This is a genomic window from Persicimonas caeni (assembly GCF_006517175.1).
GTDB lineage: Bacteria > Myxococcota_A > Bradymonadia > Bradymonadales > Bradymonadaceae > Persicimonas > Persicimonas caeni.
Map to the genome: position 1 here is coordinate 5,068,214 of NZ_CP041186.1, position 57,671 is coordinate 5,125,884.

Below are 57,671 nucleotides of genomic sequence, written 5' to 3' on the forward strand. Positions count from 1 at the left end.
GCACCCACACCGCACATAAGATTCGACCATCGACGAGACTCTGCAACCCCACATTCACGTCATGATCCGAACTTTTTTCACGCTCGCCGCTCTCGCCCTCGTGCTCCCGGCTTGTCAGGCCGATCAGAGCGGCACCAACGCCGTCAGCGGCACGGTGCTCGACCAGCGCTTCGACGGCATGTCGGGCGTCGCCGAGTTTATCGGCGGGGACTATATCGTGACGCTGTCGGACGATCCGAATTTCACGTGCACGTCGAGCCCGCTGGGCGACTATCTGACCGTCGAGATGTTCAATATCGACGGATCGGGTGGCTTCGACGCGTCGGGCAACGTCACGTTCAACGAGATCGCCGGTGGCGTGGTCGAGCAGGAGGCCGCGCAGTCGGGCTCGTTCGACGTGACCGTGATGAGCGACGTCGACGGCGGCGAGGTGTTGCAGGGGAGCATCGACGCGATCGGGCCGACCAGCTCGGTCGGCGGGTCGTTCGAGGTGCCCGTCTGCGATTGAGGAGAGTTTTCCGTCAGTCGGAGGTTTCGGCGCGCGCCAGCCGGCGCAGCAAACCTTCGACGAACTGATTGGCGCCGGCCAATCCTTCCCAGTTGATCTTGTCGAGGGTGTCGCCCGGCACGTGGTAGTCGGCGTGGCGCCCGGACGTGATGTTCACCCCCCGAAAACCGAGTTCGACGAACGAGACGTGATCGCTGAATCGCTCGGTGAGCGCTTCGGCGCGGATCGTCAGCCCGGCGTCGCTAGAGGCAGCGTCGAGCAAGGCGACGAGCGCGTTGTCGGCGCCGTGGGCAACTTTGAGTTCGCCCTCGCGCAGCCGGCCGAGCATGTCGAAGTTGACGACGGTGCCGCCGCCGTAGGTGTCGACGAGCTGGCGCGCCAGGCGTCGTGATCCGCGCAGGCCGAGCTCTTCGCCGACGGGGGCGGCGAAGAGGATCGGCGGCCGGCCTTCGGGAGGCGTGGCCGCGAGCGCGCGGGCAACCTCGAGCAAGACGGCCACGCCCGAGGCGTTGTCGTCGGCGCCCGGATGCAGCGCGGGGACTTGCCGGCTCAAGCTTCCGGCGTGGCCATAACCGAGGCCATCGTAATGGGCGGTGACCACGATCGGTGTTTGGGGGGCGTCGGAGGTGCCGGCGATGCGGCCCACGATGTTGTAGAGGGTGGCGCTCGTTCGGTCGAGCGTGAGATCGCCGCGCACCGTTAGCTCGAGCGAGCGGCTGTGCGGCTCGCCCGAGTCGTCGATATCGCGCTGGAGTTGCGCCAAGTCGACGCCCGTCTCGCTCAAGATGCGCGTGGCCGACTTTTCGCTCAAGTAGCCCGCCGAAATACCGGTCAGCGGCAGGGCGGGGCGAAGCGTGGGCAATTCGTCGGCCGCTTGTTCGGGTCGATCGCCATGGCCGCGCGGGTCGTTGACCAAAAGGAGCGCGCGAGCACCGTTGGCGAGGGCGACGGCGGCCTTCGAGCCGGCCGAGAGGAGGTAGCCGCGCTCGTCGGAGGTGAGCGCCTGGACGTGTCCAGCGGGGGCGCCGGTGAGCGCGACGACGACTTTGTTACGCACGTCGACGCCGGCGTAGTCATCGTAGCCGACCGACGGGGCCGACAGCCCGTAGCCGACGAAGACGGCCTCGGCGTCGAAGCTTCCGTCGTCGCTAAAGCTCGCCGGGGCAAACTCGACGTCGCCCGCCAACACATGCTCGCCGATGGCGAGGGAGAGGCTTCGCGACGGCTCCGAGCGGACGACCGCCTCGAGCGGGCTCAAATAGCCGTCTTCGCCGGCCGGCTCGAGCCCGATCTCCTGCATCTGCTCGACGATATAAGCGCGCGCGGCGTCGAGCCCCTGCGAGCCGTTGCCACGGCCCTCCAATTCGGGCGCGGCGAGCGTGGTCACGTGCGCCTCGAGGCGCTCTTGAGTCGACTGGGCATGCACCGGGCGGCCTAAACCGGGCACCGCACATACCGCCGCGGCTACCACCACGCTCCCCACGAGCTGTCGCCATCGTTGCTGCACAGACACTCCAAGAACTACAAATTCACCACGGGGACACGGGGAGCACTGGGGAACAGAGAAAAAGTTCTTTTCTCCGTGTCCCCCGTGTCCCCGTGGTGAATCACGCCTTTAAGGTCGGCCCAGGCCGGTTGCGGAGCGCACGCGGTCCATGACCCCTTCGACGACCGGGCGCACCTTGGCGGCGCCGTGGGCGAGGACCTCTTCGAGGTACTCTTCGTCCTCGCGAAGGTCGACGTACTTTTCGCGATAGGGCGCGAAGTAGTCGACGAGCTTCTCGTACAGCGCCAGCTTGGCGTGGCCGTAGCCGTAGTCGCCGCCCTCGTAGTTTTCGCGCATCTCCATGATCTCGTCGGCCGACGAGAAGAGCTTGTAGAGGGCGAAGACGTTGCAGGTGTCGGGATCTTTGGGATCCTCGAGCGGCGTCGAGTCGGTCTCGATCGACATGCACTGCTTCTTGAGCTTCTTGGGGGGAAGCAGCGGCTCGATCAAGTTGTTGTACGACTTCGACATCTTGCGCCCGTCGATGCCCGGCACCACGGCGACGTCGTCGCGCACCTTGGCCTCGGGCAGCTTGAGGTAGTCGCCGCCGAAGGCGTGGTTGAATTTCTGGGCCATGTCCCGAGTCATCTCCACGTGCTGGATCTGATCTTTGCCGACCGGGACGATGTCCGAGTCGTAGATCAGGATGTCCGAGGCCATGAGCACCGGGTAGGAGAAGAGCCCGTGGCTGATCTCCTTTTCGCGGCCCTCGTCTTTGGCCGCTTTGTAGGCGTGAGCACGCTCGAGCAGCCCCATATGGGTCACGCAGTCGAGCATCCACGTCAGCTCGGTGACCTCGGGCACGTCGGACTGACGGAAGAAGGCGGCCTTTTCGGGGTCGAGGCCGAAGGCCAAAAAGTAGGCCGTCAGCTCGTAGACCGAGTGGCGCAGCGCCTTGGGATCGTGCACGGTCGTCAGCGCGTGGTAGTCGGCCGCGAAATAAAAGGACTCGTATTCGTCTTGCAGATCGATGGCAGGACGAATCATCCCGAGGTAATTCCCCAGGTGGGGAAAGCCGGTCGGTTTGATACCTGAGAGACTGCGTTTTTTCGCCATGGTTCTTCGGGTCGTTTGGAGTTGAGCTAGCTACGGCGTTCATAGCACGAGGCCAGCGTAGTTGTCATGAATCTGATTCGTTCCTAGTATACCGGCACTGACCGATTCCGAACTCGAGTAGGAGGCGCCAAATGACTCGCCACATCGTTTCGACGCTCATCGCAGCGTATCAACTCTTCAGCACGGGTTTGAGCAGCGCCAACTCCGGCTATCAGCCCCCGTCACAACCGCCGCGCTCGGGCGGAAGTGGCCAGGGTGAGAGCGCCTCGGGTTTGGCGATCGCCACGCTCGCGCTGGGCATCGGCGCCTGGACCTACTTTCCCATCTTGGGTGCCTGGATCGGCGTGATCACCGGGTGGATCGAGCTCAAGAGGATCGAGCGCGGCGAGAGCCCGGCCGCCGGCGAGACATTCGCCAAAATCGGCTTCTGGCTCAGCGTGGCCAGCATCGTGTTCAGCGTGCTCGGAAGCTGCGCGGCCATCGCGCTGATCATGTTCGTCTACGGCAGCTTAGCGGCGCTGCTCACCGGCATCGGCCTGGCCGGAGCCGTCTGAGCTATTATCTGCAGACATCAAAAAAGCCGGCCTCCAGGGCCGGCTTTCTTCGTTTCTTGGTCTGTCGTCAGACTGTCAGACCGCGAAGCTCGTGCCGCAACCACAGGAGCGTTTGGCGTTCGGGTTGCTGAACTTGAACCCGGCGTCCACCATGCCGTCCTGCCAATCGACCTGGGTACCGTTGAGGTACAGGTAGCTCTTCGGATCGACGTAGACGTTGACGCCGTGCATGTTGAAGACACGGTCGTTGTCGTTGGGGCTGTCGACGATGTCGAGCACGTAGTTCATGCCCGAGCAACCGCCCGCTTTGACACCCACGCGCAGCCCATAGTCGCTGTCGGGGTCGATGTCATTGTCGCGCATCATTTTGACGGCCTGCTCGGCCGCTTTTTCGCTCAGTGAGATCATCGGTCTGGCCTCCTGCGTTATTAACTGGCTCACCGGTCAAAGAAACTAGATAGCACGTTCGTGCTCGTCAAGGTGCGCGCAATTTTTGCCGAGCGCACCGTTTTCTACCGAGTGATGCGTTTTTTCAACGCATCCGCTAGGCTGAGAATTCCTCGAGGTGTTTCGACTCTCACCCTTTACGAGCCAACGATGAAGCTGAAAGCCTGGGCCCTGAGTGACGTGGGCAATGTTCGCACCAACAACGAAGACAATTTCTTCGCCGACGCCGATCGTGGGGTGTTCGTCGTCGCGGACGGGGTGGGAGGACGAGACAAGGGGGAGGTGGCCAGCAGCATGGTCGCCGCGGCGGTCGAGGAAGCGGCGCCCAATCTGCGTCAAGTCGCTCGTGAGGCCGATCCGGTCAAGAGTCCCGACCACCGCGAGCGCATGCTCGACCTGATTCGACGGCATATCCAGCAGGTCAACACCGACATCTTCAACGAGGACACCAGCCGCGACAACGAGCACGGCATGGCGACGACGACCGACCTGTTGGTCGTCGCCGGCAGCTCGGCCTACGTCGGGCACGTGGGCGACAGCCGCGTTTACCTGATCCGCAACGGACAGATCTACCGCATCACCGAGGACCACACCTACGCCGAGATGCTGCGGCGAAATCAGCGCGCCGAGATGCGCCGGCTGGCCGAGGCGAACAAGAAGTTCGAGCATATGCTCACCCGCAGCATGGGCGCCAAGCCGCATGTCGAGCCCGATACCCTCTTTATCGACGTGCGTCCGGGCGACCAGTTCGTGCTGTGCACCGACGGGCTGACCGATTACCTGAGCGGCAGCGAGATCTTGGAGCGCTCCACCAACATGAAGGGGCAGCGCCTGGTCGACGAGCTCGTGGCCGAAGCCAAGCAGCGCGGGGGACGCGACAATATCACCGTGGTCGTCGTCGACGTGCTCGACGAGCCCGACACCGCCCGTTCGCTGCCGCCGCAGGCCGTGGACACCATCCGCCAGATCAATTTTCTGGAGCAAATCGAGCTCTTCGACGGGCTGGCAGCCGTCGAGCTGATCAAGGTGTTGCGCACCGTCTACGAGCGCTCCTACAGCCCGGGCGACATTATTTTGCGCCAGGGCGAGCAGAGTGGGGCGCTGTACCTGATCGTCGAGGGCGAGATCGCGCTGACCGTCGACGGCACCGAGGTCGCTCGTCTCCACGCCGGGCAGCATTTCGGGGAGTTGGCGCTCTTTGCCGACGATCACACGCGCTCGGCGACGGCTACGTGTGCCTCCGAGGCGCTTCTGCTGGTGATTCCCGCCGACAAGTTCGAGAAACTGACCGGTGAAGATCTCGAGATCGGCAACAAGCTGCTGCGCAACCTGGTGCGCCACGCCGGCCAGCATATCCGTATGATGAACGCTCGCCTGGCGGCGGGGGCGCATATGGATACGATGGAGATGATGAAGAGGGATTTGGGGAAGGATTAACCCCTTAGGGCCTGTATGAAAATTAATTTGGTCGCGAATGACGGCTGAGTTTTGGTCCATTTTTGCCCGAAAAGCCTCGACTTAGCGCTGCTAAGCCTACGTTTTCCGAACAAAAATGGCCTCAAAATCAGCTCGCCCTCGCTCGGGCATTTATTTTCATACAGGCCCCAAATACTCCAACAACTCGCGCACATCGAGCACGTCGGACTGCGCCAGGGCGAGGACCGTGGCGTAGATCAACTCCGACGGGGCGGCGTTCGCGAGTAATTCTTTGTGGCGCTCGTCGAGGTCGGCCAGCTCGGCCATGCGCGTCGCGAAGAGCTCGCTGGGATCCTGCACGTCGTTCATCTTCTTGGCTTTCTCGAAGACGACGGCGTGGTTTTTCTGCGTGGAGCGGACGTCGCTGAAGCCATCTTCGGACTCTTTGCGTTCCGCGGCGGGCTCGTCGTCGGCCTCCGAGGCTTCGGACTCGGCTAGCAGCGAGGCGGGGCCGAATCCAAAGGCGGTGTGGCTGCCGGTATCCTCGAACTCGTCCTCATCGTCTTCGTCTTCGAGTTCGATCTCTTCTTCGAGTTCGACCACGTCGTCGAGCTCGACCACTTCTTCGAGCTCGAGCGGCTCGGACACCTCGGACAACTCGTCGCTGCCCATGCCGAAGGGGCTCGCCGAAACGCTGGTCCTGTCGACCGGCTCTTCGTCGGCGTCGCTTGGCTCGTCGGCGACCTCGTTCGGCGCGCTCTTCTTGTCCAGTTTCTGCTTGTCCAGTTTCTGCTTGTCGAGCTTCGGCTTGTCGAGCTTCTTTTTGGGCGTGATGATCGCCGCCGCTTTCGAAGGCTCGTCACCGATGCCCACGCCGGCCATGGTGCGGTCGGACTCGTCCTCCGGCTCGGGCTTCGACTCGGACTCTTGGCTCTCTTGCTTCTCGGCCTTCTGGCTCTCCTGCTCCTTGGCCTTCTGGCTCTTCTTCTCTTTGGGCTTTTTGCTCTCTTTCTTCTCGTCGGTCGCCTCGGACTGAGCGGCGGCCTTCTCGGGAGAGTAGACGAAGAGTTGGCCGATTTTGGCGTAGTCGGTGGCCGTGTCCTGGCCGTCGAGCGCGCCGTCGACCTCCCAGTCGGCGAGGTCGGGCTGGATGCCGCCGGTGATCTGGCTCTTGCTCAGCGGCTCGTCGAGTGATTTGAGGCTGTCCTCGCCGTCGGCCTCGTCGTCGTCCTGAGGGTCGACCGCGTCGAGCACGCTCGAGATCGCCCGATCCTTCATGTCGCGTGAGATGACCGCGCTGTCTTCGGTCATGTCGACGTCTTCGGCCTGATCGAAGAAGGTCGCCCAGCTGTCGTCTTCGAGCCCGTCGTCGGCCACGTCGTCGAGCAACTCGTCTTCGAAGTCCGTGGCGTCGAACTCACCGGAGGCGGCCTGCTCGAGGAAGTCGAGCTCGGCCGAGTCTTCTTCTTCGGGGGCTGCGCCGTACACACGCTCGAGTGCCCGGGCCAGGTCGCCGGGGCCGGCGAGCACCGGGCGCACGTCGACGCCGGTGTGGCTGGCGACCTCGTCCATGGCGAGCACGTCGAGGGGATCGTACATCGCCAGCACGAGGCGATCGCTGTCGCTGCCGCTTTCGACCTTGAGGGGGAGCACCTTGTTGCGCAGCGCCAGAGAGCGCGGCACCCGGTCGGTGACCTCTTCGTCGGGGGTGCGATCACCGAGCCAGACCGGACGCACGTTCAAGAATTTGCCGATCCCCTTGACCAACGCACGCTCGTCGATGAGCTCGTGCTCGACGAGGGTCTCGTACAGCGCCTTGCCGCGCTTTTGAGCGAGGGCGACGCCCTTGCGAAGGTCCTTCTTGGAGATCGCGTCGCTTTTGGCGAGCAGATCTATCAGTTGCGAATCATCGATCATCGACATCACTGACTCATCGTCATCACTGTACTTCGATGACGTTGCTGCCCGGGGGTGGGGGGAGTTGGAACAGTGCGTCCTGCAAGTTCTGGTCGACCTGAGTTTCACCAACATCCAGCGAGAAGTCAAGATCTCGGGCCGGCCAGACGAATCGCCGGTAAGCGGGCAGCGCGATGTTGCCGAAACGTTTCCAATCCTCAGTGGTATACTTGTAGGTCAGCTTGCCTTTGGCGTTCTTTTCGGTCACCGACGTCACCGCGTAGTCTTTCGGGCGTACCTGCATCGACAGCGATCCGCCGCCGGGGAGCGCGCGCGAGTATACATAGCGTCCGGTCTCGCGGTTCCACTCGAGGGTGGGCTCACCGGTGCCCCGCTCGAAGCGATCCCAGGGGGCGCCACCGAAGAGCACGCGTACGACGTCTTGGGCCGACAGGTCCACCGGCAGAAGCCGGCTGATATTCGCCGGGGTCGGCTCCCCGGTGAAGTACTCGTTGGTCTCGCGCTTGTGCATGGCGAACTGCTCGCCGTCGGTGACCAGCAGGCTCATGATCTCGTCGGTGCCGGGCACGCGCGTCTGCACCCGGAGCATGTCGGGGCGCTTGGCCAGGATGAGCTGGCGCACTTTGACGCGCTCGCCGTCTCCGAAATAATCGAGCACGACCTCCTTGAAGCGCGCGTCTTCGATCTGGGTGAGGCGGGTGTCGATCGCTTCGCGCAGCGCCTGGGGCTCTTCGAGGGCGTTGTCGGGGGGCGGGATGTCTTTGGTGCAGCTTGCTGGGCCAAGGGGGAGGACGAACAGGAGGGCGAGTAATGTAATCAGATTGAGAGGTTTCATTCTTGGTTTCTGTGGAAAGTTTGGGTTCTTGGCGCCCCCCATCCGCCTCGTGCTAAACTGCGCACTCGGCACCTTCCCCACCGGGGAAGGGATGCCCCTGCGGAAAGCTACGCGGTCGATTCGCGCAAGGAAATCCCTTCCCCCTGGGGGAAGGTGGCTCGCGCGTCGTACAGCGCGAGTCGGATGGGGGCGCCAGAAAGCTACGCCTTGCTTCACGGACACGAAGCCTTGCTTCTCGAACACTGAGCCTTGCTTCTCGAGCAAAAGGAACACCGCGAACCTATGCAACCTCACCCCATCACGCAACTCATCGCCGGTCTTTGCCTGGCGATGACGCTCTGCGCCGCATCCGAGGCCGTCGCCCAAGACGACGGCTCGCGGCTCGAGGGCTCGGTGCGTGTGGGGATGGAGTACGACGACAACCCGTTGAGGCTGCAGACGAACGACCCGCGCCTGGAGTCGGACGACCCGAGGCTCGCTTTTCTTCACGACGACCCCGACATGCTCGCGCGCTACTTCACCACGCTCGACTCGACGCATCGGGTCGGCGGGCGCGGCCAGGCGAGCCTGCGGGTGCGCCACGGGGGCAAGTTCTATCGGCGCACCACCGAGGCCGACGCGATGCTCACCCAGGTGCTCGTAGCGTATCGGTATCGGCTGGCCGAGCGCCTCTCGCTGGTGTTCGACGCCGACGTCAAAGACCGCACCGAGCGGCTCAGCCGCCTCGACTACAACCGCGGCGGGGTGCGCCTGGGGCTCGGTTGGGCGCCCGAGAAGTGGCGGCTGAGCGCGCGCGCCGGCTGGCGCTACTTCGCCTACAAGCCGGTGGCCGCGCTGAGCAGCCAGGGCCCGCAATTCGACGCGCTGGTGCGCCGCTACTTCACCGACACCCTCGCCGGCCAAGCCTCCTACAGCCTGACCGAGCGCCAATTCGACGACGGGCGCCAGGACACGTTCCACGTGGGACGGCTGGGCCTCGTCTACCGAAGCGATATCTTCGTGGACGCCTCGTACGTCTTGTCGATCAACCGCTCCCCGCTCGACTCGCAGGATTTGACTCGCCACGGTATGGAGGTGACGCTGACCGCCCCGCTGTTCGAGAAGTTCTACGGCTCCTCGAAGCTGCAGTTGCAGCGCACCGCGGTCGCCGAGGAGTCCGGCCCCGACGCGCTCTTCTTCGTCGACGAGGAGAATCGCAACGTCGTCGTCATGTCGCTGGCGCGCCCCATCGGCGAGCAGTGGGAGGTCGAGGGGCGCTGGAGCATGTATATCGAGGAATTCGACGACGCCCAGCCTACAGGCGGCGTGCAGCTGGACTATTCGCGCCAGACGTTTTTATTGGCGGTGGGGTGGGGGTTTGAGTGAGGAGGGGGAGTGCGGCGTAGCTTCTCGGCGCCCCCCATCCGCCTCGTGCTCAACTACGCACTCGGCACCTTCCCCCAGGGGAAGGGTTGCCTTAGCTGACCTGAACCACGTAGCTTTTCGTAACAGCATCCCTTCCCCTGGGGGAAGGTGGCTCGCGCGCCGTACAGCGCGAGTCGGATGGGGGGCGCCAGAAGGCTACCTCTTACAATACCCAACCCGAACAACACATGAAACACCTAACAAAACTCATCCTCCTGCTCCTCATCCTCCCCGCCTGCGCCACCTCCAGTGGCTCCGGCAGCGGCGACTCCGGCCTCATGGGCCTGGGAGACGAGCCCGCCAAGGCGGTCTGGGAGGACTGGACGGCGAAGCCCGCCGCGGGCATCGCGCCCGAGGCGTTCGTCGACCAAATGGTCGCCTTCGACTATTGGCAGGTCGACGACGAGAACTTCATCGAGGAGAGCTGGGCAGGCGTCTCCGGCGTGCTCGACTTCGTGCGCCGCGAGGGCTTGCCCGAGGCGCAGGAGAATACCGCCACGCTGCTGCTCCAGGCGCTCGACAGCCGCCAGGGCGACCAGCAGACGAGCATGGACGTGACCTACGTCGTCTCGCTCGACCAACAGAACCCCTCCGAGGGTCTCGTGGTGCGCCTCTACTCGCCGATCGCGGACAAGAAGGCCACCCCCGGCGTCGCCATCTACATGGGCCGCGACAGCGGCTCGCCGGCCGAGGGCTACGATCGCGCGGTGATCTGGGCGGCGCCCGATTTCGAGGAGGCCGAGGGCTTTACGGTCGCCCTCGATCGCACCGACGCGGGCTGGGTCGCCGCCAAGGACAACGGCGTGGTCTACCCGGTCGGCGAGTCGAAGTCCGACTCGCTCACCGGCGCGGCGGGGCTCGCTCGCGAGATCCTGACCAAGCGTTTCTGGGAGCCGTTGACCGGCGTGGGCTTCGTCGAGGCGAAGCAGAGCGCGACCGAGGAGAGCGAGCTGCCCGCCGACATCGAGCGTGCGCTCGGTTTGGAGGTGCGTGAGCGCCAGATCGAGGAGGTCTACAAGGACACCGTCTTCCCGCCGCGCGCCGAGATCCCGCCGCTGGGGCTCAAAGAGGATTTCTGAGCCCTACTGGTCGACGACCTGGGCGTTGAAGCAGAAGTGGCGGCGGCCCACGTCGTCGGCGCGAATCTCGAAGCTCACCTCGTGAGAGCCGTCCTTGCGCTCGAGGGGGATCTCGAAGGTCGAGATCTCCTTGGCGCGCGTGCTCTTCACCGTCTTGGCGGCGACGCCGTCGATTCCCACCGTCATCTCGACCGGCGCGCGAGCGCTCGTCGTGCCCGATTTGGCCACGCCGTAGTAGCCCACCAGCGCGTCGCCCGACGGGACGTCCGGGTAGTGCACCACCAGGGTCGTGTTCTCGACCGGGTGCGCCCAGATGCAGCGTCGAATCGTGCCCGCCTCGAAGTCGACGGCGCGCAGCGAGACGCGGTTCCACTCGTTATTCGTGCAGAAGAAGTGGTCGAGGAACTGGGCGCAGGGGTCGAAGTCGCCCTTGCGGTCGAGGCCGACCGACGCGTCGACGAGGCGGTCGCCGAAGTCGTAGTGGACGTCGTCGATCGAGTCGGCGAGGGCTTCGTCGTCGGTCTGCATGGGCGGGTTCCACCAGGCGAGGGCGAGCCCCGCGATGATCGCCAGCGAGACGGCCGCGCCGAAGCCCACGTCGAGGGCGCGCCCGTGGCGATCGGTCAGCGCGCCGAGCTTCTCGTCGAGTCGCTCGAGCCACGCGTTTGCCCGCCGGCCCAAGCGCGTGTGGGTGTCGGCCACGCACAGCACGATGCTGGCGAAGAGCGCGACCAAAAAGAGCAGCAGGCTCACCCATTCAAGCCAGCTACGCTCGAACTCGAAGCGATAGGTCCCCGGCTCGAGGGGCACCGTCATAAATGCGGTCTTTTCTTCAAACCCGTCGAGGGCCATCGGCTCGATGTCGACCGGCTCGCCGTCACGCGTGACGCTCCAGCGGGGGAAATACGACACGTTCAGGCGCAGCGTACCCTTCGAGCCCTCGGCGGCCTTCAAGACGATCTCTTCGTTGGCGAAGCGCTCGACGCTCACCTCGCCCTCGCCGTCGATGATCTCGAAGGGCTGCTCCTTCCACCTCTTATATTCGTACAGTCGCAGCTCTCCGAAGCTCTCCACGAGCTCGTACTGGCTCTTGGGCATGCTGCGCGAGGTGATCACGTAGCGAATATTGAGCGCGTCGAGCAGCTCGGGGGCGGTCGCCTCCATCTTGTAGGCGTAGTTGGACACCGGCGTGAACCCCGTCTTGTAGAGCGGGAAGGCCAGCCGAGTGCCCAGGTCGGTGTAGCTGTGGTCGTGGTAGTGGACGCGCAGCATGATCCGGAAGAACGGCTCGGCGTCGGGGTATTCGCGCTCGAACCAGGCGACCAGCTCGTCGCGGGCCTGCTGGTGGGGGCGCTGCGAGGCCTCGGTGAGGCTTCGGCTGAGCTGCGTCTTTCCGAATTGATGGAAGTACGGGATCGCAAACGGGACGATGAGCAAGACCGGAAGGGCGGTCGCGGCGAAGACGCGCACGAGCCCGGTGTCGGCCAGCTTGTCGGTCTCGTCGGTCTCGTCGGTCGCCCCAAACGACATGCGCCGAGCCGCGATCACCGCGGCCACGGCCGCGTAGGCCGCCGCCACGAACCAATACGGCTTGAGCATCAGCGAGAAGCGCTGGAACTGGATATGCTCGAACGCCTTGGCGAGCTCGAGCAGGTGGAACTCGCTCAGCACGGTCACCGAGCCGCCCAGCAGGAAGACGAAGACGAGCAGCGCGGTCAAAAAGTGGTGGAACTTGCGCACGAAGAGCAGGCCGACCGAGCCCACCAGCCCCAGCCCGATGACCAAGGGCATGGTGCCGGGGAAGACGTCGAGCTCGAAGAGGTCCTTGCCCATCGTGAACGTGGTCGTCCACACCTCGCCGTAGGACGCGGCGAATTTGCGCACCGACATGAACGGAAAGACCCACAGCCCGCCGATCAGGATGCCGAGCACGTAGCCGGCGATCAGGCGCAGGCTCGCCTGCGGCCACGGGCGCCGGTTATCGGTCATGCGGTAGGCCAGCAAGATGAGCGGGCCGGCGATGGCGAAGTGCAGAATCTGGACCGGGTGGGTGAGCAGCGAGGCGCCCAGGAAGAGCGCGAAGATGCCCGTGTCGCGCCAGCGCGATTCGCGCAAAAGGCTGGGCACCCGGGCCATGGCCAACAGGGCGAAGGCCGTCGACAACGCCTGCGGCCACACGCCCCACTCGGCGGTGTAGACCCAGCCGCCGAAGCGGTAGCTGGCGGTGTCGGCCATGAAGAGCACGCCGCCCAGCACGCCCACCCAGCGGCCGAAGCCGACCCGGGCGAACGCGTAGACCGAGTAGCCCATCAAGACCCACAACAGGAAGAACGCCACCCCGTAGGCCTGCCCCAGTTCGAGCAGCCCGAGGCTCGCCCACTGCACGGCGTTCACCCACAGGTCGGCGCCGATGGGGTACAGATACTGCGCCGGATAGCCGGCGAACCACTTGTGGCTCCAGCCCCAGAGGCGGCCGTCGGCCAAGAAGTCTTGTTGGAGTTGCCAGGCTTTGAAGAAGTGAACCGGGTGGTCGTGATCGACCGGGCGGTCGCCCAGGGCGGCTTCGGGCAAGATGGCCGCGGCGACCGCGACGATCACGCCCAAGCTCAAAAACCCGTAGACCCACTCGAGGGCCGAATACTCGATGCCCCACAGCTTGCGCGGCTCGGCGAGCCAGTCGCGAAGCCGCGTGAGCGGCTCGCGGGCGGTGCGCACGGCCACGGCGGCGGCGCCGGCGAGGAGCGCGGCGCCCAGCCATGGGAAGGGGCGCTCGGCAAAGAGAGCGAGCACGCCGACCACGGCGAGCAGCCCCGAGACGACATATGGCACGGCATCACGTTTCACGAGGGTCGGTCCCCGGGCTGGAAGCTCACAATTTGGTCACGTCGACCAGGACGACGGTCCACGGAAGCGGCGAGCGCACCTCGATGACGCGGCCGTACTGGGCGGCGAAGTCGACGAAGCCGGTGCGCGACCAGTGGTTGAGGTGGCCGGGCGTGTTGCCCAGGTCGCGCAGGTAGGCGCCGCGGGCCATGTTGAGCACGCGCCACAGCGGCTCGCGGGGCACGCTGAGCACCAGCTTGCGCCGGGCGACGCGGGCCATCTCGGCCAAAGAGGCGTGCGGATCTTGGACGTGCTCGAGCACCTCGAGGGAGGTGATCGTGTCGAAAGCGTCGTCGTCGAAGGGCAGCGACTCGGCCACGCCGGTGCAGAAGCTGAGGCGATCGCCCTCCAGCCCCTTCCAGTGCGCCTCGAGTTCGTCGTCCTCCAGGTCGATGCCGGTCACCTCGACCGACGGGTAGCGCTCGACGATCGCGCGGGCCATGATGCCCTCGCCGCAACCGACGTCGAGCAGCTTTTCGGGCCCGGCGTAGTCGAGCAACTCCCACACCGAGGACTTGAACTCGCGCATCATCCAGCGCACGACCGGGTTCGACGAGCCGTACTTGTCGTAGGTGTTGCCGGTGGGCACCGTGTCGGCGTTGGCTGAGTGCGCGCCCGTCGATTGGGCTGTTTGATCTTGGCTCATAGCGTGTCGTTAGGCGTCTAGACCGCGGCCGGCTCGTTGGCCGGCTCGGTCTGCTTGGAGTGTTCGCGCTCCTTGTCGGTGTCGCCAAATTCGAGGCGACGTACCCGCCAGAGCGTCTCTTCGACGAGTTTGCGATTGTTGGCGATCAGGTCGGCCAGAAGCCCGGTCAGCCCGGTCTGGAAGCCGAGCGACATCAACAGGACGGCCAGCAAGAGCGATTGGACGTGCCCGTCGCCGTCGCCGATGGCATAGAAGTACAAAAAGCGCGCGCCCAGCACGAACCCCGCAAAGAAGAGCAGCGCGCCGATGCCCATAAAGACCTTCAGCGGCTGGTAGGTCGTGTAGATGCGCACGATCGTGCTCATCGAGCGGGTCACGTACGAGCGGATCGACCCGAAGAGCCGGCTCTCGCGCAGCTTCTCGTTGGTGCGGATGGGCACGTGCGACACCGCGATATTCTTGCGGCCCGCCTGGATGATCGTCTCGAGGGTGTAGGTGAAGTCGCTGACCACGTTCAGGCGCATGGCGCCTTCGCGCGAGAACGCCCGAAAGCCGCTGGTCGTATCCGGCACGTCGGTGCTCGACGCTTGCCGGACCACCCACGAGCCCAGGTGCTGCAGGCGCTTTTTGGTCCACGAGAAGTGCTCGATCGTGTCGGTCTGGCGGTCGCCGATGACCATGTCGGCCTCCCCGCGCACGATCGGGGCGACGAGCTTGGGGATGTCGGCGCCGTTGTACTGGTTGTCGCCGTCGGTGTTGACAATGGCGTCGGCACCAACACGCAAACAGGCGTTCAGCCCGGTGCGAAACGCCGCCGCCAGGCCCTTGTTGCCCGTGTGTCGCACGATATGGTGCACCCCGTGCTCGCGGGCGACCTCGACGGTGCGGTCGGTCGAGCCGTCATCGATGATCAGCCACTCGACGGTGTCGAAGCCCTCGACTTCGCGAGGAAGATCGCCCAGCGTCGTCGGCAGCGTCTTCTCCTCGTTAAAACACGGTATTTGGATGATCAGCTTCATAGAGGTGAATCTCACCCTGGAGTTTTCTTGGTTCTTGGTTCTTGGTTCTTGGTTCTTGGTAACAGCGTCGAGAGAGCGACCAAGAACCAAGAACTAACCACCAAGAACCGGTTCATAATCGTCGGACTATTCAGTAGCCGGAAGACGATTCTCGAAGTACGGAAGCTCCGTGTGTGTACTTAGCAGGCTCATACCGCGAAAACAATTACTCCGATGCGTCGTCTGCCCCCATATCATCGGCGATCGGCTCGGGGAGTCGGTGCATATAGCGCAGCATGAAGGGGATGCCCACCACGGCGGGCACGCCGAGCACGGTCAGGCCGTAGGCGAGCGTCGAGGCGAGCAGGGCGGCGTCGTCGACCGGGCCGCTGCCGACCAGGTCGAGCATGGCGATGAACGCGGTGTCGCGGGTGCCCATCCCGCCGATGGTCAGCGGCAGAAGCCCCACGAACACCGCGATGGGCCACAGGGCGATGATGTCGACCAACGCGACCTCGGCGCCGAAGACGCGCGTGAGCGTAAACAGAATCAGCAGGCCCACCGACCAGGCGAGCAGCGAGATCAGCGACAGCCCCACGTAGCGCCAAGGCCGCTGCCGCATGGCTCCAAACGCCATGAAGAGCTGCAAAAATTTCTTCTCGAAGCGGTTAAGTACCGGAAGGCTCAGGAAAAACGAGCGCTTCCAGGAAAGCAATCCGAGAAAGGCGAACCCCCCGGCGAGCACCGCGGCGATGCCCAGAGACCAGCCGTATAGGCCGGTCAGGATGCCCCCGGTGATGCCGAGCAGGCAGAGCGACTGCACGTCGACGAATTTGTGGACGAGCACGCTCCCCGAGCCCTGCACGAGCGGGACGATGTCGCGAATGCCCACGGCGCGCAAAAAGTCGCTCACCCTCGACGGGGTCGCGATCGCCAGGGGGCAACTGGCCATGATGACCGACATCGTGCGCCCGAAGGGGAGCTCGAAGCCCATCGTCTGCACGATATAGCGCCAGCGGATGCCCGAAAGCAGGATGAAGACGACCAGCAGCCCCGCCGTGACCGGCAGGAGCGTCCAGTTGCCCGCCATGATCGCGTCGAGGAGCTGCTCGCCGCCGGCGAGCTTGCGGATCAGGATGTAGATGATCGCCGCGGTCGCCGTCAGAAGGAAGGCCATCTTGATGGCGTCCTTCGAGCGCGAGCGCCCGGGGGGCATGGCGTCGTCGAGGTCGCTCACTCGTCGCCTCCTGCGGCGTCAGCCGACGCGTCCGCGGGCTGGGGCGTGCTGCACATCAGCCCGACCGCGTCGATGAGGTGGCCCGAGCGGGTGACCACGCCGGTGGCGACCGTGCCCGCGGGGCACATCAACTCGAAGTCCTCGCCGCCGCTTCCCACCTCGCGGGTGCGGGTGGTCGCGCCGTGTTCGTCCGCGTCGAAATCCACTTGGGCGCAGACGGCCGACATGCGCTCGATGAGCGAGCCTTTGCCGCCGGCGATGCCGACGACGGCCTTGCCGTGGGGGCACTCGAGCGGCGTCGATTTGCCGAAGCTGAGCTTGCCGAAGCCCGGGGCCTTCCCGTGGCGTCCGCTCAGCTTATAGGCGTCGCCCTTCTTCTCGACTCCTACGCATCGCGGGCGCAGCCAGCCGAGGGCGCGGCTCTTCTTGTCGTCGGAGACGTCGAAGCCCGCGAGCGCCTCGGCCGGCCCGCAGCGCCACTGGTGCTCGGTGCCGCCGCGGCCGCCGATCGTCTCGACGTGGGGCGGCTCGGCGCCGCACAGTTCTTGTTCGGCCACGAACGGATCGGGCGGCACGCGCAGGGTGTGGAAGCGAAAGGCCGCGCTCATGTTGCCGAAGAAGCGCCCGAAGGTCAGCGGGGCCTGCACCGCCTCGAGGAGCTCGGCGAGGCGGCCGCATTGGAGCACGCGGCGCGCGGTCTGGATGCGCGGATCTTCGCCGGGGACGGGCTCGGCGAAGCGCGCGACCATCCAGGCGTCGCTCAGAGACTTCTCGTGGCCCGGGCGGCCGCGCTTTTCGATCTTGAGGTGCGAGCTCAACGGGTCGGACAGCCCGACGTGGTCGACGACGTGGACGTGCGGGCCGACGACGGTGCCCCGGATGCCCATGGCGGTGCGCTGGGCGGCCACGCCGATCTTGCGTTTGGCGACCTTGTCGCGCAGCGGATAGGTGCGCTTGCTCGGGAAGAGTTTGCCGAATTTGGTCCCCTGATACGGCCGCGCGTAGACGACCGGCTCGCAGGTGTCGCCCTCGCCGAAGGCCGCCGGACACTGCTTCTTGGCCATCTTGCGCAGCATGACCGCGTCGCGGTGGAAGCTCGTCTTCGCGAAGTCGTCGGCGGTGATCGGGTTGTCGATGCCCGACAGGCGCGTCCACCAGCCGCGCTCGTCGCCGATGCCGTGGACGTTCTCGCGGGCTACGCGAATGGAGGTCGCGCAATAGACCGCCCACCCGACGATGAGCGCGAAGACGAGCGCCCGTGCGCCCACATACGCCGGGGGCGTGTCCTGGGGGCGAAGGCGCACGACCATCACGGTGAGCAGCGTGCCGAAGACCGGCGGCAAGAAGAGGCGGCCGTGCATGAAGCCGCCGCCGACTTTGACGACGTAGACGGTGTAGGCGATGCCGCACAGGGTGGGCAGCAGGACCAAGCTGAGCCTGCGCCAGCGCTTCTCGCTCGCCTCGCGCACGACCGCCGAGATCCACAGCACCGCGGCGAGCGCCATCGGAAAGAGGAGCTCGTAGAGGCCGAAGAAGTGGTCGAAATAGTGGCCGCCCTGCGTCCAGCGCGACTCGAACGCCTCTTTGGCGTAGGCCGTGTTGGGCACGAGCGCGGCGTAATAGCCCATGCGAAAGAGCTGGTAGCCCACCGGCAACGCGCCCATGGCGACGCCGAGGAGGACGAGTTTTTTGAAGCTGAAGCCGCCGCGCTCCCTGTGGAAAAACGCGAGGAGCAGGCAGGCCAAAAACGTAAAGCTGTAGAGGGCGAGCTCGGGGCGAACGAGCGGGCCGAGGCCCAGGACGAAGCCGGTGGCGTAGAAGTGCGAGTCGGGGCGTTCCTGGGCCGATTGTGTCTGGGCCGAGGAATCGTCGAGGCCGACGCGCGTGATCAACGTGAAACAAAGGGCCATCCAGAAGAGGGCGAGCCCCGTCTCGAGCCCCGAGCTGGCGTAGTCCCAGGCCGCCGGGATCGCCGCGTAGATGACCAGGCCCACTGGGAGCACCCCGGCAAAGCGGGGCGTCTCGTCGCCCGGCTCGCGGTGCAGCGCGCTCGCCGTCCAGGCGGCCAGCGCGAGCGCGGCGATCGACAGGCCGATGCCCCCATAGACCGCCGCGTACTCCACAGGCACGCCCAGCGCGCTGGGGATGGAGGTCAGCGCCACCCACAGGGTGCTCGTGTGCGCCTCGATGCGCTCGCCGACGTTAAAGACCGGGCCGAAGCCGTCCAAAATATTGTGGACGATGCGCACATTGATGAACCCGTCGTCGCTCATCCAGCGGCGCTGCCAGGCGCCCACGGCAAACGCGACGATGGGCACCAGGGTGAGCAGGAGCCACGGCAGGCTACGCCACCTGGGCGCGTCGCGCCGGCGGGTCGGGCGTTGTTTGGGTGATGTATCGGGTTGGGACGACACTGAATGGCCCCCAGAAGGCACGTGACTTCAATGGGTCGAAAAGCAGCTGCGCGCGGCAGCGGCGCGAGTCTAGACCACATCGACTTACAACGCCAGAGATTGCTCGCAAGCCGACGGAAACGTTGGTGAAGGTCCCCGCGGACCGCGTTGGCGCCCCCGATTTGGATATTGACCTGACGGCCGAGCCCGTTCGAGCACACGAGCGGCAGGGTGACTTCGCCCGCTGCATGCTCGAACGCGTTCGCGAGGCAGGGGTAGCAAGAAAAGAGAGTGCTCGCGGGCCTTCGCGCGCCAAGTCGAGTCGGCGACGAAGTGCTCGCGAGCACTTTCGGGTCAGGTCAAATGGCCGAGGGCGGGGCGTTTGCGCATTTTTGCGCCAGATCAACCTCGTCAAGAGGCGCGCCGGCGGGTTCGAGCCCCACCCCCGGGGCCCCAACTCAGGCTTCGACGGCCGGCTGGTCGGGGAGGGGGGCGTCCTCGTCGGCGCGATTCTCACCGGTTTGCGGGTCGACCTCGGGGGGCTGGCCGCCACCGTTTCGGCTGTAGAACTCCGCGAGCCGATCGTTTTGCATGGCGAACGGCCCCAACAATTTGGAGCGCATGCGCAGGTCGGCCTCCGAGGTGGTCGGGTAGGCCCCGCCGATGCGCCAGATGCACTCGTACATTTTTGCGCGGATGCCGTCTTTGCTGGCGGCGATCGCCTGCTTGGTGGGCCCCTCGGCGTCGTGGTCGACGCTCATACGGGCGACGAACTCGTCGAAATCAGCCTGCAGCACGTCGAAGTGCGCCTCGAGCTCGCAGGTCTTGATCTCGTTGACGAAGTCGTTGGCCAACTGGCCGATGATGGTGCCCATGGTCGACTCCTGCTCCTCGCGGTGCACGTTGGTCACCGTGTGCACGGGCGCACGCAGCGGCCCGCCGAGCATCTTCTGGGCGGCCTTGCCACGCGCCGAATCCGCGCCGTACAGGTCGATCTCGGTCTCGACCTTGGCCACGAAGCTCGAATAGTTGCGGTCGAGCCGGTTGTCGGCCGGGCCGACCTCCGGGTCGACCACCTGCTCCTGGGCCACGCTATACGCCTGCAGCAGCCCGCTGTGGCTCACGCAACGATCGTAGAGCTCCTGCAGGCAGTCGGTGAGCTCCGGGTCGACGTTCTCCTGCTTCGCCGCCTCCAGCGCGTTGCGCGCCGACCACTGCGCGCGGGTGTGGTCCTGCTTGTAGGTGTCGATGAATTCGTCCTGCGGTACCGTGCGACTCATAGCAACTCCAGCGTTGGCGACGCGCACCCGCAGCACAGACGGGTGTGGCGTCTGGTTAGCTGCCCCCTCGTACCGACGTGGGCATGAATGAAAAGGATGTAGGGCGACGATAGCAGGAGAGGTGGCGGGGGGGAAGGGGCCGTTGAGGGTTCGGTGCCTTAAGAAATTCACCGTCGGGAAGCAGAACCGGTCAACTGCCCCCGTGATCGTGATCGGCTGTTGCAGTTGCTAGCGGTCAAACAGCCGATCACGATCACGATCACGATCACGGACGGCGCGTAAGCCTGCGCTCAATTTGTGAAGCCTTCACTTGCCCTCGTCAGCGAGAGCTGGAAGCACTCGCACCGAAAGAAGACAGCGCGATGTGTGTTCGGTGCGTGGGCATCTTGCCCTCGTCAGCGAGGGCTGGAAGCACTCGCACCGAAAGGCGACAGCGCGATATGTGTTCGGTGCGTGGGCATCTTGCCCTCGTCAGCGAGGGCTGGAAGCACTCGCACCGAAGGGCGACAGCCGTGTGTGACCGAAGGAAACGTCCGCGCGGCCGTCGGCCCTCGCCTCAGTGTTCTTCAACGTTTCCGGGGTCCTCGGTGTGCGCTTCCGTGTTTCCACGGCCTCAACGGCCTCGGTGCTTCCACGGCCTCAACAGAGCGATCCCGTCTGCCACACCCACCATGGCCCGATTTCAAAAATAGTACGCAACGATTCGGCAATTTTGCCGATAACCGTAATGAGGGCCTCGACGCGTCGTCTCACCCAGCGCCGTGTTCGAGATCGGCCCTCGCGGATGCGCACCCGACGACGAAATGACACCCCGGCCTGGCCCACGCCTCCAGCCGAGCCACCCCACGCGGGTGGGCGAAGCTGAGGCGGGCGGAGGCAGCGCCGAGGTACGTCTTGGATGGTCAATGGGGGTGGGTCCGCGGGACCCAGGGGGAGGGAGCCATGCTGCTACGCTCTTCGTACTCGCAAGTCGCGCGCGCGAGGCAGGCGGCATGCAGCCATGGAAACACGGAGGCACAGAAACATTGAGCCATGGAATCACGGTAGAGCACACCGAGAACCGCGGAAGCACCGAAGAAGGCTGACCACGGAGGCGTGCCGCATGTGTTCGGTGCGTGGGCATCTTACAGTTTAAGACATTCACCGTCGGGAAGCAGAACCGGTCAACTGCCCCCGTGATCGTGATCGTAGTCGTGATCGTGATCGGCTGTTGCAGTTGCTAGCGGTCAAACAGCCGATCACGATCACGATCACGATCACGATCACGGACAGAGCGTAAGCCTGCGCTCAATTTGTGAAGCCTTCACTTGCCCTCGTCAGCGAGGGCTGGAAGCACTCGCACCGAAAGAAGACAGCGCGATGTTAGTTCGGTAAGAAGACAGCGCGAGGTAAGTTCGGTGCGTGGGCATCTTGCCCTCGTCAGCGAGAGCTGGAAGCACTCGCACCGAAAGGCCAAGGTCCTCCGTGTTTGCACTTATGACTTCTGCCGTCGGACTTCTCGCGGCCGCACGACGCGTTCCTTTTTCTTCATCGAGGGGCAACAGTGCTTCGCTCGTTCACGACACACTTCATTCGTCTCTGGTTGATCACAGCGACGTTGGCTGCACCGGCGCTGGGGTCCGTGGCGTGCGACGAGCACGGGCAGGGAGCGAACCCCGAGGTGTCGGACGTCGCACCATCGACCGACTCCGAGCCGGACGCGTCCGTCGACTCGACGGGGCAGGACGTCGGTGACGAGGGGTGTCGCGACCCGCTGGAGGGCCAGACGGGCTCGGGCGAGGCGTTTGCGAAGCCGGAGGCCGGGCTTGCCGCGGTGGGCGATATTCGTGGCATCGTCGATCCCGACAGCGCGCAGCCGGCTGAGGGCTACTCGAATCGCATGAGGCGTGTGCTGCGGCCTCGCGAGCACATGCGCCCGAGCTCTCGGGCCGACGAGGTGTGGCTGCACGAGGGGGAGTATGCGGTCATGGACGCCGCCTACGTGGTGACCGGCGAGGAGCTGAACCCTCCAAAGCTCTACGAGTTGTTTGTCTTCGTGGACTTCGAGCCCGTCGAGTTCGGGGTCATTCCGGTCAATCCCGAGCTGGGCTCGGAGCCGTTTCCCAGCCTCGAGGAGGCCCGGGGCGTCGACGAGTGGGTTCGCTCGAAGACGGTCGACCTGCAGATCGACCAGCCGGTGGCCTTTACGCTGGTGTTGCCGCCGTCGGTGTTCCCCGAAAAGAGCGCCTACGACGTGCGCGTCAGCCTGGTGGGTCGCCCGCCGCGCGACTCGGGCAAGGCGATGGGCATCGGCGAGGTGCGCAGTCACTCGCTGATCTTGAACTACGGGACGACGGCGTTCACGCACGCCGCGGCGGTCGAGCTCGAGAGTGGGGAGGGCGGCCCCGTGGCGCCTCCGGAGTATCTGCGCGCCGAGATGCGCAGTTTTGCCGGGTTTGTCGAGCCGCCCGAAGAGGTCTGGGATCCGTCGAGTCTCGATCCTCCCGCGGTGTACGACGACGTCGACCTGGCTCAGATCTTCGAGGTCGAGGCCGACACCGCCCGGCTTCGCGCCTGGCTGCGAAGCTCTTCGCGTGAGCCGCAGGCGCCCATGTACGTCGTCGCCCTCGACGGCCAGCGCGCGCTCGACGCCCCGCGCGGCTATGTCGAGCTGCCCGCGCGGCCGAGCGACTACTTCGGCACCCAAGAAAAGTTTGCCGTCGAGGTGCCCTTCGAGCTCGCCGTCGAACCCGAGCGTGTGCACGCGGTCCAGCTGCTCAGCTTCTCCAATCCGTATTGCCGCAGCGGGCGAAGAGAGGTGAGCTCGTCGAATATCGTGCACGTGACGAGGCAGTGAGCGCGTGAGGAGGCGTGGAGGGCGTGGAGGCTCGGAGGCCGTGGAGGCATGGAAACATGGAGCCACGGAAACATTGAGCCATGGAATCACGGTAGAGCACACCGAGAACCGCGGAAGCACCGAAGAAGGCTGACCACGGAGGCGTGCCGCATGTGTTCGGTGCGTCTTAAGAAATTCACCGTCGGGAAGCAGAACCGGTCAACTGCCCCCGTGATCGTGATCGTAGTCGTGATCGTGATCGGCTGTTGCGGTTGCTAGCGGTCAAACAGCCGATCACGATCACGATCACGATCACGGACGGAGCGTAAGCCTGCGCTCAATTTGTGAAGCCTTCACTTGCCCTCGTCGGCGAGAGCTGGAAGCACCCGCACCGAAAGCGCGCGAATTGTTCGGTGCGTGGGCATCTTGCCTTCGTCGGCGAGAGCTGGAAGCACCCGCACCGAAAGCGCGCGAATTGTTCGGTGCGTGGGCATCTTGCCCTCGTAAGCGAGAGCTGGAAGCACTCGCACCGAAAGCGCGCGAATTGGCATTTGTCGCCGAACTCTTGTATATCGTTCAACGCCTTCGGGCGCTCCGATATCATCTGTAGGGACTCTGACCGATGCAACAACCCGACGCCGATTCACGCCTGTCCAAGTTCGACAGGTGGCTGACGGCGGCCTTCTGGCTGCTGTTGGCGCTTCCGGGGCTTCGCCAGCTCGGCCTGTTGGCCGGGGCGGTGGGGCGGCGGTTTGGTTACGGCTACGACCTCGAGTGGATGGAGGGCGGCAACCTGACCCACGCCTGGCGTATCGCCAACGGGTTGTCGGTGTATCCGCCGCCGTCGGTCGACTTCATTCCCTATCTCTATACGCCCGGCTACCCGGCGCTCATCGCGGCGCTGGGGAGCATCTTCGGGATTTCGTACGGCACGGCCCGGGCGGTCAGCAACCTGGCCATTCTGGGGTGTTTGGTGATCGTGGGGACGGTGGCGTACCGCTCGATGCAGGCCGCTCGCGTATCCGAGCCGGACGGGCTGTGGTGGCCGATCGCGGCCGCCGGGGCGTTGGGCGGCGCGGGGATCTATGCGTCGGGATATCCGTGGATGGACGGCTGGTACGATATCGGCCGCGCCGACTCCCTGCTCATCTTCATGGTAGCCGCCTCGGCTCTGGGGCTGATGGTGTGGGGGCCGAAGTCGAAGGAGTCGACCACGCTGGGCGGCTGGGTCGACTGGCGCATCGTCGGGTGCGCGGCGGTGCTCGCGCTCGGCTTTTTCGTCAAGCAGACCGGCGTGCTCTTCGTGGCCGCCGCCGGCGCGGCGATCCTGGTGCTCAACTGGCGCATGGTGCCCGCCTACGTGGTCACCAGCGGCACGATCGGGCTGGGCGGCACCTACCTCTACAACACGCTGACCGACGGGTGGTTCTGGACCTACATCTACCAATACCACCAACGCCACACCAACGAGAGCGAGCGCTTCTGGGGGGCGTTCGAGAAGTTCTGGGACAAATTTCCGACCGCGCTCGTCGTCGTCGGCGCGGCGCTGGTCGTCGTGGGCGTCTACGCGGCCGTGCGCCGCAGGCTGCCGCGCTCGGGCGGGCAGTTTTTGCTGTGGGCGTGGTTCTTCGGGGTCGCCGTGGTCGTCGGCGCGGTCGGCCTGACGACGCAGTGGTCGTACCTGAACGCGTTTATCCCGGCGCTCGTCTTCGGCGCCATCGCCTCGGCCGCCGGCGTGGTCACGCTCGCCGAGATCGGCCGCGAGATCGGCCCGCGCAGCCAGACCGCGCTCGTCTTCGCCGCGCTCGCCGCGCTCGCCGCGCACTCGCACGAGGCGCTGTGGGAGCCCGACAAATTCGTGCCCACCGCCCAAGACCAAGCCGCCGGCGACCGCCTCGTCGAGACGCTTCGCGAGGTCGACGGCCCGGTCTTCGTGCCCTATTCCCCGTGGTACGCGCACCTGGCCGGCAAGCCGCTGCACACCCACAAGATGAGCATCACCGACGTCACCAACCTGTCGCCTCGCCATTGCCCGCCGCCCGAGGAGCAGAAGCCCGGCGAGGAGTGCGTCTGGCTGCCCGATCGCGCGACCGAGGTCGTCGGGTTGAAGGAGGGGCTGCAGGAGAAGAGGTGGGATATCGTCATCCTCAAGCCGTATAATAGGGAGGCGATGTTTCGCCCCCTGGAGCGCAGCTATCGCCCCTCGCTCAAGCTGACCGACGAGATGATGCCCTCGCAGCCGACCGGCTACGAGGTGCGCGGCCTGCGCGTGTGGCGGCCGATCCGGCCGATGGAGCCGCCGGAGAACGCCCGCGTGGTCTTCGACTTCGAATCGACTCGCCTGCAGGGCTGGAATATCCGCGGCCGCGCCTGGGGCCGAGGGCCCGCCCGCGGCAAACTCGCCCGCCAGATGCCCGTGGGTGGCTTCGGCGGCGACCGCCTGATGAACTCGTACCACGGCGGCGACAAGGCCACCGGCACGGCGGTCTCGCCGCTCTTCGAGGTCGACGGCAACGAGCTGGTGCTTCGCGTCGGCGGCGGCAAGGGCGACAAGGTCCGCGTCGAGCTGCGCGACGCCCGCGGCAAGGTCCTGTTCACCGCCCGCGGCGAGAACAGCGAAATCTTGAGGGAAGTGCGGTGGGACGTGTCCGAGCTCGAGGGCCAGAAGGTGCGCCTCGCGCTCGTCGACGAGTCGACGGGCGGGTGGGGACACCTGTTGGTCGATGAAGTGTGGATGGTGCGGTGAACTAACGTGTTTCGTCACACCGACTTGTTTCGTCACACCGATATTACCTATGATGCCCCGGCTTGCGCCCAGCTCGCTCGTCCGTTCGAGCGCTCGGGCGCGGCCACGTCACTTCCGGTCATCCCCAAGCAGTAGTTGCATGAGCTTCGTCGAGCGATTCATCAAGGGCGGCCTCTTTGGTCTGGCGTTCGCGCTGGGTTGGTTTGCGGTCGAGGGGCTCTACCTCGCGCTGCAGTCTGCGAGCGCGCCGGTGTGGAGTGCGCCGTTCAACGTCGGCGTCGCGGCCCCGCTTGTGCTCGGGGCCGGACTCGCCGCGGCGGCGATTTTCGCCGGGTGGAGTCTGTACCTCGACGCGTTCGAGCCGGCGCGCTTGCTCGTCCAGCGCGCGTCGGCCTGGCTCTGGCGAGGCTCGGCACGGCAGCACGCGCGCCGAAGCGCGTGGCTTCTGGCGTTGCCGCTGCTCCTCGCCGTCTGGTTCGGCGTCGGGGTCGTGACTGGCGAGGCCGTGTTGAGCACGGTCAAGACCACCGCCTTTGCGGTGTTGCTCATCGCCGGCGTCTTGCTGGTGGCTGCGTTGGCGTTGGCGCTGATCGCGCCTCTGCTCGTGTTGCCGCTCGAGGCGCTGTTGGGTTGGCTGGGCCGCTTCGTGCCCGGAGGGGCGCTGGCGCCGGCCTATACGCTCGCGGTGCTCGGGGCCTCGGGGTGTTTGGTGGTCGTGGCCCTCTGGTTCGCGCTGCCCGACGTCATTCCGCACCTTCCCTGGCACTTCGTCGCCAGTTTGTTGGCCGGATGCGCCGCCGTCGCGGGCACCTACAAGCTCATCGAGCGGTGGCCCGGGCATGTGCGCTGGCTCGCGAGTGCGTCGGCCGGTCTGACGATTTTGCTGGGCCTCGGCACCGCTTATATGCCCGTCTCGCTGGCCAAGGCGCGAGGCGTCTTCGTCGGTCAGACGTCGGTCGCCAGCGCGTGGTACGGCGTCCTGGACAAAAAGCTCGACTACGACGACGACGGCGCGCTGCACGTCTTTGCAGGCAACGACTGCGCGCCCCACGACCCCAAGATCAGCCCGACCCAGAGTGAAATCATCTCCAATGGGATCGACGAGAACTGCTCGGGCGCAGATCTGAGCATCGACTTGGCCGACTTCGAGGAGGGGACGAGCTCTCACCCGCAGCCCGAGGGGATCGCCAAAAAGCCGCATATCATCCTGGTCACCACCGATGCGCTCTCCCACGGCCACACGAATATGGCGGGCTACAAGCGCGACACGACGCCGGAGCTGGCGAAGTGGGCCGAGCGCGCCACCGTCTTCGAGAATGGGTTCGCCCTCGCCCCGAGCACGCGCTTGGCGATGCCCGGGCTGCTCGCGGGCATGTTTAACAGCATGATGCCGCTGAAGAAGACCCGCATCCACCCCTTCCCGTGGAAGCGAGAGACGCCGTCGCTGGCGAGCAAGCTCACCGAGCGCGGCTACAGGACGGTGTTTCTTCCGGGAGACAAGCTCTTCGTGCCCAAGACCTGGCGCGGGTTGGCCCACGGCTTCGACGAGGTCGACACAAAGCCGATGCGTACGGCCAAGGACAAAGGCCACACCGCTCCCGAGCTAACCGAGCGTGCCATCGAGTTGATCCGCGAGCACAAGGGCAAGAAGCCGCTCTTTTTGTGGGTGCATTATTTCGACCACCACGCCCCCTACGAGGTGCCGAAGGGTCACGAGGTCTTCGAGGGCAACGAGCGGGTCGATCGCTTCGACAACGAGCTTCGCTGGACCGACAAGTATTGGGGCGAGCTGTTCGACGCCATCGCCCAGACCTACGAGCCCGAGGAGTACGTGCTCGCCTTCACCTCCGACCACGGCGAGGCGTTCGACGCCCGGCACAAAAAGCACCACCACGGCTACACGCTCGACACGCCGGTGCTGCACGTGCCCTTTGTCATCCAGGCGGCCAAAGGACGAGGGAAGCGCGTCGACGGTCTCGTCTCACACGCCGACATGCCCGTCACGCTGGCGAACCTCGCCGGCATCGAGGCCGACGAAGACTGGATCGGCGAGAGCTTGGTCCCGGTGCTGTTCGACGACAAGCCGGTCCAAAAGGACGTCGTCTTCGGGCTCTTCTACCTCCCCGAGGACCGCAAACGCTCCCAGGACCCGTTCCGCAAGCTGTCGATGCGCACCCTGGACTTCGCCTATATCGAAGACCGGCGCAAAGGCCACCGTCGCCTGCTCGACTGGAAGAAAGACCCCGTCGGCCTCGACAACCTGGCCGACGAGAAGCCCGAAATGCTGGAGATGTATCGCTACGTCACCGCTCAGAAGCTCGAGTGGCTGCGCGAGAACGAGCGTGCTCTGAGGCTTCGAAAGAAAGGCAAAGAGAAGAACCGCAAAGTGCGCAAAGGTCGCAAAGAGAAAAAGCTGCGCAAAGGTAATTGAGTTTTTACTTTTGCGTCCCCAGCGCACTTGGCGCCCTTTGCGGTTAGCTCCCCGATTTCACGCCCCGATATGCACCACCACGCGCCGGCTCTTCGGGCTGGTGCGGTGCTCCCACAGGAAAATCCCCTGCCAAGTGCCCAGCGCCAGGTCGCCGTCGATGATCGGGATGGACAGCGTCGTCGAGGTGATTGCCGCCTTGATATGCGAGGGCATGTCGTCGGGGCCCTCCATCGTGTGGGTGTAGTGCGGGTCGTTCTCGGGCACGTGGCGGTTGATCCAGTTCTCGAGGTCGCGGCGCGCCGACGGGTCGGCGTTCTCTTGGATCGTCAGGCTGGCCGAGGTGTGTTGGATGAACAGCGTGCAGAGGCCCTCTTGGAGGTCGGCGCTGCGGACGACGTCGCGGACCTCGTGGGTGAATTCGTGGAGGCCTTGTGATGGGGTTTGGATTGTTAGGGTTTTGAGCATGGTTGGTTTGGGGTTTGGGGTTTGGGGTTTGGGGGTTTGGGGTTTAGGGGGGCCTCTCCCTCGGTCCCTCTCCTTCCCTTCGCTTCGCTACGGGTGGAGAGGGAGGCCTCTCCTCGGTCCTCTCCTTCCCTTCGCTTCGCTACGGGTGGAGAGGAAGATGTCGTTCAATCGATCTCTGTACAGAGTGCGATGGGGCCTCTCCCTCGGTCCCTCTCCTTCCCTTCGCTTCGCTACGGGTGGAGAGGGAGGCCTCTCCTCGGTCCTCTCCTTCCCTTCGCTTCGCTACGGGTGGAGAGGAAGATGTCGTTTAGTCGATCTCTGTACAGGGTGCGATGTTGCTCTACCGATCTCTGTACCAGGTGCGTACTGGCAACATCTTCCTCCCCTGCGCGAAGCAAAGCGTAGCGTAGGGGAGGACCGAGGAGGGGACTCCTCCTCCGCAAGCAAAGCGAAGTGGAGGAGGACCGAGGAGGAGGAAAAACTCATTTCCGATCACTCTCCTCCGTCACCTTCCCCAACCTCTCCCACGCTTCACCCGGCTCCAACAACGCCGCATCCATGCGCCACGTCCAGTTGTTCCCGTTGCCGCCGGGCACATTCATGCGCGCTTCGGTGCCGAGCTCGAAGATATCCTGCACGGGCACGATCGCCATGCCGGCGTCGGAGCCGAAGACTGCGTCGATCATGCACCAGACGATCTCGTCGTCGCCGCACGACAGGTACTCGCGCACCTTGTGCTGTTGCATGTCGTCGAGGTCTTCGTACCAGCCGCGGGTGGTGTCGTTGTCGTGGGTGCCGGTGTAGGCGACGAAGTTCTCTTCGTAGTTCTCCGGCAGGAAGATGTGCTCGGGGTCGTCCCAGTCGGCGAATTGCAGGACCTTCATGCCCGGCAGTTCGTGGCGGTCGCGAAGCTCGAGGACCTCGTCGGTGATCAGGCCGAGGTCTTCGGCGATGAAGGGGACCTCGCCGAGCTCGTCTTCGATCGCCTCGAAGAGGGCGTCTTTGGGGCCGTCTCGCCATTCGCCGTCGACGGCCGTGTCGGCCTCGGCGGGCACCGCCCAGTAGGCTTCGAAGCCGCGGAAGTGGTCGATGCGGATGAGGTCGACGGTCTCGAGGACCGTCTCGATGCGGGCGAGCCACCACTTGTAGTTCTGCGCGTCGATGGCGTCCCAGTCGTACAGCGGGTTGCCCCACTTTTGGCCCGTCTTGCTGAAGTAGTCGGGGGGCACGCCGGAGACGTCGTCGACGTTGCCGTCTTCGTCCATCTGGAAGATGTCGCGGTTGGCCCACACGTCGGCGCTGTCCATGGCTACGAAGATGGGGATGTCGCCAATAAATTGGATGCCGCGCTCGCCGGCGTAGTCGCGAAGCTTTTGCCACTGGTCGAAGAAGATCCACTGGCGCCACTCGAGCTTTTCGATGCCGTCGGCGTGCTCCTCGCGAAAGCGCGCGAGCGCCACTTCGTCGCGCTCGACGTACTCGCTGGGCCACTGGCGCCACTCGACGCCGCCGTACTCGAATTTAAGCTTCATAAAGAGCGCGTAGTCCTGGAGCCAGTCGGACTCGCGCTCGCAGAACGCGTCGAACTCGGCGCGGCTGCCCTGGTCGTCTTTTCGCCAGCGCTCGCAGGCGAGGTTGAGGAGCTCGCCCTTTGCGGGGGCGACCACGCCGTAGTCGAGGTGGTTGGGATCGAGGTCGGCGACCTTCTGGCGGTAGGCGTCGACCTCGTCGCGAGTCAGCCACGCGCGGCCGACGAGCGCGTCGAGGTCGATCATCAGGTCGTTTCCGGCGAAGGCCGACGTCGCCGAGTACGGCGAGCCGCCGTGGCCGGGCACGTTGAGCGGAAGCGTTTGCCACCACGATTGGCCCGCCTCGCCGAGGCGGTCGGCGAAGGCGCGCGCCTCGGCGCCGAGGGTTCCGATGCCGTCGGGGCTGGGCAAGCTTGTCGGGTGCAGCAAGACTCCGGCTGATCTTTCCATATCGCTACGTGGATGCGGGGATGTGAACGTGTCTGAAATACTAGTCGTGTCGAATTGGTGCAACTGTTCTTGGTTCTTGGTTCTTGGTTCTTGGAGGTGTAGCCTTCGGTGGTCGCCTTGCAGATGCGCGGCGCCTGCTACATAAGCAATTAAGGACATGAGGGCTGCGAGTCGCCACGAGTCGGCTAGTCGACGCAATTCGCAGCCCCTATGTCCTTAATTGCCTAGGTAGACGGCGTTCCGATTCTGCAGGGCCCACGCCTCGACAAACCGAGCCAACAGCCTCTAACTTTCAACACTCCACCACTCCCAACAACCAAACCACATGACCCAACGCTATTTCGCCATCACAGCACCCGGATTCGAAAAACAACTCGCCGACGAGATCGACGCGGTCGGTGGCCGCAAGATCGAGAAGCACACAGGCGGGGTGGAGTTCGACGCGACCAACCGCGTGTTCTACCGGGCGAATTACGAGGTGCGTACGGCCAACCGGCTCTACCTGCGCCTCGACGAGTTTCGCGCCCGTGACTTCCCCGAGCTGTACCGCAAGACGCGTCGGTTCGGCTGGGAGCGGCTGCTGGGAGAGGAGAACAAGGTCTATATCAAGGGCGTGGGCCGAAAGTCGCATCTGATCCACACCGACCGCATCGCCGAGACGGTCGCCGACGCGATTCGCGAGCACTTCGAAGAGGACCTGAAGCGGCCGGCGCCGACGATCGTCGAGGAGCAAGAGGAGGGCGCGCAGTACCTGTTGGCGCGCATCCACGAAGACCGCTGCCAGTTGAGCCTCGATGCTTCGGGCGAGCACCTCTACAAGCGCGGCTGGCGCCAGGAGGCCGTCGAGGCGCCCATTCGCGAGACGCTGGCCGCCGCGCTGCTCATCCGGGCGGGGTGGAATCATCGAAAGCCCCTGGTCGACCCGATGTGCGGCTCGGCGACGTTTCTGGTCGAGGCGGCGTGGATGGCCTCGAAGCGCCCGCCGGGCGATATGCGCGACTTCGCCTTTCATCGCTGGAAGAATTTTCGCCAGCCTTTGTGGGACGACGTCGTCGAGAAGGGGCGCCGGCGGATGCGCGAGATCGACGAGGTGCAGTTTTGGGGCTTCGACGCCAACCCCGAGGCGGTCGACGCGGCCCAGAAGAACGCCGAACTCGCCGGGATGTCGGCCTGCACCGAGTTCCGCCAGGCGGACGTCGCCGAGCTGACCCCGCCGAGTGAGAAGCGCGGCATGATCATCGCCAACCCGCCCTACGGCGAGCGCCTGGAGGAGGGCAGCGGACCGCGCGCGGCGTGGGAGACGCTGGTCGACCGCTTCGCCGAGCACTTCAAGGGCTGGCGTATGGGGCTCGTGCTGCCGTCGGACATCACGCCGTCGCATGACCGGCTCAAGTTCAAAGAAGAGATGCGATTCCAGAACGGGGGGATCGCCGTCAAATTCTGGCTCGCTCGGCATCGCTGACATTGGTGGGTGAGTTCGCAAAGGCTAGGGGGCCTCTTCTCGGGCGAATGAACGGAGTACGAATGCGCCGGCAGTCGAGCCATAGCGTCGATCGCATTCTTCCTCGAAGAGGCCCCCGTCGCCTTTGCTTCCGACGCGCAACAGTGCGTGGGCCGGGGCGCGAATTGGGGGCGACGTCGATTTCTGGACTAGATGCGAGGGCTATCGCATTATACGAACGTGCTATTTGGGCGGACAGACCACAATTTGAGGGTCGTATCGATGGCCCGAGAAGGTGAAATGTGCGTCCCCCAAATTGTTGTTTGTCTGCTTCAATAGTCTATTTGGGCGGACAGACTACAATTTGAGGGTCGTATCGATGACCCGAGAAGGTGAAATGTGCGTCCCCCAAATTGTTGTTTGTCTGCTTCAATAGTCCACGGAAGGCAAAAAAGGAACGTGATGCACAACCGGGACATCCGTCCACACCTATTGGGGATTCTGCTCCTCCTCGTCATCACAAGCTGGGCCGCGATGGCCTGCGGCCAAGAAAGCAAGGGCGCGTCGTCGACGCTGCGCTCGGCGGGAGACGAGGCCAAATTTCGCGTCATTTCTCGTTTTCCCTCCGAGAAGACATCGGCCCAGAGCCCGCTCGGCGACGACGCCAAGCCGTTCGTCGACGAGGCGGTGCGCGACGCGATCGCCGAGGAGCGCTACGACGTGGCGTTGTTGCTCGTGCAGAAGAAGGGCGCCGAAGACGACCCCTACGTGGACCTGCTCGAAGGGTATTTGGCGCTGCAGGCCGACAAGCCTAAGGAGGCGTTCGCCAAGCTCGAGGGGCTGTCGGGGAAGGTCGACCGGCTCGAAGATTACCGGCTCTACTGGCTCGCCCAGAGCGCCGTGGCTGCCGAAAAGCACCACAAGGCGGCGCTCAGCGCAGCCCAGGTGCCGCACGACAGCCTGCTGTTGGGGAAGAGTCTGATTCTGCTGGCGAACGCGCTTTTGGAGACCGGCACGTCGAGTGATACCGAGCGGGCCATCAAGACGCTCGAGCTGTACCTGAACAAGTACCCGCGCGGCCGCTCCGCCGAAGACGCGCGTATGTCGCTGGCCGGCGCCTACGAGAAGACCAAGCAGTGGGACGCGGCCGCCAAGGCGTACCTGGCTGTGCTCGAAAAGCACGCGCTCACCGAGTCGGCGACCGAGGCGCAGAAGCGACTCGACGCCATCAAGAAGCATCTGTCCAAAGAGTTGAAGGCGGCTGTCGACGAGCCGTCGCGGGCGATTCGGATGAACCGCTACCGCGCGCTCTTCGGCGCCCACCGCAGCAAGATGGTCATCGCCGAGGTCAAAGAGGAGCTCGACGGGCTCGAGGACGACAAGGCGCTTCGCTGCGAGTCGCTGTATCTCATCGCCAAGAGCTACTCGAAGCTTCGCCAGCACGCCGACGGCTCGGAGTGGTACGAGCGCATCGTCAAAGAGTGCGCCGGCACCGACTACGTGCTCAAGGCGCTGTACCTGGGCGGCAAGGGGTTCTGGAACTCGGGCGAGCGTGACGAGGCGCGCAAGTGGTTCGCGCGCATCTGGAAGGAGTTTGCGGACCACTCGTTTGCCGACGACGCGATGTATTTCGTCGCCCGGATTTTGCGCGAGGAGGAGAAGTCCGACGACGCGCGAAAGCTGTTGGCCAAGCAAGTCTCGAGTTATCCGACCGGCGATATGGCCAAGGACGCGCACTGGCTCTTGGTGCGCGAGATGTTCGGCGGCGAGAAGTACAAAGAGGTCGTCGCCTACGTCGACGGGCTCGACAAGACCGGCGAAGACGACATCTACTCGCGCGGTCGCCTGCACTATTTCAGGGCCCGCGCGCTCGAAAAGCTCAAGAAGACCGACGCGGCCAAGAAGGGCTACCGCGAGATCGCGCAGAAATACCCGCTCTCGTATTACGCCTACCTGGCCTTCAGCAGGCTCGGCTACCTCGAGGAGAGCGGCCAAAAGGGCGGGCGCGCGGCTGCGTCCGACCTGTGCTCGCTGCAAAACGGCAAGCTGTGCACGTTCGTCGAGCCGAAGCGCACCGAGGCGGTGAAGCTGTCGGACGGGTTGCGAAACGCCGACCACTTCAAGCGCGGCGTCGCGCTGTTGCGCCTCGGGTTGACCGACCTGGCCGAAGACGAGTTTCAGGCGCTTCGGCGAAGCCACGGCAGCGCGGCGAACCTGTGGGCGCTGACCTTTTTGTTGAACGCCGCCGAAGCCTACCGAATCTCGCACGACCTGCCGCGACGCCACATCCAGGACTGGAAGACAGTCTACCCGAAGGACGCCGACGACCCGCGCTGGTCGCTCGCCTTCCCCACGCCGTTTCGACAGACCGTCGACAAGTACGTCACCGAGCGAAAGCTTCCGCGAGCGCTGGTCTACGCGATCATGCGCGAAGAGAGCGGGTTCAACCCGCGCATCGAGAGCTGGGCGAACGCCCGGGGCTTGTTGCAGTTGATGGAGGCGACGGCGAGTAAGATCGCCAAGAAGGACGGGCTGCAGGGGTTCTCGGCGGACAAGCTGCTCGAGCCGGCGACGAATATTCGGCTGGGCACCGGCTATATCGCCGAGCTCTCCGAGCAACTCGACGCCCATCCGGCGTTGGTGATCGCGGGGTATAACGGCGGGCACGGCAACGTGTCGCGTTGGCTCGAAGAGCGCGGCGACTTGCCGCTGGACCTGTGGGTCGAAGACATCCCCTACGGCCAGACCCGCAAGTACACCAAGCGGGTGCTGGCCAGCTTCTGGACCTATTCGTGGATGTACGGCCAAGACCGCGTGCCGCGGCTTAGCTTCGAGTTGCCCGAATCGAATTAATGTTTCGGCCGTACTGACTTCAACAATTCGTCGACGGGCAGGGTGTTGAGCACGTCGTCGGCGGTGAGCCAGCCGCGGCGGGCCTGCTGGACGGCGTACTCGATGGCCGACAGGCCCTGGGTGGAGTGGGCGTCGGAGCCGAGCACGAGCTTCAGGCCGCGCGACTGGGCGCGGCGGGCGTTCTCGGCGTTGAAGTCGAGGCGGCCGGTCGAGCCGTTGAGCTCCATGGCCACGCCGTGCTCGAGCGCGGCTTCCAGGACCGCGTCCATGTCGTAGGTGTACCCGTCTCGCCCGCCGAGCATCCGCCCGGTGGGGTGTCCCATCTCACAAATCAGCCCCGTCTCGATGGCCGCGAGCAAGCGCTCGGTCATCTTGTCGGTCTCCATGTTGAAGTAGCTGTGCACGCTGGCGACGACCCAGTCGGCCGCGGCGAGCAGGTCGTGGTCCATGTCGAGCGAGCCGTCCTTGAGGATGTCGACCTCGATGCCCGACAGGATCGTGAAGTCGTCGATCTCGTCGTTGGCCTTTTTGATCGCCTCGATATGCGCCTCGAAGCGCTCGGGCGTCATGCCGTTGGCGACGGTGACCGCCTGGGAGTGGTCGGTGATGGCGATATACGACCAGCCGAGCTCCTTGGCAGCCTGGGCCATCTCCAGAATGGAGGCGCGGCCGTCGGTCTCGGTGGTGTGCATGTGCAGGTCGCCGCGCACGTCGCTCATCTCGATGAGGTCGGGCAGGCGGCCCTCCTCGGCGGCTTCGATCTCGCCGTGGCCCTCGCGAATCTCCGGCGGGATATAGGGGAGGTCGAGGGCGGCGTAGATATCCTCTTCGGTCTTCGAGGCGACGAGGGTTTCGTCGTCGTCCGTCTTGAAGACGCCGTACTCGCTGATCTTGAGGCCGGCGCGCTTGGCGCGGGTGCGAAGCTCGATGTGGTGCTCTTTGCTGCCGGTGAAGTAGTGCAGGGCGGAGCCGAACAGGTCTTCGTCGACCACGCGCAGGTCGACCTGAATGCCGCCGACAAGGCGCACCGACGTCTTGGTCTCGCCGCTGACGAGCACCTCGGCGACGTCGGTCAGCGAGACGAAGGCGTCGGTGACCGCCTGCGGGTCGTCGGTCGTCACCAGTACGTCGATGTCGCCGATGGTCTCGCGGCCGCGGCGAATGGAGCCGGCGATTTCGATGCGGTCGACGGCGTCGAGTTTGGCGAGGCGGTCGCGGATCGACAACGCCGTGCGGCGCGCCTGGGGCAACGGCGTGCGCCCTGCGTGTCGCTCGAGGCGCTCGATCTCGGCCAAGATCTTCTGCTCGGTCTTTTTGCCCAGCCCAGAAAGCTTCTGAATTTCGCCGCTTTCAGCCGCCTCTTTCATGCTCGGAAGATCACAGACACCCAGCTCTTCGTAGATCGCTTTGATGCGCTTGGGGCCGAGTCCCTGAATCTCGAGCAGGTCGAGCAGCCCGGGGTCGAGCTCGCTCAAAAGCTCGGTGTGCACAGTGCAGGTGCCGGTTTCGTGGATCTCGCGCAGGTCCTCGGCGATGCTCTTGCCGATGCCCTTGATGTCTTCGACCGTGTCGTCCTCGATGCGTGCATCGATGGGCTCGGTCAGATTCTCTACGGTACGCGCAGCATTCTCATATGCGCGAATTTTAAAGCGATTTACACCTTTTATCTGGCTTAAGGCCGCGATTTCGTTTAGGATGCGAGCGTAGTGGTTGTTGTCCATGTGGAGATCCCGGGGGCGATGAATGAATTGACAGTGGATGCGTCCAACCTCACACGAGTCAAGAGCCGGAAAGCTTGACGTGGTTATTGGGATGCATCATTCTCCTCGCGCACTGTTCAATAGTGGCTTTTTGTCTCTGGCTTCAAGAAGAACTAATGAATCATCCAGCGGTCTCTGCTAAGGTATGGCAGAGATCGTAGCGCCGACAGGTGTGCGGCGGCGATAACGTCGCAGGCTGTCTGTTATAGCTGACGCCGATTCGTGTCGATGTGAGACGAGCGGGGCGGTGCTTGTACGAACATCAGAAACCATCGTGGTCGATCAAGGGAATCACTGTATGAAAACGCGATCCATTGCATATCTGGCAGCGTCGCTACTGGCGCTGAGTATCAGCCAGCCCGGATTCGCGCAGGAAGACTCCAGCGGAGAGCAGAAGGTGCCTGCCGAGGCAGCCGCACCGGATGAATCGTCTGCTGCCGAGGGGGAAGCTTCGGACGAGGCGGCGGAAGGCGAGCAGGCTGAAGCGGCCGAAGCGCCGGAAGCAGCCGAGGGTTCGGAGGCTGCCGAGGGCGAGGCGCAAGCCAAGGCCACGTCGGCCGAGGGCGACCCCGAGGAACCCAAGGTCGGCCCCGGCGGCAAGCCGCTGCGCGAGGATTATCCCGGCACCGACGAGTCCAAGAAAGCGCGCATGGAAACCGAGCGCATCGAGGGACTCAACTTCGAAGAGGGCGAGGCCGCCGAAGACTCCTACGACGTGCGTATCCGCGAGTTGGAGACCAAGGTCGACGACCTCAAAGAGAAAGTGTTCCGCTCGAAGAGCCGTATCGTGCTGCTCAAGGAGACGGTGCTCACCGGCAACTTGGCAGGCAGCCGAGCGATCGTCTCGCACGTCAACGATATCGGCGGCTCCTACGTGCTCAAGCGCGCTCACTACGCCCTCGACGGCTCGCGCGTGTTCAACAAGACCGACAACGACGGCAGCCTCGCCGATAAAGATGATTTCGAGCTCTACAACGGCTCGATCACGCCGGGCGCTCACCGTCTGTCGGTGCTCTTGGAGCTCAAGGGCAGCGGTTACGGTCTGTTCAGCTACATGGACGGCTACAAGTTCACGATCAAAGACTCGTGCGACTTCACCGCCCAGGAAGGTCGAAGCACCATCTTGAAGGTCCGCCTGATCGACCGGGGCGGCGCCTTCGCGGCCTACGAAGAGCGGCCGGCAATCGAATGCGTCCTGAGCTCGGTCAAGCTGTCGGGAGACGGCCTCGAGGCAGGCGATGAAGAGGGCAAGGGCGCTGCGGGCGAAGGCGCCAAGTCCGACAAAGACGACAAGGCCGCCTCGAAGTGAGCCCGGACCGTTTTACCTGCCATAAGGTATCTCGGGGCCCGATGGTTCCTCGGGGGAAGTCGAATTCGCCGCAGTGAAGTCTGACTTTATGAAAGCTCAAACCAACCAGTTCTCCGCTCGACGCGCTCCCAAGGCGCGGCCTCCTTGCCGACAGATGCTAAGCCTCGCGCTGGCATGTGTCGTTCTGGCGGTTCTTGGCGTTCCCGAGGCACGTGCCCAAGGCATGGATGATTTCGAGGCGCAAGCACGCGGCCTCGAAAAGCAGGTGCGTCAGCTCGAAGAACGCTACCTCAAGCCCGAGCTGTTGCGCTCGCGCTACAAGATCGAGACGCGGTTCAACGACGCCAAAGTCGCCTACCTTCTCGAGGATTACGGGCGCGCATCGATCCTTTTTGTGGGACTGGTCGACAATCCGCGGGCGCAGAGCTTCGAGTCGTACGACGAAGCGTTGTACCTGCTCGCCGACAGCCTCCTCGAGCAGCGCAACTTTTTGGCCGCGCGCAAATATTTTCAGCGCGTCGTCGAGCGCGGGCAGGGACCGTTTTTCCAGAACGCGGTCATCAACCTGCTCGAGATCGCCGCGGCGACGGGCAATTACGAGGGCGTCGCCGAGCTCAACGCCATGCTCGACAACCAGAGCGAGCTGAGCCCGGCCGTCAATTACGTGCGCGCCAAGACGCTGTACCGCCAAGGCAAATTCGCCGACGCGAGGCGTTACTTTCAGAAGGCTTCGCAGGTCTCGAAATTTGCGCTGCGCGCCGACTACTTTCGCGGCGTTGCGTTCGCCGCCGAAAAGCAGTTCGACAATGCCGAGCAGGTCTTCAACAAGGTCATCGCAGACCACAAGCCCAAGACTCCCGAAGAGCAAGAGCTCATCGACCTGACCAATCTCGCCTTGGGTCGAATCGCCTACGAAAAGCAAGATTACGACACTGCGATCGGCTACTATCAGCGCCTCAAGCGTACTAGCCCGCACTTCGACCAAATGCTCTACGAGCTGACCTGGACGTTTATCGCCCAGGAAAACTACCAGGCTGCCAGTCGGGTCACCGACATCTTTTTGTACCTGGAGAACCCCGACCCGACTTTCGTGCCCAAGGTCAAGCTGCTCAAGGCGGACCTCTTGCTGCGCCTGCAGCGCTATGACCTGGCGCGCAGCGCCTACACCGAAGTCGTCGATACGTTCTCGCCGGTCAAACAAGAGCTGGAGGCGTTTGTCGCCAATCAGAGCGACCTGCAAACGTTCTTCAACGACCTCGTCGAGGCGCAGATTCGCGGCGAGCAGCCCGACTATCTGCCCACGCTCGTCCAGCAGTGGATCGACAATAGCGACGTGCTCGACGAGGCGAAGCTGACCGTCTCCGACCTCGCTTCGGTTCGTCAGAGCATCGAGAGTTCGTACTCGGCCATCGAGCAGATGGAGGCGCGTCTCGAGTCCGGGGCCCACGTGGAATCGTTTCCCAAGCTCGCCGAGGGGATGACCCTGGCCGTCGAGCTGGAGAGTCGCATGGTGGGTCTTCGTCAGGACATGATCGAAGCTCAGTACAAGCTGGTCTCCTCGTCGATGAGCCAAGCTGAAAAGCAGCAGTGGAAAGAGCTCGAAGAGAGGGTCGCCAAGCTTCGCGAGCGTTACGAGGCGATGCCCAAAACGCGCGCGCAGGTGCTGCAACGCGCCGAGCGCATCCAGGGCCGGTTCTCCCGGCTTCGAAAGGCGCTCGACCAGGTCAGCTTCGATATCGAGAGCCAGCAAGAGCAGCTCGAGGCGATCGAAAGCTACGTGGCCCGCAATAACTTCACCGCCGAGCAACTGCGCAAGATTGACGAGAAGAAGGCAAAGGCGCGCAAGACGCTCGCCGCGCTGCGAAAGCTGCAGGGCGAGCTGCGCCAGGAGATCGACGTGGCTCGCCAGCGCGTGGGTATGGGCGACAAGGTCACCACCAAAGAGCAAGCCATCCGCAACGAGTATCGAGACATGCTGGTCCAGCAGCGACAGTTCCTCGACAACGTTCAAGGCCGCTCCGGCGGGTCCAACGGCGTGTCCGTCGAGAACCTTCAGGCCGCACGCACGATTCTTCCGCGTGTCGAGTCGAAGCTGCAGACCTACTTCACGCGCATGAACGAGCTCGTCGGCGAGCGCACCCAAGATCTGCGCCAGGATCTCGCCAGCGAGCGCAAAATGCTGGGGATGCTCGACAAAGAAGTGGCTCATCTGATGGGCGAGTCCAAGGCAGTCACCGCAGCGGTGGCCTACCGAGGCTTTATCGGAGTCAAGCGTGACTTCCGAGACATCATCATGCGCGGTGATATCGGCCTGATCGATGTGGCTTGGCAGAAGAAAGAAGATATGACGCAGCGGATCAATCAGCTCTTTGAAGATCGCACTGCCGAGCTCAAGACATTGCAGGAATCTTTTGAAGAAGTCCGATGACGCGCGAGCGCCGCTCGGCTGCGAAAGTGCTTTTCGTAGCCGCCGGCCGGTCGTTCGAAGCAGCAGGCTGACCATGGTCTTTCGGAAATTACAGCGTAGTACCTCTTCATCGGTTCGCTTGGCCGGGTGCGTTTTGTGCCTGTGTGTGGGGCTGGCCTCACCGGCCGCCGCGCAGGACTCCGGCGGCGAACCAGCTCAGCCAGTCGAGCAGACTGAGGAGGCTCAGACGGCCGAGGCTTCGGACGCAGAGGCGTCCCAGAGTGAGGCGTCATCCTCGGATGCCTCGGAACAGGAAGCTTCGGAGCAAGAAGCGTCCAATGGAGAAGCGTCGGACGGCGAAGAAGACGCGGAGGCGTCGAACTCCGAATCGGCAGAGGCCGAAGGTGGCCTGGCGCAGGCGGAGAAGGATTTCCAAGAGGCCTACCGTCGCTACTCCGAGGAGATGAGCGACTACCAGGGCACCGTCGACTCCATCGTCGAAGCCGAGTACAACCAGCGCATCGCCAAGATCAACCGCGTCTACGACCGCAAGATCGACAACCTCGAGGCGGTCGAACGGCAGCGCCGCAAAGAGGCGATCGCCGCGTTCGAAGAGTATCTGCGCCGGTATCCGGACACGCCGGGTTATACCCCCGACGCGCTGTTCCGCCTGGCCGAGCTCTATTTCGAGAAAGCCAACGACGACTACCTCGTCGCCGACGAAAACTATCAGTCGGAACTCGCCCTCTACGAGGCGGGAAAGCGCGCCGATCCGCCGAAGCTTCCCGAGCGTGACTACTCCAAAACGATGAGCCTGTTTACTCAGCTCATCACCGATTGGCCCGACTACGAGCAGGCCGACGGAGCCTACTACCTGCTGGCGTACACCAAGCTGCAGGACGCGCAGGATGACGAGGCTCGACAGCTTCTGACCGAGCTTGTCCAAAATTACCCCGACAGCCGATTCGTGCCGGAGGCGTGGATCCGCATCGGTGAGTACTGGTTCGCCTACGCTGAAGGACCCGAAGCGCTCGCCAAGGCGAAGAACGCCTACGAGCAGGCGATGCAGTACCCGGACAGTAAGTTCTACGACAAAGCGCTCTACAAGCTGGCGTGGACTTACTACCGCATGGACGACTTCAAGAAGGCCATCGGCGAGTTCAAACGCCTGGTCAAGTTCAGTGACGAGCAGAAGCAAAAGACCGGACGCTCCGGCTCGGTGCTGCGTGCCGAGGCGGTCCAGTATATCGCGGTCAGTTTGGCCGAAGAGGACTGGGACCTCGACGGCGCCGTCGATATGGGCTTTGGCCTCGACCGCGTCAAAAAATACTTGAGCGGCGACGAGCCCTACGAGCGCGAAGTGCTCGTGCAGTTCGTCGACTACATGTTCGAGAACAACCGCTACGCGGTGGCCGCCGAGACGATCAACTACGCCCTGTCGAAGTACCCGCGCCATCGAGACAACCCGCAGCTCCACGAGAAGCTGATCCTCGCGCTGATCCGCGACGGGCGCCGCGACGCGTCGTTCGCCGAGCGCCGCAACTTGCTGGCCTATTACGGCCCCGAGAGCGATTGGTACGAGTTTCAAGAGCGCGTCGGCCACGAGGACGCGGTGCGTCACGCCGACAACCTGGTCAAAGACAACTTGATCCAGTCGGCGACGTGGTTCCACGAAGAGGCGCAGAAGCTCAAGAACGAGGCGGTGGTCCGCCAGGACACCCAGATGCTGGCGCTCGCTCGCGAGAAGTACGCCAAGGCGGCCTCGGCCTACGAGGACTTCCTGGCGCGCTATCCGAACGACAAAGACCTGTACCAGTGGAACTTCTACTACGCTGAATGTCTGTACTACTCCGAGCAGTACGTGCCGGCCTACGAGCAGTACCGCGTGGTGCGTGAGCTCGACATCTCGGACAACAAGTACCAGGAGAAGGCGGCGTTCAACGCGATCAAGTCGATCGAGTTCAAGATGCGTGAACTCGCCCAACGCGGCGAGATTCCTGCCAAAGCCGTGCCGGGAGGCGGCGTCGAGGACGCGCGTCAGGCGGCGCAGCAACAGGAGTCGGCCAGCGCGTCGGCACAACAAGCCGGCGAGGGCAATGACCAGAAGCGTGTCATCGAGCCCGAGGCGATGCCGGCGATGCTCGGCAAGTATATCACTGCGATGGACCGATACGTGGTGCTCGGGCTCGAGAACGAGAGCGACCCGGACCTCGACCTGAAGTTCGCCTTCCAAGCCGGCAAGCTCTTCTACGACTTCAAAGACTACGACACTGCTCGCGAGCGCTTTAACTGGATCGTCGACAACTATCCGGAAAACGAGCTGGCGTACTTGGCCGGCAGTCTCATCTTGGAGACCTACCGCCAGGAGCAGGATTACACCAAGCTCGCGGCGGCTGCCGAGAGGCTCAGCGAAGTCATCAAAGGCGAGCAGGCGCAGGCCATCAAAGAAGAAGTGCGCCAGTTCAAGCTGGGCGCGATGTTCAAATCGGCCGAGCAACTCTTCGCCAACAAGCAGTACGAGAAGGCCGCCAAAGAGTACCAGCGCGTGGTCAACAACGCGCCGGATCACGAGTATGCGCCCAAAGCGCTGAACAACGCGGCGGTCGCCTACGAGAATATCGGCAAGTACGAATCGGCGATGAAGCTGTACGAGCGAGTCTACAATGACTACCCGCAGAATCCGCTGGCCGGCTACGCGCTGTATCGCGTCGCGGTCAACTCGGAGCGCTTCTTCGACTTCGATAAGGCTGTCCAGTCGTACACGCTCTTTTACGACAAGTACGAGGGGCAAAACCCTCAAGAGCTGACCGACATGGGCTTCATCATCGCCGACAAGCGCCAGAACGCGCTGCGAAGCGCCTCGGTCCTCACCGAGAACCTGCAGCGCTACGAGCGGGCCGCCAAGCTCTACGAACAGTATGTGCGTGCATATCCGAGCGCCGAAGATTCTGCAGGAGCTCAGTGGCGAGCGCTCAAGAGCTGGCAGAAGGCTGGCGAGCCGCGCAAGATGATGAAGGCGATCTCGACCTACCGACGCGAATTCGGTGGAAGCGCCGACAAGAATGCCAAGGTCCTCGAAGCGATGATGATGGTCGCCGAGCATTACGAGGACTCGGGCGACGAGCGCAAGGCCACCAAGTGGTACGAAGACATCGTCGAAGAGTTCAAAAAGCGCAGCCCCGAGGGCGACCCGGCGTCGGCCTACTACGCTGCCAACGCCCGCTTTCTGTTGGCCGAAGAGTCCTTCCAAGACTGGAAGGCCATCGAAATCAAAGGAAGCATGAAGCGGCAGGGCCGTCTGCTCAAGAAGAAGATCGAGGTTCAAAAAGAGGTCGCCAAGGAGTTCCAGGAAGTCTGGAGCTACGGAAGCCTCGAGTGGACCCTGGCCAGCACTTTCCGCATCGGCAGCCTCTATCAGGCCTTTGCCGAGTCGCTCTACAACGTGCCGATTCCCTTCGAGGAGGGCACCGAAGAGTTCGATATTTACCGGATGCAGCTCGACGACATGGTCATTCCGCTGGAGGACAAGGCCATCCAGTACTACGAGCAGACCATCGCCAAGGCGCGCGAAGAGAAGGTGGTCAACGAGTGGACCAAGAAGACGCTCGAGGAGCTCAACAAGTTCATGCCGGACAAGTACCCGCTCTACAAAGAAGAGCGTCGCGAGGTTGCCAAGCGGGCTCGCACCGGCACGTCGTTCATGAGCGCCGACGCCTACGAAGCGAGCACCACCGAGCCTTCCGGCTCGGCGCTCGACGAGGGCAGTGATTCTTCGGGAGCCAACGGAGCTGCCGGTGAGCAGGGAGATGACTCGTGAGCCGTACCCAACGTAAACATGCCATTGTCTGGTTGCTTTGCCTTGCCCTCGGGGGCGCTGCGTGCTCGACGCCCGAGCAAAAGCCCGACGAAACGCAAGAGCAGGTCGCCGAAAAGCCCGAGCAGTCTGCCTCGAAAGAGGTGCCGCCCGAGGTAGTCGACGGCCAATCGGACGAGCAGGCGCAACAAGAGGCCGAAGCGCTGCCGCAGGCCGACGAGCCTGAAGAGCAAGCGCCGGAAAGGAAGCCCGGCGAGAAGATCGTTATCGACAGCGACTTCAAGTCGGACCTCGCGGACGCGCTCGAGGCCGCCAAAGATGGTGATCGTGACGCCGCGGTCAGCGAACTGCAGAGCTTGGCGGATCGTCGCAACGGCGGCTTCTTGGCGGCATTCAACCTTGGCGTTCTCTACGAGCACGAGGGCGACTACCGCAAAGCCGCCCAGCGTTACTCGCAGGCGCTTCAGAAGAACCCCGATTTTTCCCCCGCGCTGCTCAACCTTGTACGCCTGTACCTGCGGCTCGATCAGCCGCGAGACGCTGAAAAGCTCGCGCGCAAGTATACCAACGATCGCCCGGAGAATATGGACCATCGCGCGGTCGCCCTGCAGGTCGACTTGCACGAAGGCAAATACGAAGAGGTGATCCGCAAGGCCAAGCAGATTCTGCGCCGCGACGAAAAGAACGTCGAATCGATGCTGGCCATGGCCGAGGCCAACATCCAGCTCGAACGCGCCGAACTCGCCGAGGCGATCTTGGATCGCGCCCACGAGTTGCGACCCGAGCGCGCCGAAATCTATTTCAAGTACGCCAAGATTCGCTCGCAGGAGGAGAAGCTCTCCGATGCGATCTCCCTTCTCGAGCAGGCACTCCAAAAGCGGGTGAATTTCCCCGAGGCGCACAACAACCTGGGCGTTCTCTACCACGAAGCCGGCGACTACAACGCCGCCGTCAAAGAGTTTCGGGCCGCCATCGGTGACTATCCCGATTTCAAAGAGGCGTATCTAAACCTGGGCAACTCCCTCAAGGGCCTGCAGAAGTACAAGAAGGCTGAAAAGGCCTTCACGAAGGCGCTCGAAATCGACGCTGACTACGGCGACGCGCTCTTCAACTTGGGGGTGCTCTACCTGGACAGCGACATCGAAGGGATCGACAAGATCGCCCAGCTCAACAAGTCGATCGAGTATCTGACGAAGTACAAGAACGCGGCCGGTGGACGAATCGAAAAAGATGACCCCGCAGGCAAGTATATCGCCGAGGCGCGCAAGACCATCGAAGTCGAGAAACAGCGCCAGGAGATGATGCGTCAGGCTCAGATGCAGGCCGAGGACGACTCGGGCGACGAGAGTTCGGAGTCCTCCGACGGCTCGGAAAGCGCCGACGGTCAGTAGGTCGCCGGAGCGCAGGCGTCCGCGAAGGCGGCCATCGCCGCCTCGTCGAGACCGAAGAGGCGGGCAGCTTGTGCGTTGACCGCCTCGAGGGCCTCCTTCGTTTTTTGAATCTCGCCCGATTGGGCAAAGTAATGGCCGGTGCGACATGCATCGGCCATTTTTTCGTGGTCGGGATGGCTCGCATCATACGGGGGGATCCCCAGAGGCTCGATCACGCTCGCCGAGATCTGCGTGGACGTGCTCGAAGAGAGTACTTTCCAGCGAACCGGATCCGACGAGAGAACTCCGCACAAGTAGTAAGCCTCAGCCTCGTCTGCGCAGCCAATATACATCACCTTATCATTCGGCAGGCGAGGGCGTCCCTCCTCCGTTGGGGGGATCACCGACACGATGAAATCATCTGCCATGTAACGCCAGGCCACTTTGTACGGCTCGAACGTATAGTCGCCGATGCGCAAAATGGCATAGAAGGCCTCTTCGCGCGCTGCCTTCTCCCAGCCGGAAAATCCCCTGCGTTTGTCGAGTACCGATCGCATTTCCTCCAAGTAGCTCTTCGCGAGGGGATACGTGTCAGCCATTGTCTGCGGTGGGATCGCCCGCATCCTGGTCTCTTTGGTGTGAGGACACAGAAGATGCTCGTGACCACGAAGGTGCCATCGGCCCACATCTCGCCCGCGAATGATCTCGTAGACCAGCGCCTCTTCGAGCATCGTGCATGTCTGTGGGGCTTTGCGTCGGGCTCGTTCGGTGCGGTTGCGGAACCATGACACGCCAGGACGATCGGTCGAGGCGTCGAGCGGCTCGAGGTAATACACCGCGTTGGCTCCGCCCGTGAAAACACCTGTGCGCGCGCGGTATGGGTTGTCTCCTTCGAGCTTCTTGGATGCGCGGAGGCAATCGGGATCGCCGATCGTCCAGCGGCTTTTCGGATCACTTGCATCGACCCGACGAAGTGCCAGTTCGTGACGGCAGATCCGCTCCTCGACCTCGGCGAGGGTCGACCCGCCCGAGAGCTTGCTATTCTCGCCGTCGAGTTCCCACTGCTCGACCGGAACCGGAAACGATGTCGGCGTTCCTTTGGTCAGATGCCATACAGCCGTCTTCGTGACGGCGTGCTCGAAGACACGAAGCTCGTCGAAGATCGCCACCTTTCGCAACTCGAGCGGACGATCGGATGGCTTCAAGTGCAGCCGTCTCAGCCCACCAGAAGCGGCGTTCGACGTCATCGAAGCATAACGCAGCACCACCGAGGCGCGTCCGCCATCAGTTAGAAAGAGGTCGAACGCAACGGCGAGCGCTAACGTCGATAGATCTTCTTTTAGGAACGCGGCTTCACGGCCTGTGCTTTCGAACAGCGAATAGTGCGCCCAGAGTGGCTCTAGATGCTCTCGATATGGCCGCGAGATATACTCCCAGCCCACCCACGGAGGGTTGGTCAGGATCACGTCGACGGGATCGGGCATCCCCTGATCGCTCGATACGAAGTCAGCCTCGCCGCGACATCTGTCGCGCCACATATCCTGTTGATGATGGCTACAACGGGTCAGCGCAAACTCGAGGGTGTCCGCACAGAGCACCGGCAGGTCGATCGGACCGTCGGCTGGATCGAGATCGTCGCTGATCGACTTGATCAGGTTTGCCTTGGCGATCGCAGCGGTGGCCGGATTGAGCTCGATCATGCTCAGCTGCTGGAGTGTCGTGAGGCGATCGACTCCAGCACGATGTGCGTGCTCGAGGGCTGCCAGGAGCATCACGCCACTTCCGCCGAAAGGATCGATCATGCGCTGATTGGCAGTCCACCGGGAGGCGGCGACGAGCTCCTCGGCCAACCAGAAGGGGGTGTAGTGCTCGCCCGTTGGATGGAGCAGCGCCTTGGGCGCGATCGCAAGATAGAGCCGGCCAAAGCAATCTTTGTGCGTCTCTAGGAAATCGTGGAGGGTCAGGACGTCCAACGATCTCAGAAACGCCCGTGCGTATTCGAGATGATCGCCCTCAAACATACTTGGCCACCACCCAAAGTCGAGCGCGTGAGGCGGGTATGCGATGCCGTGATCGGCAAAGATCGTCCCCGAGGCGATCGCATCGAGGTGAGCGGTGAACTCTCCGTCAGGCAGCTGCGCCAAACTTTCGACTCGCCGGCATCCTTCCGGATCGACCGCACATAGTGCACCCAGATTCGCGACGAAGACGACAAAAGACTCGACAGCCATGACGAGCTGCGCAGTCGGTTGGCGCCCGTTGAGGTGCACGCCGAGATCCCTCGCCATCGCCTCGGCAGTCGAACCCCGCTGGCCCGCGAGATCCCCCTTCAGAAACGTCACATGCTCGGTCCACGCCTGCTGAAGCCCGGGGTCCATGATGCTGGTCGCGTCGAGAATTGCCTGAAGAAGCTGACGGGCCGGCGCTGACTTTGACGGCAGTAACTGGTCCATGGGGATCGTGTCAGTGCGCTGAAAGATGGAGGGGCTTGCTGCGAGAATTAAAGTCGAGGGAACAATGTGTCGATGATGTTGTCCAACCTAGCAGACCGCCGCGAAGGGGCGCTAGGAACTCGGCAGAACGCGCAAAGTTCAACAGGTTACTGAAGTTACTGTACATGAGTGAATTCGTAGACTAAGTTATACCGGAATCCTCGGTCACACCCAGTGACACTCATCCACATGGCGTTTGGCGCCAGACAAGGTGGTGTCTTGGAGCGTGTCCAGAGGACGTTGGAAGTAGCAACTGGCTTGACCGTCTGCAACACGACATGCGATCACCCAAAGACATCCTGCGATTGGCCCTCACGGCCCTGGCACTTGCCGCAGGACTCCTCGTGAGTTCGAGTGCATTTGCACAACAGGGCGTCATCGATCTCGAAGAGACCGTGATCAAGGGTCGTATCCAAAAGCCTGAGGCGTTCTACATTCTACAGCACGCCAATCTCGACTACGAGCCCTTCGACAAGAAGCCCTCGTTCATTCCCGAGCTGCTAGAGACAGTGAAGGAGGAGCCGTTTTGAGACGGCGCGTCGATGAAGCGAATCCCCGCATTGCTGGGCTAGATTCGTTGTGCTATAGAAGTGACTCCTCGTTTTGGACCGCAAATCCCACATCAATTGGGAGGAGCCAATCGGGATGGTCCGACATCAGGGGCTGCAACAAGATATACGAACGGAGCTTTTTTCCTTTCCTTTAAGGAAGCGCCTGAGTAATCAGACTCACTTACCCACGGAGGTAACAGGACATGAGCGCAATTGCTGAAGCGTTTCGCAGCGGCGGTATTTGGATGTATCTCATCCTCGCCGTTAGCATTTTCGCCATCGGTATCACCATCGAGCGATTCATCTTTTTGTTCTTTAAGTACAACATCAATGCGCAAGCCTTCATGGCCCAGATCCAGAAGCTTGTCATGGCCGACAATATCGATCGCGCCATCAAGCTGTGCAACGCCGCCCCGTCGCGTGCGCTGCCGAAGGTCATCAAGGCCGGTCTGACTCGCGCCAACAAGGGCGAAGTCGAGATCCAGAACGCCATTGAGGAAGCCACGCTCGAGGTGGTCCCCAAGGTGCAGAAGCGCACGCCCGCCCTGGCAGTTTTGGCGAACATCGCCACGCTGCTCGGACTTCTGGGTACCATTATTGGTCTTATCGAGGCTTTCGAGGCTCTCGAGTCGGCAACTCCCGAAAACCGTCAGCAGATGCTGTCGCGTGGTATCGCTCTCGCGATGAACACCACGGCTTTCGGTCTTGTCGTCGCAATTCCGACGCTGGTCGCTCACCTTATCCTGTCGGGCATGACCAAGAAGATTCTCGACGAGATCGACATGTACAGTGTCAAGCTCGAGAACCTTCTGGTCACCCGCGGAAAGGGTGGTACCAACCCGCTCGAACAGTAAGAGCGCATACGTCAGGCGCATCCACTGACGGCCGCAGGCTCGCTGGCGCGAGCCGGCCAGCCTGCGGCCCTCAGTCGAGCTGACACATGAGGACGGCTCTTGTGTAAAGGGTTGTTCGTCTCAAGGAGGTCATCACATGGCGCGTCAACGACGCGATGCAGGAGCGGACGGGACAGACGAGCTGAACCTCGCTCCCTTCATGAACATGGTCGTTATCCTCATTCCGATGCTTTTGCTGTCGGTTGTCTTCATCAAGATCGGTGTGATCAACATTACCGCACCGAAGCTTTCGGTGGGGCCACCTTCGGACGAGCAGCCGGAGAAGGAAGAGGAACCCCTGAATTTGACGATCGCCATCAGCGCGAAGGGTTTCCGGATTGCTGCCAAGGCAGCGACGCTTCCGGAAATGGAAGGTTGCCCTCGCCCGGGTCCGACGATTTGCCTGGAAGATCAGGACGTCGATGTTGCCGGTAAATTCGAGAGCGCCCGCAAGGCGTTCGAGAATGGCAACGCTCCGGCTGGCACCAAGGCGCTCGAAGAAGCCATGGCGGCGTACAACTTTCGCGAGCTTTACAACCGGTTGGCCAAAATCAAAAACGAGTATCCGGAGGAGACGATTGTCAACCTCTCGGCTGACTCGGACATGCCCTACTCGGTTCTGGTGCGTGTCATGGATGTGGCCCGCTACAAGCTCAAGAAGGACTCGTACAGCGATACCAGCGCGTTCTGGGAGGCCGAATACAAGAAGAGCGGCGACAATTACGCCGAGCTCTTCAACGACCCGGTACTCTCGGTCGTTCAGTAACCGAGCCTCGTAAAGCGCATACGGAGAAGATTCATGGCGAATCAACAAGAAATGTCGGGGTTCAGCGCCGAGGAAGAAGAGTGGATCAAGGCCCAGCGCGCTCGTAAGGAGCGCCGCCAAAAAGGGGGCCGTGACGAGGAGGGCGGGGGGTCGATGAACATCAACTCCCTGATGGACATCCTGGTCATTCTGCTCGTCTTCCTGCTCAAAAGCTACGGCGACCAGCCCATCAAAGTGACCGGCCCGGACTTGCAGGTGCCTAAAAGTACCACGCAGCTGACGCCGGAAGACATGACGACGATTACCATCAGTCGCAGCACCATCTTGGTCAACGACAAGAAGGCAGTCGACGTCAAAGATGGCTCGGTCGATCGCAGCCAGAAGAAAGGCGGCGAGTCGAGCCTGTATATCCAGCCGCTGTTCGACAGCCTGACCGAGGCCGTCAACAAGAAGAAGCGTCAGCAGCAGCTGCTCAACCAGAAGTACGAGCCGGTCGCCACGATCATTGCCGACCAGACCACGCCTTATCGCTTGGTCACCGAGGTGATGTATACGGCAGGCCAAGCGGAACTGAGTAAGTTCAAGTTTGCAGTCATCAAAGGGACGCGGTCGAGCCTCTCGGGCAAGTAAGTGGGACGCACCGACGCACACGATGGTGAAGAAGTGGCGGGTGAAAGGGGACGCAAAGACGCGTTATACCGTGCTCTTTGAATCCCCTTTTGCCGCTCTGAAGTGCCGACGAATCACGACGGCACCACGCGTGACGAGGACGAATAGTCTGAGGAATCCTCATGTCCAGTAAGCCCGGTAAAAAAATTCTTCGGATTGGTCTTATCCAAAACGGTAAGATTGTCGAAGAGCGCCTGATGCGCTCGATCAAGCCGGTCACGATCGGCCACGACCTCAATCCCAAAAAGAATACCCTGGTCGTCCCGGCCTCGGATCTGCCGAAGTCCTTCAAGCTCTTTGAGCCGACTGAAGGCGGCTATCAACTCTTTTTCACCTCGAAGATGAGCGGTCGTGTCTCCCTGGGAGACGGGGTGCGCACTCTCGAGGAGTTGATCAGCCAAGGGAAGGCGAAGAAGAGCGGCAATGGCTATGTCCTGACGCTTAGCTCGCGTGCGCGCGGCAAGCTCAAGATGGGCGAAGTTACGATTCTCTTCCAGTTTGTCACACCACCGCCCCCTCGTCCGAAGCCCGTTTTGCCGGCTTCGATGCGTGGAGGCTGGTTTAAGGGCGTTAACCCGTTCCTCGCCGCGGTCATGGCCATCTCGGCGGTGATCCAAGTTGGTTTTGTTGTGTGGCTCGAGAGTCAAGAGTGGCCCGAGCAACTCGACGCCGCCAATGCCGAGATTCCGGATCGCTTCGTCAAAATCATGGCCGAGCCGGAGCCCGAAGAGCCTGAGATCCCCGAAGAGCAGCAACAACCCGAAGAGGGCGAGGGTGAAGGCGAGTCTGAAGCTCAGCAGGAGCAACCCAAGCCGCAGCCTCAGCCGAAAAAGCAGAAGAGCGAAGAGCCTAAGAAGGACGACAAGCCCAAGACTGCAGAAGAGCGGGCGAAGGCCGAAGCTGAGCGTCGAAAGCGCATGGCCGAGAAGGTCCGTAAGTCGACCATCCTCCATCAGATTGGTGCGGTGGCCGGTGAAGACGGCAACCTTGCGAATTCGCTTTCAGAGGGCGCTGGCGACACGACCATGCAGGCGGCCTTCGAAGGCTCGGAAGGCATGAAAGCCGGTGAACTGGGTGCCGAGAAGAGTGGCCTTCGAACGAGCGGCTCTTCCGACGCCGAAGGCAGCGGCTCAGCCGCCGGTATCGGCGACCTGGGCGCAACCAGCGGTGCCAAAGAGGCGGGTAAAGGTGTCAAGACTGGCACCAAGAAGGAAGAGACCGTCAAAGCCAAGGTCGACATCAAAGGTGGCGGCCAGCAAATCGGCACCGGCAAGCTCGACGCCAACCGGCTTTCGAGCGTGGTGCGACGTGGTGCTGGCGCAATCAAGCGCTGCTTCGAACGCGAACTCAAGAAGAACCCGAACGCCGGTGGTAAGCTCGTAATTACTGTGACTGTCGGTCGCGCCGGTCGCGCCACCAACGTGATGGTCAAGGACAGCGGCATCGGCGGAAGCATGCAGAGCTGCACGAAACGAGCTGTCAAGCGGTGGCGCTTTCCGCGCCCCAAGGGCGGGGACGTGACCTTCACCAAGACATTTGTTCTGGAAGGTTCTAAATAAATCACCTGAGCGTGTCGTCGTAACTGGTGCGGCCAGGGGAGCGTGACCAACTTTGTTGAAAAGGCCGTCACGATCGACTACCGTATACAAGCTGATGCGTATACATCGGTTTCGATAGACGCGCGGTTGATTCTAATGTTGCGGCTAGTAGCCGTCTGGACTTGCGGGAGGAGTAATGAAAAAACGTTACCCCCTAAATATTTTGACGGCTCTCCTTGTATGCGTGATGAGCACCCAGATCGCTTGGGGCCAAGGGGCTGGCAACGCTTCTGCCGGGGACGATCCTCTCTCGGAGTTGACCAGCGAAGATAGTCTGTCGCTGCTCGACGAGGACATTGACAGCCTCTCCAACCAGGAGATGCTCAGCCGCGCGTCGAAGAAAGTCAAAACGATGCGCCAAACGCTGGCTCGAACTGGAGAGTTGCTGGATACGGTTCAAGAGAAGGAGCGCGACGTCCTGAAGGTCAACTGCATCAACGAAAAGCAGGCGGCCATGAAGGGGTTCGTTAAGGTAAGCGAACAGGCATACGTCAATCTCGAGACCGCAGCGCAAAAAGGGGACAACGCCGAGGCCAAGCACAACTACAAGCTTGTCTCGCTCGGCAACCAGCGCGTGAAGAGTCTTTCTCAGGAGGCGCGTCTGTGCACTGGCGAGGAGCGTCGATTTGCTGGTAAGGGCGACATCGAAGTAGTTCGGCCTGATAACGGCAAAGAAGAAGTCGACGGTCCTGATGAGGGGGATATCCTCACCGAAGACCTGCCCGAACTTACGCCGTATCAGTAGATACTCTTGCAAAATTGCACCGTTTGGGGCACACACGAATCCCCCAAATTGATAGCCTCGTAATGTTTTGAATTAGCTGTGAAGGCTTGTGCTGAATCGGATTGCCGTATGAATTTCCGACACCCTCGATGGCTCGCTGCTGCGGCCCTGTTTGTTGGGCTGTTTCCAGTGGGGCAACCTGCAGCCGCCCAGCCAGGCGACGGACTGAAGTCCTCTGACGGTGGATGGAAGTTGACCCCTGCGCTTACCCTTTCCGGCGGATACAACTCCAACGTCTTCAGAACCGGTGAGGGTGAGGAGTTCTCGTCACCGACGGTGGACTCTCCTTTAGGATACGTCGAGCCGAGCCTGAGGATTTCTAATCCGGGCGCGCGCAGTTTTCTTCTCGATTTCGACGCTTCTCTACAGTGGGAGCAGTACTTCGGAGGTGAGGTCACCGCCGAGTCAGGCGGGGTCGTCAACCCTGTCGAACAAAGCGGCCTGAGCGCGAAAGCCGATATTGCCGCCACGTTCAATCCAAAGGGCGACGTCAGCCTGACCTTAGACGAGAATTTCACGCGGCTGAACGAGCCGTCGAATTTCACGGGCAACGGTACTTACAACTGGATAGTGAACCGAGCCGGTGCCACGGTGGGCATCCAGCCGGGCGCGGGCATTTTGGACGTCGATCTCGGCTATCATTGGTGGTTGCACTACTACGAGACGGAGACGCTTTCACAACTGGATCGAAACGAGCACCGCTTCGATTTGGCCGCCCGCTGGCGCTTTCTTCCGAAGACCGCTCTGCTTGTAGAGGCGGATTACGGCATCCTCAGCTATTCCGACAGTGCGAACGAAGGTGAGCGTGAGGACTTGGACGAGCCAGTGTTGGCGAACTTCGGGTCGACACCGTTACGCGTTCAGGGGGGGCTCTCGGGCCTGCTCACTCGACGGATTGCTGTACGAGCTTTGGCCGGGTACGGCTGGTCGATGTATGAAGAGGGGCCCAGCTTCTCCGGGGTGATCGGAACGGCGGCATTGGCCTATACGTTCGGACGCTTGGACCTGAAGAATAACCTCGAGTTGGGCTATACTCGAGATTTCCGGAATTCCACGCTGGGTAACTACTATTCTGGTCATACGGTCTTCGCGAATCTGGAGGCCGGATTGTACGAGCGATTGGTCGTGATGCGCCTGGGTGGTCGGTTCGAACTGCGAGACTACACGCAGAACATCGACGGCACCCAGAGCGAAGAGGATACCGGCAACTCCTTGAACGATGAACTCCTCATCGGGGTTGCGGGCGTTCAGACCAACCTCAACGACTGGCTCATCTTCGATTTGGAGTACAACCTGCGTGCGAATTTCACCGACGACTTTTACACGGTGCCGTCCTTCGATGGCGAGCAACTCAACTTCGTGCGCGAGTACACCCAACACATCATCACCCTCAGTACGACGTTCCAATACTGACGTGACAAGTAGCAAATACCACCGAATCATCTCGCTGAGAGGACTGGCCGTCGTGCTGGTCCTCCTTGCTTTTGTGGCCGGTTGCGCGCACGAGCGCGTGGACCCTGCCTATTTGGCACTCGTCGAGCAGCAGGAGAAGCAGGACGCGCCGGTCGCCGGTTCTTTGGGCCCGACGGACAAGTTCGAGATTCGTGTCCACGAAGAAAAGGAATTGTCCGGCGAATATACCGTGTCTTCCGACGGGACGATTAATTACCCGCACATCGGACGTATTAAGGTCGACGGGCTGACCTGTGGACAGGTCGAGCGTCGAATTACGGAAGGCTTGGCAGACGGGTACCTGCGAAACCCGAGCGTGTCGTGCTCGATTCTCGAGTACAATTCGAAGAAGATCTTCGTCTTCGGCGAAGTCAAAAAGCCGGGAAGCTACCCCTACAAGACCAACCTCACCATTGTAGATGCGTTCGCCTTGGCGGAAGGGTTCACCGAGCGGGCCAACTCCAACGACACGAAGCTGACACGCACCGTCAACGGAGTCGAAGTGCAGGTGCGCGTGCCGATGCAGGAGATCGTCGAAGGACGGCGCAAAAACCTGAAACTTCTGCCTGGGGATATCGTGTTCGTGCCGGAGTCGGCGTATTAGTCGGTGCGGGTGCCGGACAGCACTCTACAGCTTGAAGAAGCGGCGGACCTCAGCGACGTCCCGTTGGATCTGGGCGACCAGATCTTTGGGGCTGTCGAACTTCTTCTCTTCACGCACAAACTTCCAGAAGTCGAGTTCGACCGACTCACCGTACAGGTCGAGGTCGACTTCGTCTGTTCCGTGGCTGAGTACAAAGCACTCCACGGTCACCTCACTGGCCCCGAAGGTTGGGCGGACACCGACGTTGGTGATGGAGTGGAGCGCCGGGAGATCGGCGACGTGCAGCGTGGTCGCGTAGACACCATGCGGCGGAAGCAGCGGATTTGCCGGAGAGATATTCGCCGTGGGAAAACCCAACTTGCGCCCACGTTGCTCGCCGCGTACGACCTCGCCAAGAATGCGGTAGGGGCGACCGAGCAGACGCACGATTTCCTCCATATGAGCGGCGGCGAGTTCGCGCCGCACACGGGTCGAGCTGACCGGCTCGCCATCGAGTGTCACGTGCTTCGCAATCTCAGTCTCGATTCCCCGCTCCTCGCAGAGTCGCTCGAGGTCAGCAGTGGTCCCTGCACGCCCCTTTCCGAAAGCGAAGTCTTCCCCGACGACCACGTAGGTTGCGTCGAGGCCATCGACGAGGACCTGCTCGACGAAGTCCGCTGGCGTTAGCCCTGCAAGTTCGTCATCGAAAGCTAATGCGACGGTCGCGTCGAGGCCGTATTGACCGATAAGGGCGGCTTTCTGGGAGTTGGTGGTCAGGCGGAAGGGGGGCGCATCCTTGCGAAAATAACGCACTGGATGCGGAGCGAAAGTCAGCGCTACCGCCGGCACACTCCGTTCGTCGGCGAGTTGGCGCACACGCTGGAAAATCGCCTGGTGCCCAATGTGGACACCGTCGAAGTTTCCGATGGTTACCACGGGGTGGTTGAGGCCGGCGGATGCTTCTTCGAGACTGCGGTACACGGTATGCTGATACATGGCTTACCGATTGAGGCTCATGCCAATGATGGTGTGCAAAGCGCCGCGGCTGTTTACGTTTCTGCGCATAGCGTCTTACTTGATAGTTGAAGCAGATCCACGTAGCGTTGGCGGCCACGTCGCAGCGGCTGGCTGCCACCTAGTAGCATACTTTGCGGAGGTTATGAATGAAGATCGCAGTCGTTGGAACCGGATATGTAGGTCTCGTAACGGGGGCTTGTCTGGCCAATGTTGGCAACGAAGTCATCTGCGCTGACAAAGATGCGGCCAAAGTCGAACTCCTCAACGCCGGCGGTATTCCGATCTACGAGGAAGGCTTGGAGACCATCGTCAAACGCAACCGAGCCGACGGTCGCATTCGCTTCACCACCGACACCGGTGAGGCTGTGCGTGAATCCGACGTTGTGTTCATCGCGGTGGGTACCCCGCCCGACGAAGACGGATCTGCCGACCTCAAGCATGTGCTCGCTGTCGCCAAAGAGATCGGCGAGAACATGAACGGTCACAAGATCGTGATCTGCAAGAGTACAGTGCCGGTGGGCACATGCGACAAGGTGGCCAAGGTGATCTCCTCGGTGACCGAGCACGACTTCGACGTGGCCTCCAACCCCGAGTTCCTCAAAGAGGGCACCGCCATCAACGACTTCCAGTCGCCCGATCGCGTCGTCATCGGCTGCGCCAGCCGCGAGGCCGCTGAGACCATCGGCGAGTTGTACAAGCCGTTCATGCGCCGCAGTGAGCGTATCGTCTACATGGACGTACGCAGCGCTGAGATGACGAAGTATGCCTCCAACGCGATGCTTGCGACCAAAATCTCGTTCATCAACGAGATCGCCAACATCTGCGATCGTGTCGGCGCCGACGTCGAGAAGGTGCGCACCGGTATGAGCCTCGACGAGCGCATCGGGCCGCATTTCATCTATCCGGGCGTGGGCTACGGCGGCAGTTGCTTTCCCAAGGATGTGCGCGCGATCGCCAGCCTGGGCAAAGAGAACGACATCGACACCAAGCTTCTCGACGCGGTGCGCGACGTGAATGGTTCGCAAAAGCTCCGCTTGTATCACGCAGCGAAGGCGAAATTTGGTTCGCTCGAGGGCAAGAAATTTGCGGTATGGGGCCTGAGCTTCAAACCTCGAACGGACGACGTGCGCGAAGCGCCGTCGCTGCTCAATATTCGGCTTTTTGTCGAAGAGGGCGCCCAAGTTGCCGTGACCGATCCGGAGGCCATTGACAATGCTCGCCGCGACCTGGCGGATCTGGGTGACGCCGTCAAGTTTGCCGACGACGACTACGCGGTC

Annotated in this window: 42 protein-coding genes (1 of these 42 cut by a window edge); 24 read left to right on the top strand and 18 right to left on the bottom strand. The window is 62.9% G+C overall.

All coding sequences use genetic code 11. The features are described 5' to 3' along the window. The first annotated feature begins 61 nt into the window (after nt 1-61). Nucleotides 62-508, top strand: coding sequence for a hypothetical protein (locus FIV42_RS18720; protein WP_141199162.1), 447 nt, complete (start codon nt 62-64; stop codon nt 506-508). Between the two features lie 13 nt (nt 509-521). Here FIV42_RS18720 and FIV42_RS18725 read toward each other — a convergent pair whose 3' ends face one another. Further along, the gene (locus tag FIV42_RS18725) at nt 522-2,015 is read right to left on the bottom strand and encodes a M28 family peptidase (protein ID WP_141199163.1); all 1,494 of its coding nucleotides are present in this window, start codon (nt 2,013-2,015) and stop codon (nt 522-524) included. 108 nt (nt 2,016-2,123) lie between these two features. Beyond that, nucleotides 2,124-3,110, bottom strand: coding sequence for a tryptophan--tRNA ligase (trpS, locus tag FIV42_RS18730; protein ID WP_141199164.1), 987 nt, complete (start codon nt 3,108-3,110; stop codon nt 2,124-2,126). 131 nt (nt 3,111-3,241) lie between these two features. Here trpS and FIV42_RS18735 point away from each other — a divergent pair, with 131 nt between their 5' ends. Further along, nucleotides 3,242-3,664, top strand: coding sequence for a DUF4190 domain-containing protein (locus FIV42_RS18735; RefSeq protein WP_141199165.1), 423 nt, complete (start codon nt 3,242-3,244; stop codon nt 3,662-3,664). Between the two features lie 75 nt (nt 3,665-3,739). Here FIV42_RS18735 and FIV42_RS18740 read toward each other — a convergent pair whose 3' ends face one another. Next, nucleotides 3,740-4,072, bottom strand: a complete 333-nt coding sequence (locus tag FIV42_RS18740) for a HesB/IscA family protein (protein WP_141199166.1) — start codon at nt 4,070-4,072, stop codon at nt 3,740-3,742. Between the two features lie 189 nt (nt 4,073-4,261). On the opposite strand from FIV42_RS18740, the gene FIV42_RS18745 reads away from it, so the two are divergent. Beyond that, nucleotides 4,262-5,548 (top strand): cyclic nucleotide-binding domain-containing protein, encoded by a 1,287-nt coding sequence (locus tag FIV42_RS18745; protein WP_168210752.1) that lies wholly within the window; start codon nt 4,262-4,264, stop codon nt 5,546-5,548. A 156-nt stretch (nt 5,549-5,704) separates the two neighbouring features. Here the strand turns inward: FIV42_RS18745 and FIV42_RS18750 are convergent, their stop codons facing one another. Continuing rightward, nucleotides 5,705-7,450: a GspE/PulE/PilB domain-containing protein gene (locus tag FIV42_RS18750; protein ID WP_168210753.1), complete on the bottom strand. Its 1,746-nt coding sequence runs from the start codon at nt 7,448-7,450 to the stop codon at nt 5,705-5,707. Nucleotides 7,451-7,466: 16 nt separating this feature from the next. After that, nucleotides 7,467-8,279: a DUF4292 domain-containing protein gene (locus FIV42_RS30230; protein WP_168210754.1), complete on the bottom strand. Its 813-nt coding sequence runs from the start codon at nt 8,277-8,279 to the stop codon at nt 7,467-7,469. A 282-nt stretch (nt 8,280-8,561) separates the two neighbouring features. Here FIV42_RS30230 and FIV42_RS18760 point away from each other — a divergent pair, with 282 nt between their 5' ends. Beyond that, complete coding sequence (locus tag FIV42_RS18760) at nt 8,562-9,644, top strand: hypothetical protein (protein ID WP_168210755.1); 1,083 nt, start codon at nt 8,562-8,564, stop codon at nt 9,642-9,644. Nucleotides 9,645-9,871: 227 nt separating this feature from the next. Continuing rightward, nucleotides 9,872-10,762, top strand: coding sequence for a hypothetical protein (locus tag FIV42_RS18765; protein ID WP_141199171.1), 891 nt, complete (start codon nt 9,872-9,874; stop codon nt 10,760-10,762). 3 nt (nt 10,763-10,765) lie between these two features. On the opposite strand, the gene FIV42_RS18770 is transcribed toward FIV42_RS18765, so the two are convergent. From FIV42_RS18770 to FIV42_RS18795, 6 genes are all read right to left on the bottom strand, one after another. Beyond that, on the bottom strand, nt 10,766-13,606 hold the full coding sequence (locus tag FIV42_RS18770; protein ID WP_141199172.1) for a hypothetical protein: 2,841 nt from the start codon (nt 13,604-13,606) through the stop codon (nt 10,766-10,768). A gap of 25 nt (nt 13,607-13,631) precedes the next feature. Next, entirely contained in the window at nt 13,632-14,291 is a 660-nt protein-coding gene (locus FIV42_RS18775; protein ID WP_141199173.1) for a class I SAM-dependent methyltransferase, read from the bottom strand. Between the two features lie 17 nt (nt 14,292-14,308). Beyond that, on the bottom strand, nt 14,309-15,310 hold the full coding sequence (locus FIV42_RS18780) for a glycosyltransferase family 2 protein (RefSeq protein ID WP_141199174.1): 1,002 nt from the start codon (nt 15,308-15,310) through the stop codon (nt 14,309-14,311). Between the two features lie 205 nt (nt 15,311-15,515). After that, on the bottom strand, nt 15,516-16,526 hold the full coding sequence (locus FIV42_RS18785; protein WP_141199175.1) for a lysylphosphatidylglycerol synthase transmembrane domain-containing protein: 1,011 nt from the start codon (nt 16,524-16,526) through the stop codon (nt 15,516-15,518). Beyond that, nucleotides 16,523-18,940 carry a hypothetical protein gene (locus tag FIV42_RS18790; protein WP_141199176.1) on the bottom strand — a complete coding sequence of 806 codons (2,418 nt, stop codon included), beginning with the start codon at nt 18,938-18,940 and terminating at the stop codon, nt 16,523-16,525. The genes FIV42_RS18785 and FIV42_RS18790 overlap by 4 nt, the downstream gene beginning before the upstream one ends. A gap of 437 nt (nt 18,941-19,377) precedes the next feature. Beyond that, nucleotides 19,378-20,199, bottom strand: a complete 822-nt coding sequence (locus FIV42_RS18795) for a hypothetical protein (protein ID WP_141199177.1) — start codon at nt 20,197-20,199, stop codon at nt 19,378-19,380. A 1,543-nt stretch (nt 20,200-21,742) separates the two neighbouring features. Here FIV42_RS18795 and FIV42_RS18800 point away from each other — a divergent pair. Next, the gene (locus tag FIV42_RS18800) at nt 21,743-23,035 is read left to right on the top strand and encodes a hypothetical protein (RefSeq protein WP_141199178.1); all 1,293 of its coding nucleotides are present in this window, start codon (nt 21,743-21,745) and stop codon (nt 23,033-23,035) included. Nucleotides 23,036-23,367: 332 nt separating this feature from the next. On the opposite strand, the gene FIV42_RS30235 is transcribed toward FIV42_RS18800, so the two are convergent. Continuing rightward, nucleotides 23,368-23,508, bottom strand: a complete 141-nt coding sequence (locus FIV42_RS30235) for a hypothetical protein (RefSeq protein WP_168210756.1) — start codon at nt 23,506-23,508, stop codon at nt 23,368-23,370. 128 nt (nt 23,509-23,636) lie between these two features. Between FIV42_RS30235 and FIV42_RS18805 the strand changes: the two genes are divergently transcribed. Genes FIV42_RS18805 through FIV42_RS18810 form a run of 3 tightly spaced genes read left to right on the top strand, consistent with a single transcriptional unit; the run spans nt 23,637 to nt 28,191 of the window. Beyond that, entirely contained in the window at nt 23,637-25,760 is a 2,124-nt protein-coding gene (locus FIV42_RS18805) for a hypothetical protein (RefSeq protein WP_141199179.1), read from the top strand. Nucleotides 25,761-25,766: 6 nt separating this feature from the next. Then, complete coding sequence (locus FIV42_RS31185; RefSeq protein WP_281285732.1) at nt 25,767-25,895, top strand: hypothetical protein; 129 nt, start codon at nt 25,767-25,769, stop codon at nt 25,893-25,895. A 4-nt stretch (nt 25,896-25,899) separates the two neighbouring features. Then, nucleotides 25,900-28,191, top strand: a complete 2,292-nt coding sequence (locus FIV42_RS18810) for a sulfatase-like hydrolase/transferase (protein WP_168210757.1) — start codon at nt 25,900-25,902, stop codon at nt 28,189-28,191. A gap of 57 nt (nt 28,192-28,248) precedes the next feature. Here FIV42_RS18810 and FIV42_RS18815 read toward each other — a convergent pair whose 3' ends face one another. Beyond that, nucleotides 28,249-28,656 (bottom strand): secondary thiamine-phosphate synthase enzyme YjbQ, encoded by a 408-nt coding sequence (locus FIV42_RS18815; protein ID WP_141199181.1) that lies wholly within the window; start codon nt 28,654-28,656, stop codon nt 28,249-28,251. A 482-nt stretch (nt 28,657-29,138) separates the two neighbouring features. After that, nucleotides 29,139-30,635 (bottom strand): 4-alpha-glucanotransferase, encoded by a 1,497-nt coding sequence (gene malQ, locus FIV42_RS18820; RefSeq protein ID WP_141199182.1) that lies wholly within the window; start codon nt 30,633-30,635, stop codon nt 29,139-29,141. A gap of 325 nt (nt 30,636-30,960) precedes the next feature. Between malQ and FIV42_RS18825 the strand changes: the two genes are divergently transcribed. Together FIV42_RS18825 and FIV42_RS18830 are read left to right on the top strand one after the other, a co-directional pair. Beyond that, nucleotides 30,961-32,097 carry a THUMP domain-containing class I SAM-dependent RNA methyltransferase gene (locus tag FIV42_RS18825; protein ID WP_141199183.1) on the top strand — a complete coding sequence of 379 codons (1,137 nt, stop codon included), beginning with the start codon at nt 30,961-30,963 and terminating at the stop codon, nt 32,095-32,097. Nucleotides 32,098-32,538: 441 nt separating this feature from the next. Further along, nucleotides 32,539-34,929 (top strand): transglycosylase SLT domain-containing protein, encoded by a 2,391-nt coding sequence (locus tag FIV42_RS18830; RefSeq protein ID WP_141199184.1) that lies wholly within the window; start codon nt 32,539-32,541, stop codon nt 34,927-34,929. Here FIV42_RS18830 and polX read toward each other — a convergent pair. Beyond that, nucleotides 34,926-36,650: a DNA polymerase/3'-5' exonuclease PolX gene (gene polX / locus FIV42_RS18835; protein WP_141199185.1), complete on the bottom strand. Its 1,725-nt coding sequence runs from the start codon at nt 36,648-36,650 to the stop codon at nt 34,926-34,928. The two genes, FIV42_RS18830 and polX, sit on opposite strands and share 4 nt — an antisense overlap. A gap of 337 nt (nt 36,651-36,987) precedes the next feature. On the opposite strand from polX, the gene FIV42_RS18840 reads away from it, so the two are divergent. The 4 genes from FIV42_RS18840 to FIV42_RS18855 all read left to right on the top strand — a co-directional run bounded on the left by FIV42_RS18840 (nt 36,988) and on the right by FIV42_RS18855 (nt 45,610). Continuing rightward, nucleotides 36,988-37,998, top strand: coding sequence for a hypothetical protein (locus FIV42_RS18840; protein WP_141199186.1), 1,011 nt, complete (start codon nt 36,988-36,990; stop codon nt 37,996-37,998). Between the two features lie 223 nt (nt 37,999-38,221). Next, nucleotides 38,222-40,426, top strand: coding sequence for a tetratricopeptide repeat protein (locus tag FIV42_RS18845; protein ID WP_168210758.1), 2,205 nt, complete (start codon nt 38,222-38,224; stop codon nt 40,424-40,426). A gap of 145 nt (nt 40,427-40,571) precedes the next feature. Further along, nucleotides 40,572-44,222 (top strand): tetratricopeptide repeat protein, encoded by a 3,651-nt coding sequence (locus FIV42_RS18850; RefSeq protein ID WP_168210759.1) that lies wholly within the window; start codon nt 40,572-40,574, stop codon nt 44,220-44,222. Beyond that, nucleotides 44,219-45,610, top strand: coding sequence for a tetratricopeptide repeat protein (locus FIV42_RS18855; protein WP_141199189.1), 1,392 nt, complete (start codon nt 44,219-44,221; stop codon nt 45,608-45,610). The genes FIV42_RS18850 and FIV42_RS18855 overlap by 4 nt, the downstream gene beginning before the upstream one ends. Here FIV42_RS18855 and FIV42_RS18860 read toward each other — a convergent pair. Then, entirely contained in the window at nt 45,604-48,042 is a 2,439-nt protein-coding gene (locus FIV42_RS18860) for an N-6 DNA methylase (RefSeq protein ID WP_141199190.1), read from the bottom strand. The two genes, FIV42_RS18855 and FIV42_RS18860, sit on opposite strands and share 7 nt — an antisense overlap. Before the next feature lie 383 nt (nt 48,043-48,425). On the opposite strand from FIV42_RS18860, the gene FIV42_RS18865 reads away from it, so the two are divergent. The 4 genes from FIV42_RS18865 to FIV42_RS18880 all read left to right on the top strand — a co-directional run bounded on the left by FIV42_RS18865 (nt 48,426) and on the right by FIV42_RS18880 (nt 50,921). Next, a complete protein-coding gene (locus tag FIV42_RS18865; protein WP_141199191.1) occupies nt 48,426-48,611 on the top strand; it encodes a hypothetical protein in 186 nt (61 codons plus the stop codon). 224 nt (nt 48,612-48,835) lie between these two features. Then, entirely contained in the window at nt 48,836-49,486 is a 651-nt protein-coding gene (locus FIV42_RS18870) for a MotA/TolQ/ExbB proton channel family protein (RefSeq protein ID WP_141199192.1), read from the top strand. 136 nt (nt 49,487-49,622) lie between these two features. Beyond that, on the top strand, nt 49,623-50,291 hold the full coding sequence (locus FIV42_RS18875) for an ExbD/TolR family protein (RefSeq protein ID WP_141199193.1): 669 nt from the start codon (nt 49,623-49,625) through the stop codon (nt 50,289-50,291). 33 nt (nt 50,292-50,324) lie between these two features. Beyond that, nucleotides 50,325-50,921, top strand: coding sequence for an ExbD/TolR family protein (locus FIV42_RS18880; RefSeq protein WP_141199194.1), 597 nt, complete (start codon nt 50,325-50,327; stop codon nt 50,919-50,921). A gap of 113 nt (nt 50,922-51,034) precedes the next feature. On the opposite strand, the gene FIV42_RS30240 is transcribed toward FIV42_RS18880, so the two are convergent. After that, the gene (locus FIV42_RS30240; RefSeq protein ID WP_168210760.1) at nt 51,035-51,361 is read right to left on the bottom strand and encodes a hypothetical protein; all 327 of its coding nucleotides are present in this window, start codon (nt 51,359-51,361) and stop codon (nt 51,035-51,037) included. Between FIV42_RS30240 and FIV42_RS18885 the strand changes: the two genes are divergently transcribed. The 4 genes from FIV42_RS18885 (at nt 51,350) to FIV42_RS18900 (ending at nt 55,398) form a co-directional block, all read left to right on the top strand. After that, nucleotides 51,350-52,519, top strand: coding sequence for an AgmX/PglI C-terminal domain-containing protein (locus tag FIV42_RS18885; protein ID WP_168210761.1), 1,170 nt, complete (start codon nt 51,350-51,352; stop codon nt 52,517-52,519). The two genes, FIV42_RS30240 and FIV42_RS18885, sit on opposite strands and share 12 nt — an antisense overlap. Before the next feature lie 175 nt (nt 52,520-52,694). Further along, a complete protein-coding gene (locus FIV42_RS18890; RefSeq protein WP_141199196.1) occupies nt 52,695-53,303 on the top strand; it encodes a hypothetical protein in 609 nt (202 codons plus the stop codon). A 108-nt stretch (nt 53,304-53,411) separates the two neighbouring features. Continuing rightward, nucleotides 53,412-54,755: an outer membrane beta-barrel protein gene (locus tag FIV42_RS18895; RefSeq protein ID WP_141199197.1), complete on the top strand. Its 1,344-nt coding sequence runs from the start codon at nt 53,412-53,414 to the stop codon at nt 54,753-54,755. Between the two features lies 1 nt (nt 54,756). Next, on the top strand, nt 54,757-55,398 hold the full coding sequence (locus FIV42_RS18900) for a polysaccharide biosynthesis/export family protein (RefSeq protein WP_168210762.1): 642 nt from the start codon (nt 54,757-54,759) through the stop codon (nt 55,396-55,398). A gap of 24 nt (nt 55,399-55,422) precedes the next feature. Here the strand turns inward: FIV42_RS18900 and FIV42_RS18905 are convergent, their stop codons facing one another. Then, a complete protein-coding gene (locus FIV42_RS18905; RefSeq protein WP_141199199.1) occupies nt 55,423-56,373 on the bottom strand; it encodes a bifunctional riboflavin kinase/FAD synthetase in 951 nt (316 codons plus the stop codon). A gap of 167 nt (nt 56,374-56,540) precedes the next feature. Between FIV42_RS18905 and FIV42_RS18910 the strand changes: the two genes are divergently transcribed. Beyond that, nucleotides 56,541-57,671: the 5' portion of a UDP-glucose dehydrogenase family protein gene (locus tag FIV42_RS18910; RefSeq protein WP_141199200.1), read on the top strand. It continues 177 nt past the right edge of the window; the window shows 1,131 of its 1,308 coding nt (coding positions 1-1,131); it begins with the start codon at nt 56,541-56,543; its stop codon lies off the right edge, out of view.

Excerpts from the sequence above, each read along its gene's own strand:
- FIV42_RS18815 (WP_141199181.1), bottom strand. The coding sequence starts at position 28,656 with ATGCTCAAAACCCTAACAATCCAAACCCCATCACAAGGCCTCCACGAA.
- FIV42_RS30235 (WP_168210756.1), bottom strand. The coding sequence starts at position 23,508 with ATGCCCACGCACCGAACAATTCGCGCGCTTTCGGTGCGGGTGCTTCCA.
- FIV42_RS18825 (WP_141199183.1), top strand. The coding sequence starts at position 30,961 with ATGACCCAACGCTATTTCGCCATCACAGCACCCGGATTCGAAAAACAA.
- FIV42_RS18875 (WP_141199193.1), top strand. The coding sequence starts at position 49,623 with ATGGCGCGTCAACGACGCGATGCAGGAGCGGACGGGACAGACGAGCTG.
- FIV42_RS18775 (WP_141199173.1), bottom strand. The coding sequence starts at position 14,291 with ATGAGCCAAGATCAAACAGCCCAATCGACGGGCGCGCACTCAGCCAAC.
- FIV42_RS18860 (WP_141199190.1), bottom strand. The coding sequence starts at position 48,042 with ATGGACCAGTTACTGCCGTCAAAGTCAGCGCCGGCCCGTCAGCTTCTT.
- FIV42_RS18750 (WP_168210753.1), bottom strand. The coding sequence starts at position 7,450 with ATGTCGATGATCGATGATTCGCAACTGATAGATCTGCTCGCCAAAAGC.
- FIV42_RS18840 (WP_141199186.1), top strand. The coding sequence starts at position 36,988 with ATGAAAACGCGATCCATTGCATATCTGGCAGCGTCGCTACTGGCGCTG.
- FIV42_RS18720 (WP_141199162.1), top strand. The coding sequence starts at position 62 with ATGATCCGAACTTTTTTCACGCTCGCCGCTCTCGCCCTCGTGCTCCCG.
- FIV42_RS18780 (WP_141199174.1), bottom strand. The coding sequence starts at position 15,310 with ATGAAGCTGATCATCCAAATACCGTGTTTTAACGAGGAGAAGACGCTG.
- FIV42_RS18890 (WP_141199196.1), top strand. The coding sequence starts at position 52,695 with ATGAAAAAACGTTACCCCCTAAATATTTTGACGGCTCTCCTTGTATGC.
- trpS (WP_141199164.1), bottom strand. The coding sequence starts at position 3,110 with ATGGCGAAAAAACGCAGTCTCTCAGGTATCAAACCGACCGGCTTTCCC.
- FIV42_RS18805 (WP_141199179.1), top strand. The coding sequence starts at position 23,637 with ATGCAACAACCCGACGCCGATTCACGCCTGTCCAAGTTCGACAGGTGG.
- FIV42_RS18845 (WP_168210758.1), top strand. The coding sequence starts at position 38,222 with ATGGATGATTTCGAGGCGCAAGCACGCGGCCTCGAAAAGCAGGTGCGT.
- FIV42_RS18760 (WP_168210755.1), top strand. The coding sequence starts at position 8,562 with ATGCAACCTCACCCCATCACGCAACTCATCGCCGGTCTTTGCCTGGCG.
- FIV42_RS30230 (WP_168210754.1), bottom strand. The coding sequence starts at position 8,279 with ATGAAACCTCTCAATCTGATTACATTACTCGCCCTCCTGTTCGTCCTC.
- FIV42_RS18735 (WP_141199165.1), top strand. The coding sequence starts at position 3,242 with ATGACTCGCCACATCGTTTCGACGCTCATCGCAGCGTATCAACTCTTC.
- malQ (WP_141199182.1), bottom strand. The coding sequence starts at position 30,635 with ATGGAAAGATCAGCCGGAGTCTTGCTGCACCCGACAAGCTTGCCCAGC.
- FIV42_RS18870 (WP_141199192.1), top strand. The coding sequence starts at position 48,836 with ATGAGCGCAATTGCTGAAGCGTTTCGCAGCGGCGGTATTTGGATGTAT.
- FIV42_RS18895 (WP_141199197.1), top strand. The coding sequence starts at position 53,412 with ATGAATTTCCGACACCCTCGATGGCTCGCTGCTGCGGCCCTGTTTGTT.
- FIV42_RS18810 (WP_168210757.1), top strand. The coding sequence starts at position 25,900 with ATGAGCTTCGTCGAGCGATTCATCAAGGGCGGCCTCTTTGGTCTGGCG.
- FIV42_RS18905 (WP_141199199.1), bottom strand. The coding sequence starts at position 56,373 with ATGTATCAGCATACCGTGTACCGCAGTCTCGAAGAAGCATCCGCCGGC.
- FIV42_RS18765 (WP_141199171.1), top strand. The coding sequence starts at position 9,872 with ATGAAACACCTAACAAAACTCATCCTCCTGCTCCTCATCCTCCCCGCC.
- polX (WP_141199185.1), bottom strand. The coding sequence starts at position 36,650 with ATGGACAACAACCACTACGCTCGCATCCTAAACGAAATCGCGGCCTTA.
- FIV42_RS18740 (WP_141199166.1), bottom strand. The coding sequence starts at position 4,072 with ATGATCTCACTGAGCGAAAAAGCGGCCGAGCAGGCCGTCAAAATGATG.
- FIV42_RS18880 (WP_141199194.1), top strand. The coding sequence starts at position 50,325 with ATGGCGAATCAACAAGAAATGTCGGGGTTCAGCGCCGAGGAAGAAGAG.
- FIV42_RS18830 (WP_141199184.1), top strand. The coding sequence starts at position 32,539 with ATGCACAACCGGGACATCCGTCCACACCTATTGGGGATTCTGCTCCTC.
- FIV42_RS18795 (WP_141199177.1), bottom strand. The coding sequence starts at position 20,199 with ATGAGTCGCACGGTACCGCAGGACGAATTCATCGACACCTACAAGCAG.
- FIV42_RS18745 (WP_168210752.1), top strand. The coding sequence starts at position 4,262 with ATGAAGCTGAAAGCCTGGGCCCTGAGTGACGTGGGCAATGTTCGCACC.